Raw genomic sequence first — 57195 nt, 5'->3', positions numbered from 1 at the left:
CAGGGCGTAGGTTTTCGCCCTTTCATCTGGCAACTTGCCCAACGTTTACAGATCAAAGGGGAAGTCCATAACGACAGTCAGGGCGTAGAAATACGCCTGTTGCAACCGGTGAATATCGAAGAATTTTTACGCGAAATGTATCAGCACTGCCCGCCGCTGGCGCACATCGACAGTATCAGTCTGCGCAGTTTCTCCTGGCTCAGCCCTGTACAACAGTTTCACATTCTGGAAAGCCAGACAGGACAGATGGACACACAGGTGGTGCCCGATGCCACGACCTGCCCGGCTTGCCTGCATGAAATGAATGACCCGCACGACCGTCGCTACCGTTATCCTTTTCTCAACTGTACCCACTGCGGTCCGCGCTTCACGATCATCCATCGGATACCTTACGATCGCGCCGCCACCTCGATGGCTAATTTTCCGCTGTGCGACGCGTGTGCAAAAGAGTATAGCGATCCCGCGAATCGGCGTTTTCACGCCCAGCCCGTCGCCTGTCCGGACTGCGGGCCACAACTATTTGCGAGCCATGCTGACGGCGTGCCGTTGGCAAAAGGCGATGACGCCATCACGCGTGCCATCGAAACGCTGCGCGAAGGAGGCATCGTCGCGATAAAAGGTCTGGGCGGTTTTCATCTGGCCTGCGATGCCACCTCACTCCGGGCGGTAGCCCGCTTACGTGAGCGAAAAATACGCCCTGCTAAACCTCTGGCCGTCATGTTACCGGACGCCCGCTGGCTGGCCGAATGTACGGACGCAGCACCGCTGTTTAATGTTCAGGCATTGTTACAATCTGCGGCCGCGCCGATCGTTTTGGTTTCTTCTGCCATTGCGTCACCGCTTTGTGAAGAGATTGCGCCGGGGTTGAATGAGGTCGGGCTGATGCTGCCCTCCTCTCCGCTCCAGCATATAATCATGCAGCAGATGAATTCCCCGCTGGTGATGACTTCCGGCAATGTAGCGGGCTGCGCGCCTGCGTTAGGCAATCAGCAGGCGCTGACACAACTGTCAGCTATCGCCGATTTATGGCTGTTGCATGACCGGGATATTGTGCAGCGCGCCGATGATTCCGTGTTGCGCTATACCACCGGCAAGCCTGAGATGTTGCGCCGGGCACGGGGTTTTGTGCCGGATACCATTGACCTGCCGCCGGGATTTACCGAACAACCTCCCTTACTGGCTCTCGGGGGCGATCTCAAGAATACCTTTTGCCTCGTCCATGGAAAACACGCGGTGCTGAGTGCGCACATCGGGTCGCTTGAGCAACGTGATATTTTTGCGCAGTGGCAGCAGGCAACCCACCATTTATCCCTTCTGTTCGGCTGCCAGCCACAGCAACTGGCCTGCGATGCCCATCCGGGATATGTCAGCCATCAATGGGCGCAACAGCAGGCATTGCCGCGAACCGAAGTGCTGCATCATCATGCGCACATTGCCGCCTGCCTGGCCGAACACCGCTGGCCGCTGCATGGCGGGCCGGTGATAGGGCTGGCACTCGATGGCCTCGGCTACGGTGAAAAGGGAGAACTTTGGGGCGGGGAATGTTTACGGGTGGACTATCTCCATTGTGAACATCTTGGCGGACTGCCTGCTGCGGCCCTACCCGGTGGCGAGCGCGCATCACAACAACCGTGGCGTAACCAGCTGGCACAGTGGCTGCGCTTTGTGCCTGACTGGCAGCAGTACCCCGAGGCCGCCGGGCTGTTAACCCAGCCGTGGCAACCGCTGGAAAAAGCCATCGACGCTGGCGTGAATGCGCCGCTGGCCTCCTCCTGCGGACGGTTGTTTGACGCGGTCGCGGCAGCCCTTGGCTGCGCACCACAAACGCTCAGTTGGGAGGGCGAAGCAGCTTGCCATCTGCAGGCACTGGCCCAGCAGGCACAGGGACAGCCTCATCCCATCACCCTGCGTCTGTTATCAACAGGAAAGAGACTCACACTGGATCTGGCCGGTTTCTGGCAACAGTGGCTTCAGTGGCAAGCTCCGCGCCCTGCCCGCGCATGGGCCTTTCATGACGCGCTGGCTCAGGGTTTTGCCAATATGGCCCACCATGCCGCACGTCAGCACGGCCTGCAAACCGTGGCACTGGGGGGTGGCGTGATTCACAACGCACTGCTGCGTCAGTGCCTTCTCAAACATTTAGCCCCGCTCCACGTTCTTACCCCTCAGGCCATTCCTGCCGGTGACGGCGGGCTGGCGTTAGGCCAGGCAATGGTGGCCTGTGCCCGAATTCAGTCTTCAATCAGATCAGATTCACATAAGGACTCTCATGATTAACCGCGCATTTTTTCACACGCACCGCCGTGCTTTCTGGCTGCTGCTTGGGCTGGTTTTGCTCAACGTCGTAGCCTGGGTCTGGGCATTCGCCCTTTTCAGCCAGCACGCGGGGCTTATTGCCGCCGCCCTGCTGGCCTACGGTTACGGGCTGCGCCACGCGGTCGATGCCGACCATATTGCCGCCATCGATAATGTCACCCGCAAGCTCATGCAACAGGGCCAGCGCCCGGTGGCGGTCGGGGCCTACTTTTCCCTTGGTCACTCAAGCATTGTGGTGATTGCCTGCGCGGCGATTGCGGCAACTTCGTTATTGTTTGGTGACAAGATAGGCTGGCTGCACGACTACGGCAGCACGGTTGGCACACTGGTTTCGGCCCTGTTTTTACTACTGATGGCTGGCGTCAATGCCGCCATCCTGCGCGACGTCTGGCGCCGTTTCGGGCAGGTAAAACGCAGAATGTCATTTAGTCAGACGGAACATGGCGAGGCGGTGGCGGGCGGCGTGATGACCAAAGTTTTCCGCTTTGCTTTCAGGCTGGTCAACCGTAGCTGGCAGATGTATCTGGTCGGCTTTCTGTTCGGTTTGGGTTTTGATACCGCCACCGAGATCGGCCTGCTGGGCATCTCGGCGGCAGGCGCATCGTCAGGGATGTCGGTATGGAACATCATGGTGTTTCCCGCCCTGTTCGCCAGCGGCATGGCGCTTATCGACTCACTGGACAATTTTGTCATGGTGGGGGCTTACGGGTGGGCTTTCGATAAACCGGTGCGCAAGCTCTACTACAATATGACGATCACGGCCACCAGCGTAGTCATTGCCCTGTTTATCGGCGGGCTGGAAGCCCTTGGCCTGCTGGCCGATAAATTCAACTGGCATCAGGGTGGCTGGCAGGCCATTGACCGCCTGAATGAAAATATGGGAAGCGTGGGATACGCCGCCGTGGCGTTGTTTATTCTTTTCTGGGGGATCTCGGCGGTAAACTACCGCCGGAAGGGTTATGACAAACTGGGCATCTGACAGAAACGATTAAATAAGGTACTGCCGGGGGTGCCATTTCTGCATAATATTTATCAGATACGCCATCCCCGGTTATTTGCAAGGTTCATAAAACCATTTTAAAATTTCTATATAACTTCCAAAAATACTATTCCGCTTTCTTATACCAGGCTTTAAAATATTTCATGAAGCTATAAAGTGTCGCATAAAGCCCGGTCACCACGCCGACTTTCCCCTCACGCCATGCGCCGCTGAAAACATACCATTTCCAGAAAGCGCCGAAGGCACTGAGAAAACCACGGGAAATAGAGGGGCGGATATCCTTATGATTCACTACGCGGGTGGTATATCCGTTGAGTTTAGTAAACACTTCATGCAGCGAGTAAAACGTATCATGGCGTACCTCACCAGGCAGAATATGCGTGATCGAATAGCCCTCTGCTGAGTCATCTACCGGCACATCGTTGAAACGCACGACGTTTTTGTTAAATAATCTAACCGGAAAATCAGGAGATGAAACAGGATAAATCACCCTAACAGGTTGATTTAAAACAAACCAATAGCGTGAAAGACAGAATGCCGCACTCTCTGCCGGCTCGGTATTCTGCTTGAGCTTCAAAATAGCCTCGACCATTTCGTGGTTCATGATCTCATCGCTATCCATACACAGTACCCACTCATGCGTTGCGCGTACTACGGCATCATTCATCTGCTGACTGTGCGTAACAAATTTTTGATACACCGGTATCACGCCAAATTCCCGGCAAATATCCAGCGTACTGTCTGTGCTGCCTGAATCAACAATAATCATTTCATCAGCCAAGCGTAATAAGGGGGGAAGTACCTCACGTAATAATCGTGATGAATTAAATGTCAGAATACAAACGGAAAGTTTAAACATAGCGAATACCATTAATGTCCTTTTTATGGGTTAAAAATCAGCAAACTCATTTTGCCGTACATCTGGCGCTTTATATTATTCGAAAACACCCGCCAGAAGAATTAATTTCAAATATAATTACCTATTATAAAAAATAGTAATACTTCAATATCAAATGATACTCTTTAGTTTATTATCAGCATTTCACACGTGTAAAAGATCCACCCTGTTCTGTAACAATTGTCTCAACGTGGTTTTGGTCACAGACATTTGTTGCGGTAAGTGCTTGAATAGCCACGAAGAAAAAACCGTTTGAACGTAGAAAAATCTCTAAAGAGTTCAACCAGTTACGCGATAAAAAGGTTCCGCAATTTTGTCATCTCTGGTAATGAGGGTTGTAAAGTGACCCCCTTTTGCGGCAAGTTTACCGTTCACCCCAGCGAGCAGTTCAAATGATCTCTGTGCGAGCAATCCGATGATTAAGTGGCCGTGGAAAACAAATGACCTCCAGACAGACAAGTGGGAAGCGTGGCAAGTCGCGCTGAATATCCCGCTTTTTGCGTCATTGAATGATCAGGAGCAAAAGCGTCTGGTGCACATAGCCAGCCAGCTTTTACATCAAAAGCGGTTAGTTCCGCTGCAAGGGATTGTTCTCAATGAGCAGATGCAGGCACGGATTGCCCTGCTGTTTGCACTACCGGTGCTGGAACTTGGGGCTGAATGGCTCGACGGCTTCCATGAAATTCTTCTCTATCCGACACCCTTCGTTGTCGATTCTCCCTGGCAGGATCAGAACGGGCTGGTTCACGCCGGTTCGCAAATCCACGCCGGGCAGAGCTGGGATCAGGGACCTATCGTACTTAACTGGCAAGATATTGAAGACTCCTTTGATACTTCCGGCTTTAACCTGATTATTCACGAAGCGGCCCATAAGCTGGATCTCCGCAACGGGGGGGAAGTGAGTGGAATTCCGCCTATCGCGCTGCGAGATGTGGTGGCATGGGAGCATGATCTGCACGCCGCGATGGAAAACTTGCAGGATGAAATCGATATGGTGGGCGAAGAGGCAGCCAGTATGGACGCCTATGCCGCCAGCGATGCCGCAGAGTGTTTCGCCGTGCTGTCCGAATACTTTTTCAGTGCGCCGGAACTGCTTTCTAACCGTTTTCCGCTGGTTTATGGTCATTTTACTCGTTTTTATAAACAAGACCCTTTGGCAAGGCTGCTCCGTAACCATCCCTGCGACTGTTAATTCATCGTCATCAGGGTTTTTAGGCCAGACTGAAGAAGTATTCCTGCTCTTTTCGCTCAGTTGGTGAGCAGTCAGCCAGATAGTGCGATTTTAGCGTTGACACCCTGCGGGGCTCTGGATATCATGCGCCCCGTTCAGACAATTCCTCTGTAGTTCAGTCGGTAGAACGGCGGACTGTTAATCCGTATGTCACTGGTTCGAGTCCAGTCAGAGGAGCCATATTAGAAAAGCCCGCTTAAGGAAACTTAAGCGGGCTTTTTGCTTTTGCATTGTCGCGTTGCCCTCTCCTGCATCCCCGGCGCAGTATTTAGCGTGTCTTCCCTTTCTGGCAGCCGCCATACTCCTGTGTGCGTATTTATGGTACAAAGTATCAGCTATTCACTTACCCATTCAGAGACGCGCAATGGCCTTCTCCATCGACATTATTTCCTGCATCACCGACCGCTTTGTGGAGCTTACCGCGACGGAAAAGCGTATCGCGCAATTTATTCTGGATGACGTGCAGTTCGCCTCCACGCTGCCGATTGCAGAAATGGCAAATCTTACCGGGACAAGTCAGGCGTCGATCACCCGCTTTGCCCGCGCTATCGGCTGCAAAGACGTGCGTGAACTGAAAGTAAAACTCGCGCAGTCACTGGCGGTAGGTCAGCGCTTTATTCTGGACGTGCCGGATCTGGACGGCGTTCAGGGGATCTACGAAACAATCATTAACGTACTGGACATCAACCGGCGCGCGCTTAACCCGGATTCACTTAAAAAAGTGGTCGGATGGCTCAGTAATGCCCGACAAATTCTGGCGATTGGGATGGGCGGTGGCTCAACGATTTGCGCTCAGGAAGTCCAGTACCGCCTGTTCCGCCTTGGCCTGCCGGTGGTGAGCCAGAGCGATGGCCTGTTGGTGCGCATGATGTGCTCAGCCGTTGCGCCAAACGACGTGGTACTTGCGCTCTCGCTGGGGGGTTACACGCCGGAAATCATTGAGAGTGTGGCGATAGCCAGGCAGTACGGGGCCAAAGTCATCGCCATTACCACGCAGGATTCACCCTTAGCCGCCAATGCCGACATCGTGCTGCCGCTGATCGTGCGGGAAAATGACTACATCTTTAAGCCAAGTACCTCACGCTACGCCATGCTGGCGATGATTGATGTGCTGGCCACCGAACTGGCGATGGCCAACAAAACACAGGCAAAAGACCGGCTGAGACGCATCAAGCTGGCGCTTGACGGCCACCGGGGCGGCGTGGACCGCCAACCGTTGGGGGATTAGGAAGAGGTGACGTGCGCTTCGCGGGGTGTTAACTCCGCCATGCTGCCATAAACCGCCGCGCCTGAAGGCGGGTGGTTTCGACATCCTGACCGGCACGATACAGATCGCCGCCGAGCCCTGCCCCGGCACAACCGGCACGTAAATATTCCGCCAGGTTATCCGGCGTGATGCCCCCTACCGCCAGCACCGGGACTTCCAGCGGTAACACCGCCTTCAGGGCGGAAATGTACGCCGGACCAAATACCGCCGAGGGGAAAATCTTCAGCCATTGCGCCCCGGCTTCCAGCGCGGTAAACGCTTCGGTAGCGGTGGCGCAACCGGCACAAACCCACATTCCGGCATCGACAGCCCGACGGATCACCGCGGGCTGCGTATTTGGCGTCACCACCAGCTTTGCCCCAATCTTCGCCAGAAAATCGACCTGTTCAACCTTCAGCACCGTTCCCGCTCCGATGCACGCCGAGTCGCCGTAACGCGTGACCATTTCAGCGATACTTTTCTGCCAGTCCGGCGAGTTCAGCGGGATCTCAATGTAGCGGATGCCCTCTTCAATCAGCGCGCCGACATGATCACTGGCCTCGTGAGGATAAATGCCGCGCAAAATCGCGACCAAAAGTTTAGCGTCTTGCATCAATAATGCTCCTTATTCCCTGCTGGAAAGCGGTGTCACCCGCAATTTCATTCACCGTTATGCCCGCCTGTTCACAGGCCAGCCAGTAACGACGGCACAGCGATTCACTACCGACCAGAGTGACCTGACTGACGGATAATTCACTGCGCATTGCCACCACTTCCGCACCAATCAACAGCCCGGACAACCAGTCGCCGACGGATCCCGGAGCCAGTTCCCCCAGCACTCGCCGCGCACGCGCTTCAAACAGCCGGTTCACGAATGCAGGCGATTCCCGCCCGCGTTGCAGGCCAGCCTGAAACGCCCGGTTATCGTCTTGCTGTGCCGGTAAGCCTCTGCCAATCAGGGAATGCTGCATCAGCAAATGATGCAGCTCGCCCGTCATCGCCGTGGTGAACCCGCTGACTGCCCCCTCTGCCACCTGCACCCATTTGCTGTGCGTACCGGGCAGTACGTAACAGGTGTCAGGGCCCAACTGCATCGCGCCGAGTAACTGCGTTTCTTCACCGCGCATGACGTTGTGCGGCGTATTCAGGCCCGGCACAATCCAGACCTGCGGGGCGACCTCAAAAAGCTGCGCGCTCAGTGTCTGTAACGATACCGGGCAAGCCAGATAAGGCACCGTTTGCCAGCCTGCATCGCTGCCGACCATGCCGGCCATTACCACGGGAAGAACCTCCTTACCGCGCCACGGCTGGATATATTGCGTGAACACGTCACGGGCGGTTTGATCCACCAGCCGGCTGATGCCATAAGGCAGTTGCAGGCTATCCGCGCACTGCCCGTCCTGGTATAACCAGGCACGCAGATGCGATGATCCCCAGTCAACGGCAATATAATCCCCGCTCATCGTGCGCTCCCGGTCGCGCGTTTGCCCAACGGCACCGGTATCGGCTCAGGCTGGCTTTCGCGTTCACGGGTGATCATCTCCAGTGCCTCTTCGCGGCTCATTTTGCTGGCCGGTGTTACCAGCGTCACGACCAGCGCGCAGCCAAGACTCATCAGCACAGACGGCACCACCGGGTTACCCCAGAAACTCATCCAGCTGTCGTTTGCCAGCATCGCCATTGAAGTCCCGGCGCCGCCAATCAGCGCAGCCATCGCGCCCTGCCAGTTAAAACGTATCCAGAATCGCCCCAGTATTGAGCAGATGAACAGGCCGGACATGATCATCGAAATCATTTTGGTGATGTAGCTGATGATGTCGTTGGAGGTCAGCGCGAAGATCAGCGCCAGCCCGATCACCAGCACGAGGGAAATACGCGACATGCGGATCGCCTTTTCTGGTGCAGGCATATGACCGGTGATCAAAGTGTAAAGGTCGCGCAGCATGATAGAGACGGCTGCAATCGCGTCAGAACTGCCTGAAGACATGTTGGCTGACATTCCCGCAATCAGCACCGCCATTCCCAGCACCGGTGGCAAAACTTGGGTGGCGAACAGGAAGGCAAAGCCGCTGTTTGCCAGTGCCGGATTCATCGTGTAAGCGGCCATACCAATGATTGCGGGTAGGAAGGAGAAGCCCAAATAGAGCAAACCGGTGATCACAAAGGATTTACGCACCGTGCCCACGTTTTTGGCGGAATAGATACGCTGACGGTAGGAAGGCGTGGCCAGTACCCCGACGCCAATGACCATTGCCAGAGAAAAAGCAGGCAGGATGCCGAGCTTATCCACTCCAAACAGGCTTTGTTTTGCCGGATCGACGGCCTGCTGGATATGGCTCCAACCGCCAACGTGATGTACCGCAAGCGCTGCCATCAGGATAAAACCGATAAACAGAATTAACGACTGCACGGTATCAATCCATACCACCGCGGAATATCCACCAATACCGACGTAAACCACAAAGGCTGCTGCAATAATAATTTTCGCCGTATTAATATCAATTCCACTTGCCCATGACAGATATAATCCGCCGCCAAGAATATGCGCCCCCAGCCAGCCAATAGATGCAATAAAAATTAATATCGCCACGACATTCTTAATGATTTTATTGCCGCCAGTGTAATAAGAGATCTCTTCGCTCATGGTCATAAAACGCATTTTACGCACCGGCGCAAACAACCAGGCCAGCAGCAGAATACCTACCGCACCGCCCAGACCGTACAGCATACCCGCCCAGCCGTTGGTGTAACCGAAGCCCACCGCGCCCACGCTCGACCCCGTGCCGACCATCGTGCCTACGGTGGACCCCAGCGTTAAAATTAAGGGTAATGAACGCCCGCCTAATAAAAAGTCATCGCCATTTTTCTGATTACGTGACACATACCAGCCCAGTGTGATCATGGCGCATGCATATATTGCAAACCAAATAAGAAAAGAATAATTATTCATGGCTCACTTCCAGATTAATTAAGTTGCAATGGCTCCCTGAAAAAAGACAAAGAAAGCCCGTTGGCACGTTCGTAGCGCACCTGAATTATTTATAAAACTCTTTTAATAAGCCGGATGCACGCAGAAGGCATCCGGCCTGATCACGGAATAATTACTTCACGCGTTCAGCGTTATAACAGGTCAGGTCCACTTCCACTTTGCAATCCACCACCAGATCCGCAACACAGCAGACGCGGGCCGGAGGATGAGCGGAAAAGAACTCGCTGAACACTTTGTTAAAGGACTGGAAATAACGCGCGTCGGTCAGGAACACCTTCACATGCACCACATCCGCCAGGGTGTAGCCTGCGCTGTCCATGATGTCCACGCAGTTTTGGATAGCCAGGCGCGACTGCTCGATAATGCCCCCTTCCACCACTTCGCCATCTTTCATCGGTGTTTGCCCGGAAACATAAAGCCAGCCGCCCGCCTCTACGGCTTTGGCAAACGGTAATGGCTGCCCGCCCGTTCCCGTACTCCCGCCCACTCCGTAACGTTTAATGCTCATCATTGCTCCTTATGCATACTGTATAAATGCGTGCTCAGAGGACAGCGCCTGGCTCTCCCCGCAAAATTCTACCGGCGTAAAAAACGCCCGGCGCGACCGATAACCTGTTTATCCCGGCCATAACTCATTACGCCGTTGACCAGCACCGCTTCGATACCCGCCGCAGGCTGCTGGGGATCGCTAAAACTGGCCACATCGCGCACGGTTTGCGGGTCGAACATCACCAGATCGGCGAAATAGCCCTGTCTGATCAGCCCGCGTTCGGCAAGCTGAAAACGCGCCGCGGACATGCCCGTCATCTTGTGAACCGCCACCGTCAGCGGGAAAAGTTTCTCGTCGCGGCTGTAATGGCCGAGCACCCGGGGAAATGCGCCCCACAGACGCGGATGCGGCATCGGGTCGTTTGGCAGTCCGTCGGAACCCACCATCGTGACCGGATAACTCAGCACGCGCCGGACATCGCCCTCGTCCATGTTGTAGTAAATGGCTCCGGCGGGCATCAGTAATTTGCCAGCTTCGTGAAGTGACATCGACCAGCTTTGCGCAATCTGCTTTAACGACTGCCCGGCCACTTCCGGATGCGGCTCGGACCAGGTGATGACTATTTCAAACTCGTCGGTGATTTGTTTGAGATCCAACGTAGAAGAGCTGGCCGAATACGGGTAGCAATCGCAAGAGACATCCTGCGTTTCGCGCACTTTATCGAACAGCTTCAGTGTTTCCACCGTGCGGCCCCAGTTCTTCGCTCCGGCACATTTGTGGTGGGACACCACCACCGGCACGTTGCCGTGACGACCAATGCGAAACGCCTCGTCGAGTGCCTCCAAAATCGGCTCAAACTCGGAACGCAAATGGGTGGTATAGATGCCCTTCTGTGCCGCGAGTTCCTCTGCCAGCGCCATCACTTCTTCCGTCGAAGAGTGAAATGCCGAAGCATAAGCCAGGCCGGTGCTCAGCCCCAAAGCGCCCTGCTGCAACGCCAGTCTAAGCTCTGCGCGCATCCCGCTGATTTCTTCTGCCGTCGCGGTGCGTAACAGGTCATCCATATGGTTATTACGCAGCGCCGTGTGGCCGATAAGCGTACCGACGTTAATCGCCGGTCTCGCCTGCTCAACGGCCAGAGCGTATGCGCTCACCGTCGGGTAGATAAAATGCTCCGCCTCACCGAGTAAATTCATCGGGTCTGGCACGCGGCCTTTGATGGTCGCCGTGGCTGCACTGATACCGCAATTGCCAACAATCACCGTAGTAATGCCCTGACTGATCTTGGGCAGATACTCCGGCAGCCGGATCACATTGATGTCGTCGTGGGTATGCACATCAATAAATCCCGGCGCCAGCACGCGGTCGGTACCGTCGATTTCATGCACAGCCTGACCACGGATTGCCGGTGCTATTTCAGCGATACGGTCGCCCTGCACCGCAACATCGGCACGGTATTGTTCCCCTCCGCTGCCATCAATGACCGTAACGTTTCTGAACAGATAATCAAACTTCATACGTTCCTGCCCTCCATAGTGTTCTGGATTAAATTTAACCATTTACAAGGATGAAAAACAGTGGAAGACTACACAAAATGCACACACTTATCTGATACTTTTATTCATAAACTTGATTAATTAAAATAAAAATACTTATTTTTCATTTGATTAAAATTGATATTTACACTGAAAGATTGAAAAACTGAAAGGAATTATGTTATGAAATACCAAGAAAGTAACCTCGTTCCGCACAAGTCAGCACTCCTATTTTCCCCAGCCAACATGCTGAATGAAGATGTCTGCCTGCCCGCCGCTGTGATCAAAAAATCCGCTCTGGAAAATAACATTGAGTGGATGCAACGCTATGCCGATACCCGTGGCGTATCGCTGGCACCTCATGGCAAAACCACCATGACGCCGTGGATTTTTCAGCAACAGCAGCGTGCTGGCGCGTGGGCCGTTGGCGTGGGCAGCGCCTGGCAGGCCAGTATCGCGATGGTAAGCGGCATGAAGCGGGTTTTGATGGTTAACCAGCTGGTGGGCAAAGCGAATATGCAGCTGGTTTCAGCGCTCAAAAATGAATATCAGGACGTCGATTACCTCTGCTGCGTTGACAGCCTTGCCAATGCCAAAATCCTTTCTGCATTTTTCAGCGCGCAGAACCAGCAGCTGGATATTTTGATCGAGCTGGGCGTACCCGGCGGGCGCTGCGGCTGCCGTACCACCGCGCAGGCCCTGCTGCTGGCAGAAGAGATTTCAGGCTTGCCGGGCTTACATTTACGCGGCCTCGAACTCTACGAAGGGGTGCTGCACGGTGAAAATCCGCAGCCCAAAGTGGAAGCGTTGTTACGCGATGCCGCAGCCCTTGCCTGCCAGCTTGAGCGCTATGTCGAAGGGGAATTTATCCTCACGGGCGCAGGATCAGTCTGGTATGACGTAGTGTGTAACGTCTGGCTGGAAGCACAAAAACCGGCAAACTGCCGCGTGGTGATTCGCCCCGGCTGCTACATCACCCACGACGCAGGCATTTATCAGCAGGCACAAGACGACCTGATGGCCCGCGACCGTGTGGCCTGTGATTTGGGTGGTGATTTGGTTTCAGCGCTGGAACTGGTTGCAATGGTGCAATCGGTGCCGGAAAGTGGCCGTGCAATTGTGAACTTCGGCAAGCGCGACAGCGCCTTCGACGCTGGTCTGCCGCAGCCGGTGGCGCATTACCGTCAGGGTAAAGCACTTCCGTTGACGGCAGAAAGCATCAAAACCACGGGTATTATGGACCAGCACGCGATGCTGGAACTGCCTCCTGAGGCCGACGTGCAGGTGGGGGATATTCTGGTGTTCAGCACATCTCACCCCTGTCTGACCTTCGACAAATGGAAAGCGCTGCTGCTGGTCGATGAGAATTACAACGTGCTGGAGACCCTGGAGACCGCATTCTGACGGGAGCCCATGTTGCCTTTGCATGATCAAAAAAGCCCGCCTGAGAAAAACGCCGGCGGGCTTTTTGGCGTTATGCGCTTAGCGGTATTTCCACAGCCACTTGCCGCTGGCCAGACGCCAGTAGAAGAAGGCACCGCGGATGATCCAGTCAAGACACATGCCGAGCCAGATCCCCACCACGCCAAAGCCCAGCACAACGCCCAGAAGATACCCGGCGACGATTCGTCCGCCCCACATACTCAGCAGTGACACCCACATGGTGAATTTGGCATCGCGCGCGCCTTTCAGCCCGGCGGGCAGCACCCATGACGCCGCCCAGAAAGGCATAAATGCTGCGTTGAGCCACACCAGCACTTTCACCACGTGAATAACGTCATCCTCCTGGGTGTAAAACGACGCCAGAACCCCGGCCAGCGGCACCGACAGCAGCGACAGCGCACACAGGCCAATCGTCGACAACCAGAAGATATGCTTAAGCTGATGCTCAGCCTGCGTCATCTGCCCTTTGCCCAGCCGCGTGCCGACGATAATGGTTGAAGTCGAGCCCAGGGCGTTTCCCGGCAGGTTAATCAGGGACGCAATGGACGCGGCGATGAAGTTACCGGCAATAACGTCGGTGCCCATGCCTGCCACGAAAACCTGCGTCAGCAACTTCCCGCTGTTAAACAGCACCGACTCAATACTGGCGGGCACGCCAATGCTCAGCACTTCCATCAGGATGCCGGTATTGAGCGGTTTGAAATAACTCTTCAGGGGAATACGTAACGCGGGGTTAAAGCCAATCATCAGCACATAAATCACCACCGCCGCACCGATATAGCGGGCGATGGTCAGCCCCAATCCGGCACCGGTGAAACCCAGACCGCCCCAGCCAAAACAGCCATAAATCAGCACACTGCTGATCATAATATTGAGAATGTTCATGCCGCCGTTGATCAGCATCGGGATTTTGGTGTTGCCCGCTCCACGCAACGCACCACAGCCGATAAGCGCAATGGCGGCAGCCGGATAGCTCCAGGCGGTGATGGTGAGATAGTTGAGGGCTAAGGCTTTGACCCGCGGCTCGGCGCTGCCGGCAATCAAATCGATAATGTGCGTCCCGGCGAACTCAATACCGAGCGCCAGCAGAAACGCAAAGCCGGTCATCAGCACCAGCGACTGTCTGGCCGCGGCGCGCGCCCGTTTGCGGTTGAGTTTGCCGAGGCTAAAGGCCACCACCACGGTGGTGCCGAGATCAATCGCCGCGAAGAATGCGATGATCACCATGTTAAAGCTGTCGGCCAACCCGACTCCCGCCATCGCCTCCTTGCCCAGCCAGCTGACCAGAAACGTACTGAGGACGCCCATCAGCAATACGCACATATTCTCGAAAAATATCGGTATCGCCAGAGGGGTAATTTCACGCCAGAACAGCACACGGTTAGAACGTCGTTTGTGATACCACTTAGTGCGATCCAACGCCTGCTGCACGGTGACTCTGATGTTTTGCAAGATAGTTCCAGCTATGAGGAGAGGACGGGACCTGAACTAAGAATGGTAAAAACATCCCTGTTTTGCAAAGTCTTTTCTCGCAAAGAAGCGGAAAATTCAGCGCAAAAAACGGGGCAGCCCGACCTCAGGCCACTCCCGCCCTGAGATCACGGCTGCGCAGCCTGCACATTCTGATACAAATCCCAGCGGTTACCGTAGAGGTCTTCGAACACCACCACGGTGCCATACTCTTCTTCGCGCGGCTCTTCGCAGAAATGTACGCCCTTGTCTGTCATCGCATGATAATCCCGCCAGAAATCATCGGTGTGCAAAAACAGGAACACCCGTCCGCCGCACTGATCACCAATAAACGTTTCCTGAGCGGCGGTCGATGCCCGCGCCAGCAACAAATGACACTCGCTTTCAGGCGTAGGTGCCACCACCACCCAGCGTTTGCCCTCCTGCGGCGTATCTTCTATCAGCGTGAAACCAAGCTGTTCGGTGTAATAGCTGATGGCCCGGTCATAATCATCGACAACAATGGCGATATACCCCATCCCTCGCTTCTGAATTCTCACTTTTATCTCCCTGAATAATCCTGTGTTTGGCACCCGCATTCTACAATGCTTTAGCCACTTTTCCCTTCATCCATTTCCCGGCGATCCCCGCCAGCGTAGCGCACAGCAGGTAGTAGATGAGACCGATAAACAGGAAAATCTCCGCCGGATAGATCTGCACGCGGTTGTTAACCTGCCCGGCCACGGTGGTCAGCTCAGGTACATTAACGATAAACGCCAGCGAGGTGTCTTTAAGCAGTGAAATCAGCAATCCCAAATAAGAGGGCAGCAGGTTCGGCCACGCCTGAGGCAGCAGCAACAGGCGCAGCACCTGCCACTGGCTGAAGCCCGAGGCTAGCCCTGCCTCGCTCTGCCCGGTGGGTAACGACTCCAGCCCGGCCAGCGTTGAATGCATGACCGCCGCCGACGTAAACCACGCCAGCGCGAGGATCACCGTCAGCGCGCCCGGCATCGAACTGCCAAAGATGACCGGCAGCAGGAAGTAGAGCCAGAAGATCACAAAAATCAGCGGAATGCCGCGGATAAAGTCGGCCCAGAGGAACAGCAAGCGGCGCGTCCAGCCACCAAAGCGCCACGCCAGCGCCGCCATCAGCACACCAAGCACCAGCGCAATGGCCCCGGCAGACAGCGCCATGATCAGCGTCAGCAGCACGCCGCCCGGCTCGCCGTCCGCGACTCTTCCCCACAGCAGATAGGTGAAATTATCGTGCAATACCGAGTAATCAAACTCCATGACCGTCTCCTTGCACTTTCACCGTGGTCAGCAGTAATGGCTGACGCTGACCCGGACGCTTCGGCCCCAGAGCAATCAATACCCAGCCCATCACCAGACCAAGCAGCAGATACAACACCGTGCCGACGGCAAACCCCTCCAGCGCATGAGCGTTGTAGCTCTCAATCTGGCTTATCTGATAGGTGAGTTCGGAGAAACCAATCCCGGTCGCCAGTGAGGAGAGCTTCATCAGGTTGAGATACTGGCCGGTGATCGGCTGCCAGGCGTTAATCAGCCCTTGTGGTAGTAAAACGTGGCGCAGCATCGCCCAGCGGCTAAAGCCCTGTGACACCGCCGCTTCGGTCTGACCGTGAGGCACCGAATTCAGCCCGGCCTGCACCTCTTCGAGCAGAAATGCCGTGCTGAACAGCGCCAGCCCCCAGGCAGCGCAGAGAAACTCGGGCGTCAGCCACGAGACGTTGACCGGTAAAACCGCCCACGGATGCACATCGCCGATGTATAACCGCAACCCCTGCGGCAGTGCGCCGTAAGCCGCGAAGTACCAGAACAGCAGCTGTACCAGCAATGGCGTATTGCGAAATATTGATACATACGCCGCCACAATGCAGCGCCCCACCCGCCCCGGCGCTAAACGCAGTGCCAGCAACAGCAGCGTCAGTAAGGTCGCGAGCAGGCTTGCGGCGATCGTTACGTAGAGCGTGGTGAGGAAACCGGAGATGATCCACTGCAACGGCTGGCCGGTTAAAACCCCTGCCCAGTCAAGATGCCACGCCATCAGCTCTCCCTCCCGGCGGCCGCCTGCAACGGAAACAACACTTTTTGCAGGAAACGCTGTGCACGCGGATGCGCCGGACGGGTGAAGAAGCTTTCGGGGTCGGCCTGTTCCAGAATTTCGCCGCCGTCCATAAACACTACGCGGTCAGCAATTTCGCGGGCAAAACTCATCTCATGAGTGACCACAATCATGGTGATACCGCTGTGAGCCAGCGCCTGCATCACCAGCAGCACTTCACCAATCATTTCAGGGTCCAGCGCCGAGGTCGGCTCATCGAACAGGATAATTTTCGGGTCGGTCACCAGCGCGCGGGCGATGGCCACCCGTTGCTGCTGGCCGCCGGAAAGCTGCGAGGGAAAGTGGTGCGCGCGGTCCGCCAGCCCTACGCGTTCCAGCAGTTCGCGGGCCTTTTCCCGTGCCTGCGCCTGCTTCCAGCCGTGCACCTTTACCAGCGCGAGGCTGACGTTATCCAGCGCGTCCAGATGAGCGTAAAGATTGAACTGCTGAAACACGAAGCCGATGTGGGTGCGCAATTCGCGCAACGCCCTGCCGCTCAGCCCGGCCGTTGGCTGGTTGTGGAGTAAAATCTCACCGGCGCTGAGCGTTTCGAGATGATTGATCAGCCGGATCAGCGTCGATTTCCCCGAGCCTGACGGCCCGCAAATCGCCACCACTTCACCGGCGGCGACACGCAGATCGACATGACGGATCACCTGATGCGGGCCAAAAGATTTACTGACCTGACGAAACTCCACGGCGACCGGTTTGCCGTGAGACTCTGGATGTGAAAAAACCGCAGACGAGTCTGCGGTTGTTGAAGAGGGTTGCTGCATAAGGGCCTGCCTGATTATTTTGCTTCGATCTTAAACAAACGCGGTTGCGGTGATTTGGTCTGTGGTCCGAACCAGACGTTATAAATCTTGGTTGCGTCGCCGGTTTTTTCCAGATTCAGCAACTCGTCGTTCACCGCTTTCAGCAGGCTGGATTCGCCTTTTTTCACCCCGACGCCGATCTCTTCTTTGCTCAGCAATTCAGGTAAGACTTTGTACTTGGCTTTGTCCGGCGCACCATCGAGCAAACCGGCCAGAATGGTGCTGTCCTGAGTGATGGCCTGCACGTTACCGTTACGCAAGGCGGAAAGCGCCAGCGGAATATCGTCATACGCCAGCACACGGGACTGCGGAAAACGGCTGTGTAGCTCCTGCTCGCCGGTAGTGCCTTTGACTGCGCCGATGCGCGCCGTGGCGTAGGCGTCCAGTTTGTCAGGCGAACCGGCCGGTACCAGGAACTGCTGGCCGGTCACGAAATAAGGTACGGAGAAATCCACCACTTTGGCGCGTTCCGGCGTGATAGTGATATCCGCAACGATGATGTCGGCTTTGCCGGACTGCAACAGCGGGATGCGGTTCGCAGGGTTAGTTGGCACCAGTTTGAGCTTCACGCCCAGGGATTTTGCCAGCGCTTTAGCGAAATCAACGTCGTAGCCCACGATGTCATGGGTTTTGGCATCGACGGAACCGAACGGCGGATTGGAGTCAAACGTCGCGACGTTAATCACACCGGCTTTTTTGATGTCCGACAGTTGGTCAGCGTGGGCGGCAAAGGTGGTGACGCTGCTAAGTACCAGCAGGGTCAGCGCGGAAAGTGAAGACAAAGAACGTGCGTTACGGGCCATGTGTTTTCCTTATCAGGAACCGCCAAATTGGCAGAAAGGGGGACCCGCAGGCCAGCGACCTGCGGACTTTTTTATCTTGTAAAGCAGAGAATTACACAGGCCAGAAAACGGCACTACGAACAAAAACTCATATCAATAGCATCGGAAAATATAAGAAAAACTTATTAACATAGAATTAACCGACTGCCACCTTTTGGCGTATTTCATTCTTGTGAGAATAGCGGTTATGTTTATAAGGGATGTCTAAGCGCTCACGCAGGGTTTGACTCTCCGTCGCCGGATGCCAGTATCCGCGTTCAGCCAGTACCGGCAGCACTAAACGCGTGATGTCCTCCAGCGCTTCAGGCAGCACAGGGCCGCTAATGATAAAACCGCTGGCACCGCCCTCTTCGACCCAACGGATAAAGGTGTCGGCCACCTGCTCCGGCGTGCCGAAAAATTCGCCTTTTGGCAGCGTAGTCTGAAAGGCCACGTCGCGCAGCGTCAGGTTATGCTCTTTCGCCAGTCGCTTGATCTGATCGGTGGTCGAGCGGAAGGTGTTCTGGCCGAGATCGCCGACGTCTGGGAACGGCGCATCCAGCGGATACTGCGAGAAGTCGTGATGGTCGAAGAAACGCCCGAGATACGCCAGCGCATCGTCAACGGAAATCAGCGACAGCAGTGTCTGATATTTGGCTTCGGCCTCGGCTTCGGTCGCACCGACAATCGGGCTGATACCGGGGAAAATCCCCACCGGTTGACGGCCATTTTTCGCCACCTGCGTCTGGAGTTTGGACGAATACTCTTTGGCTTCTTCCAGCGTGCGGGCGTTGGTAAAAACCGCGTCGGCAGATTTCCCCGCCAGCGCGATGCCAGCCTCAGAAGCACCAGCCTGGAAAATCACCGGCTGGCCTTGTTGCGAACGCTTGATATTCAGCGGCCCCTCCACCGAGAAAAACTGCCCCTGATGGTTCAGCTTGTGCAGCTTGGCGGCATCGAAAAATACTCCGCTTTCACGGTCACGGATAAAGGCATCGTCTTCCCATGAGTCCCACAACCCCTGCACCACGCTGATGTACTCTTCAGCAATCTGATAGCGCAGCGCGTGCTCCGGGTGGTCTTTACCGAAGTTCTTCGCCGACCCCGCCAGCGGCGAGGTCACTACGTTCCAGCCTGCACGCCCATTACTGATATTGTCGATACTCGCCAGCTGGCGCGCCACGGTGAACGGGTCGCTGTAGGAGGTGGAAATCGTCCCCGCGAGGCCGATACGGTGCGTCACCGAGGCCAGCGCCGACAGCAGCGCCACCGGTTCAAACCGGTTAAGGAAATGCGGCAGGGATTTTTCGTTGATGTGCAGCCCGTCTGCCACAAACAGAAAGTCGAAATTAGCGGCTTCGGCCTTCAGCGCCAGTTCGCGGAAATAAGGGAAATTCACGCTGGCATCCGCCGGCGCTTTTTCATGTCGCCATGAATTCATATGACCACCGGCGCCATGCAGCATCAGGCCCAGTTTTATACTTTTTTTATTTGTCGCTTTCGGGACAGACAGATTTGATTGGCTCATGATCGGGCTTCCTATATTCAGTTCAGTGATTCACTGTGAAAAGAATGCGATAGTTTTCACCCGCACCTAAATATAAAAACCGTCATTCTAATGTCATTAATTCGCTAATGAAGATCAGGACAATAAACTCAAAAAGATATAATTGATAACCAGAGGATATTTAGTAAAGCGGGGAAAAACGTTCAGGATTACACCGAGCATTCGATCTCCTGCTAATTAATAAAATAGGACGTAAACACTATGAGCCTTCACTCTGCTGATGAAACACGCGAATCCGCGTCCAACACGCCCGCCTCCCTTGAGGCGCAGTTGATCGCCCATCGCCGTGAACTGCATCAAAACCCGGAGCTCTCCAACCACGAGTTCGCGACCACTCAGCGCATCACCGGCTGGCTGAATGACGCCGGGATCCGCATTTTGGATCTCGGTCTGAAGACCGGCGTGGTGGCTGAAATTGGCCCGCAGGAAGGCCCGATGGTGGCGCTGCGCGGGGATATTGACGCCCTGCCGATTAACGAAATTTCCGGTGTGCCGTTCAGTTCGCAACAGCCGGGCGTGATGCACGCCTGCGGCCATGATTTTCACACCTCGGTGGTTCTCGGCGCGGCTTACCTGCTAAAAGCGCGGGAGGCGGAGCTTAAGGGCCGCGTGCGGTTGTTCTTCCAGCCCGCCGAAGAGCGCTTTAACGGTGCATTACAACTGATTGAAGCCGGTGCGCTCAGCAACGTCGATGCGATTTTTGGTCTGCACAATGCGCCGCAACTGCCGGTCGGCACCTTCTCGACCAAGGGTGGCGCATTCTACGCTAACGTTGACCGCTTCCAGATAACCATAACCGGCAAAGGCGCGCACGCCGCGCACCCGGAAGATGGCGTGGACAGCATTGTCACCGCCAGCCACATTGTCACCGCCCTGCAAACGCTGGTCAGCCGCCACTTCAGCACCAAAGAGTCGGTGGTGGTCAGTGTGACCCGTATTGAGGGCGGCAATACCTGGAACGTGCTGCCGCAGGAGGTGTTCCTCGAAGGCACGGTGCGCACCCACAATGCAGAAATCCGCGAACAGGTGCCGGAAAAAATTCGTCAAGTCATCGGCGGCGTCGCCCAGGCACTGGGGGCCGAAGCCGAACTGTTCTGGTTCCCCGGCCCGCCAGCAGTCGTCAACACGCCGCGCTGGGCCGAATTTGCCAGCGAAGCTGCCCGTGAGGCGGGTTACAACGTGGAACTTTCTGAGCCACAAATGGGCGGCGAAGACTTCGCACATTATCTGCATCATGTGCCCGGCGCGTTTGTCAGCATCGGTTCGGCCAGCGAATTCGGCTTACATCACCCTAAATTTAATCCGAATGAAAAAGCCATATACCCGGCGGCCGTCTATTTCCAGCAATTAGCGGAAAAAGCGCTGAATGAACTGACCTCGAAGTAATCTATTCTCCATCAAATCAATGCCTGTCCGTCCGGTTACTTCCCGCGTCGGACGGGCATTTTTTGCTATTTTAAAATCCGGCGTTTTATTTCTATTTTATCAGTTTAGTTATTTAATTTTGTTGTTTTACATCCCGGCAGCGCTCGGGAATAGTGAATTCAACACCGGCATAAACCTATACAAATAGAATATAAGGGATAATAACAAAAATGATGCATAGCGCTAAATTAGCTAAATTAACCGCCGTGGCCGCCGTGGTCCTTTTCTCCGGGTTGGCGAATGCCGCACCGGGCATTGACCTGATCGCCAATGAAACGCCGATTAACACACCAAAGAGTGCAGAAGCGGCGGCAAAGATTCCGGCCAATTTTAAGTTTGTGGAACCCGGTACACTGACCGTGGCGCTGGCCGTTTTAGGCAGCGCACCGCCTTTCGGGCTGTTTGCCCGTGACAATAAAACGGTGATCGGCAGTGAGGCGGACATCGCCCGTCTGGTGGCTGACGGCCTGGGGCTTAAACTTAAAGTGGTTCCCGCCTCGTGGGAAGACTGGCCGCTTGGGGTGACGTCCGGCAAATATGACGCCGCCATCTACAACATTACCGTCACCAAAGAGCGCAAAACCAAATTCGATTTCGCCACCTACCGTCAGGATACGCTGGGTTTTTATGTGAAAACCGGCAGCAAAATTAAATCCATCACCTCCGCGCCGGATATCGCCGGTAAGAAGATCATCGTCGGTTCAGGCACCAATCAGGAAGCCATTCTGCTGGCCTGGGATAAAGAGAATCAGGCCAAAGGTCTGGCCCCCTTCCAGCCGCAATATGTGACCGATGACGCTGCCGCCACGCTGGCTATCCAGTCAGGACGCGCGGACGCCACCTTCGGGCCGAACGTCACGGGCGCTTATAAAGCGCTGCTGACCGGAAAAACCGTGCTGGTCGGTACTGTCGCCGGTGGCTGGCCGAAAACCGCCAACATCGCCGTGACGCTCAAGAAAGGCAACGGACTGGTGGACGCCGTACAGGCATCGCTTAACAGCGCCATCGCCAGCGGCAGCTATCTGAAAGTGCTGAACCGCTGGGGCGAGAGCGTCGAGAAGATCGACCACTCTGAAATCAACCCGCCGGGTCTCGGCGACTAACATCACGCTCAGCAGGAGCCGACCATGAGCCAGGATATTTTTATTCAAACCCTGCCGGATGACCCGCTGATCGCACCGGTGATCGACGGACTGTTCGGCGAATACCGCGCCCGTTACGGTGACTATTTTGGCGAACAGGAAGTGGAGCCGCTGAGCTATTACGCGCCGCCGGACGGCGTGTTTGTGGTGTTGCTGCGTGAGGGGGTGCCCATTGCAATGGGCGCATTCAAACGCTACGACGCCGAGACTGCCGAGCTGAAACGCATCTGGACCGACCGCACGTTACGCCGTCAGGGGCTGGCACAAAAAATCCTGCTTGAGCTGGAGCAACGGGCGCAAACATTAGGTTACCGCCAGCTGTTTCTAACCACCGGTTTCCGCCAGCCCGAAGCCGTCGGGTTGTATCTCTCCAACGGTTATCAGCCACAGTTCGATACCCGTGTGGATCCGGTTGTCTACTCTCTACCGCCGTATGACGGCAGATTGCCGTTTACCAAAACACTGCCGGTGACACAGGCAGCGGCGCTGAACGTGGCGGAGAACGTGTATGACTGAAATCCCGCTTCGCCAAAACGATGAGCCACCGTTGAAAGTTGTGCCCGCCCGCTACCCGCTGCGGCTGGTCGGGGCGGTCTTTTCACTGTTTATTCTGCTGGTGATCGTCCAGTCGATTGCCACTAATCCGCGCTGGGAGTGGTCAGTGTTCCGCCAGTGGTTTTTCGAACCGGTCATCCTTGAAGGTCTGGCGAAAACGCTGTTGCTGACCCTGCTCGGTACGCTGTTTGGTATTATCTTCGGCACCGCGCTGGCGCTGGCCCGCCTGTCGAAATCTTACCTGCTGAACGCGCTGGCCTGGGGCTATATCTGGCTGTTCCGTTCACTGCCGCTGCTACTGGTGTTGATCATTCTGTACAACTTTTCCTATCTGTACGACAGCCTGTCGTTCGGTATTCCTTTTACCTCGATTGAGTTTTTCAGCCACCCGACTGTCGATCTGCTTGATCAGTTCTCCGTCGCGGTACTCGGTCTGTCGCTGGTGCAGTCGGCCTACACCGCCGAGATCATCCGTGGCGGCATTTTAGGGGTGGAACACGGCCAGCACGAAGCCGCGGCGGCTCTCGGCCTGCCTGGTTACCGCCGCACGTTTCGCATTATTCTGCCGCAGGCGTTGCGGGCGATTATCCCGACCGGTTTTAACGAAGTGATCAGCCTCGCAAAAGGCACATCGATTGTTTATGTGCTGTCGATGCCGGAACTGTTTTACACCGTGCAGGTGATTTACAACCGTACACAGCAGGTGATCCCGCTGCTGATGGTGGCGGCGGTGTGGTATCTGGTCATCACCACCGTGCTGTCGGTGTTGCAGTATTACGTCGAACGTTATTTCTCACGCGGTGCGGTGCGCGAACTTCGCCCGACGCCTGTCCAACGATTCCGCCTGTGGGCGCGCGGCTAAGCCGTGAAGGAGCAACCCGATGTCTGAAGCTTTTGATTTGTACGTCCCCCGCCCGCCAGCGAAAACAGCTGATACCGTTTTTTTGCGCCGCCCGCAGGCCAGCAGCACCGCGCCGGGGCGCATTGAAATCCGTCATCTGAGTAAGCATTTCGGCCAGCACAAGGCGCTGAATGACGTCAGTCTGACGATTGAACCCGGCACGGTGACGGTGATCCTCGGCCCGTCGGGCTCAGGGAAATCCACCCTGCTGCGCACCATTAATCATCTGGAGCGCGTCAACGAAGGGACGATTCAGATCGACGGCGATTACGTCGGTTACCGGCGCAAAGGCGATAAGTTGTATGAGCTGAAAGAGAGCGCGATTCTCAAACAGCGCACTCACGTCGGTTATGTGTTTCAGAATTTCAATCTGTTCCCGCACATGTCGGTGCTCGATAACATCATTGAAGCGCCCATCGTTCACCGCCTGCTGAACCGCAAACAGGCCATTGCCCGCGCCTATGAGCTGCTCGACACCGTGGGGCTGCGCGAAAAAGCCCATGCCTACCCGCGTCATCTTTCCGGAGGTCAGCAGCAACGCATCGCCATCGCCCGTGCGCTGGCACTCAACCCGAAAGTGATGTTATTCGACGAACCTACCTCGGCCCTCGACCCCGAACTGGTCGGCGAAGTGCTCGACGTCATCAAAAAACTGGCCCAGTCCGGCGTCACGATGGTGGTCGTCACCCACGAAATCGGCTTCGCCCGACAGGTCGCCGATCAGGTGGTGTTTATGGTGGATGGTGCCGTTGTGGAGACGGGGAGTGCAGAGCAAGTATTGGAGAGGCCTCTTCATAAGAGGACCAGAAGCTTTTTAGAAAAAGTGTTATGAAAAATTGGGCTGCCGCCCGAACTGGCTTGAAGGTCAAAGTCGTGGGCTCACCGCCCACACCGGTGAACCTTGGGCTGCCGCCCTAACTGGCTTGAAGGTCAAAGTCGTGGGCTCGCCGCCCACACCGGTGAACCTTGGGCTGCCGCCCGAACTGGCTTGAAGGTCAAAGTCGTGGGCTCGCCGCCCACACCGGTGAACCTTGGGCTGCCGCCCTAACTGGCTTGAAGGTCAAAGTCGTGGGCTCGCCGCCCACGCTGGCCCAAAGGAGGTTTAAACGAACCTCCTTTGGAATCCTGCGTTTTTTAACTACGCGCTGTCGCTGGGACGATGGTCATATTTCGCAACTTCCGAGTGAGGCGCAAAATGTCACGGCTTCGCCGTCCCCGTATTTCGGGTTCGAGCCATAGGTCTCGAACCTCTCATCCGGTGCCATTTTTGACTGCGCCCTAGTGGCTATGTAAATCAAAAGAAGAAAGAAGAAAGAAGAAAGAAGCACGGTCTGATTTTGACTTTAAAAAAGCCAAGGCCGCGTTCAAAACGACGTCGACGGAGAGGTGGAAAACCGCGCGGGTGTATGCGCGGGTTGTAACCCGAACGGAGAGTACCGCGCAGCGGCGGAGTTTGCGGCTATAACAACGGTAACTGGAACGCGGCCATTGTGACCTGCGTAGCTGCTGTTTTTAAAAAGCTCGGATTCCAAAGGCCCGAGCAACTGCGGGCCTTTGGTCGGTGTGGGCCGACGCCCACGACCTTGACCTTGACCTTGACCTTGAGCTTGAGCTTGAGCTTGAGCTTGAGCTTAAGGCCAGTTTGGGTGGCAACCCACGGTTTTGAAGTTGAATTTAGAAACCGCTTACTCAATAAACACCGGTCTTTTCTCCCGTAAGGATTTCAGTCCCTCCCTCACCAGCACCAGCGCCATTTTCCCGTCATGCCCTGTGACTTGTGTTTCGGTGTCATGACGAATCGCATCGATGAAGGCTTCAGCCTCACGCACATAGGCTTCCTGATATAATTTCGTCCAGGAAGGCATGGATTGCGCCTGAATGGTTTTGTCCCGCGTGACCACTTCAACATTATTGCTGTTCTGTCGGCCCACTTTCACAATGCCGTGGGTGCCGAGAATTTCGGCGCGGGCATCGTAGCCGTACTGAACGTACTGAGCGCCATCGATCATGCCAATAATACCGTTGGTAAATTGCATCATGACCGCACAGGTATCGTAATAATCAGGGTATTGCGCCGCCTTTTCCGGGGAGCGGAAATTATGACCGATAACGTGGATCATACTGACCTCGGCGTTGGCGTACCATCTCAGCGTATCGAGGTCGTGGCTGTTTACTTCCGCCACTGGCCCCCCGCTTTTTGAGATATCAAACATCCACTCTTTTGGCTCGCTGGGACCGTGGGTTAATGATTTCAGTAAAGTGACTTCGCCGACGGTTTTATTTTCAATCACCTCTTTGCCAAGTTTGAAATTTTCATCAAAACGGCGCATGAAACCGAGCTGTAATTTGACGTTATGTTTCCGACAGGCCTCTATCATGTCGTTACACTCTTCTTCCGTACCTGCCATCGGTTTTTCACAGAATACGTGCTTTCCGGCTTTCGCGGCAGCAACCACAATATCCCGGTGTAAATGTGTCGGCGTAACCACCACGATGGCGTCAATATTGTCGTTCTTTAACGCTTCGCGGTAATCCGTATATTGATATTCAACCTGAAGTTCTTTTTGTGCTTCAGCCAGGCTTTCAGCAAAAGGATCGCATATTGCAATTAATTTTGCGTGATGGACATTGCCGTTATAATTTCTGGCGTGGATCATCCCTGCGCGACCACATCCAATAAGACAAACGTTAATTGTTTTTTTCATTTCCAGCCTCAGCCACAAAATTGAATAGGTAACTTAATTGATATTATTAACGGGCCTGCCCGCTGGCAGGCCCGTTACATTCTATTTTGACGAACGAAGTTCATTAATGATTTTTATTCCGGCTGAACTGCCCAAACGTGTCGCACCGGCTTCAATCATCGCCAGGGCATCTTCCAGCGTGCGAATACCGCCTGACGCCTTAACTTGCACGTGTTCTCCCGCATGTTCTTTCATTAATTTGACATGTTCGACAGTGGCGCCGCCGGTACCAAAACCTGTTGAGGTTTTCACAAAGCCCGGTTTCACTTCAGAGGCAATTTTCGCGACGTGAATAATTTCATCGTTGGTTAAATAGCAGGTTTCGAAAATAACTTTCGACACAATCCCGGCTTTGTTGGCAACCGCGACCAGCGCGGTCATTTCGTCTTTGATATACGCGTAATCATGCTCTTTCACTTTCCCGACATTGAGTAAATAGTCGAACTCCTGAGCACCATTGTTGACAGCATCCTGTGCTTCAAACACTTTGGCCGCGATGGTCATTTGCCCCAAAGGAAAACCAATCGCCGCGCCCGTCAGCACTGATGAGCCTTTCAGCATCCCGTAGCAGGTCGCCACCGGCCAGGAATTGATGGCGACAGAAGCAAAACCGTATTCTCTCGCCTCGTCACACAACTTTTGAAAATCGTCTTTTGTGGCATACGCATGAAGATTGGTGTGGTCAAAAAATGAGGCCAGTTTTTCAGCAGAGAATTTCATTTTATATTCCTTATTTAAGTCAGATATTTGGCTATTGCCTTCTTGGCAATGGATATAATCAATGCATTTACATTACTAAATTATTAAATCAGCCAGCCTCCTCCACTAACGTGGACAAATACTGGCCCAGCTCCTCGCTGGCTTCTTTTTCCTGTTCGCCATCACACAGCAACGTAATTTTTGAATCACATACAATGCCGAGCTTCATTAATGCCAGCATACTTCTGCCATCGGCCTCTTTTTCATCGTTAACCAGCCTGACGACACAGTGATATTTCTTCGCCATTTTTGAAAACATGGCGCAGGGACGGCTGTGAAATCCCATCGGGTTAATAAAAGTAATGTCTGTAGCAATCATAAAAAGTGATCCCTGAAGTTTTAAATTAAACCGCCAGTGCGGATTTATTAAATTTAGCCCGGCGGTATAAGCCGTAGATAATACCGCCGGTCAACCCTCCGCTGAGAATTGAAACCACCCACAGAACGCCGTGTGTGACTAAGGGTAAAATAATCAATCCGCCGTGCGGCGCAGGAACGGCAACCTGGAAGACAAAGGTGAGCGTTGCACCAATTGAAGCACTCAACATTAATATAGGAATAACCCGTAGCGGGTCTTTCGCCGCAAAGGGGATCGCCCCTTCGGCGATAAACGTCGCACTGAGAATAAAGTTAACCAGCCCGGCCGCCTGTTCTTCTTTTTCGAAATACTTTCTAAACAGGACAGTCGCAATGGCAATCACCAGCGGAGGAACCATACTTGCCGTCATCACACCGGCCATAAATAAGGCATTCCCCTGTTCAGCCAGCAGCATGGTGCCGGTGACATACGCGGCTTTATTGACCGGCCCGCCGAGGTCAAACGCACTCATGCAACCTATCACCACGCCCAGAATTAAAGGATTCGCATGTTCCAGCCCGGCCAGCCAAACCATCATGCCTTTATTTAAGGCGGCAATCGTGGAACCGGCTGAAAGCATGAAGACGCCGACTACCAGCACCCCGATTAACGGCATCAGGAATATCGATTTAAAGCCTTCCAGAGAACGCGGGAATGAGCGAGTCAGGTGCAACATCCACTTCATGAAATAACCGGCGAAGAACCCTGCGATGATCCCCCCAAGGAAACCGGCACCGATATCGGTGGCAAGCAACCCGCCGACAAATCCGGCGACGAAGCCCGGCCGGTTCGAAATGGAGTAAGCAATAAAAGCGGTAAAAACCGGCACCATTAATGAAAATGACAACTTGCCGAGTTTAAACAGACTGGCAGCAATCGGGTTATATTGCGCATTGGTCGGGTCGAACGAATAAATGCCCCAGAAAAATGAAACCGCAATTAACACGCCGCCTGCGACCACGAACGGCAGCATGTTCGACACGCCGTTCATCAGGGAGATATACAGTGACCGCCCAAAACTTTCGCGTTCTGCTTTTTCAGCTCCGGTTTTTTGCGCCTCCGGCGTTTCACTTTGTGCGTGAGTGTAGATTTCTTCGTTGCCCGCCATCGCTCTGGCCACCAGCTCATTAGCCTTTTTGACACCATGTCCGACCGATGCGCGAATCAGCGGTTTACCATGGAATCGCGCCATTTCTACCGCTTTGTCGGAGGCCAGGATCACCATATCGGCCTGAGCAATCTCTTCTTCTGTCAACGCGTTCTCGATGCCTACCGCGCCATTCGTTTCAACCCGAATTCTGGCACCCGCTTTTTCAGCGGCCTTTTTTAATGCAGCTTCCGCCATAAATGTATGGGCAATACCCGTTGGACACCCGGTTACTGCGACAAAAAACTTTTCTTTGGTCGACATGACTCTGGCTCCTTGAATGGTTACTTCACCGGTCTGGCATTGATGGCTGACACATCATGTGTCGCGTCAATTTTGTCGTTGCTCAGCCAGCACTTGCTGCCACTTTGCTACATTTACTATCGTTTGTTATCGATATTGATTGAGTGTTCTGTTTTATCAAACGACCCGCGACCTCATAAATTCGCGCCAAAACGGGATGCAATGGTCGTCAATCAACATAACTTGCAATAATATCAATCACCTGAAGTTCATTTTTCGCCACCGCAATACGGTCTCTAAAGTCATCCTCCATGATGGCGCTCGCGAGTTTCATCAGTATTCTGATGTGCTCATCGCCCGCGCTTTCTTCCGGTACAGCAATCATGAAAATGTTCTGAGCCCAATCGTCTTCATCTGCATCCCATAAAACCGGTTTTGCCAGCCGCGCAAAGGCGACGACAGGCACGGCAACCGCCTCGCTCTTGCCGTGAGGGATGGCATAGTCGTACCCCACCGCCGTTGAGAACTCTGCTTCTCTTTTGTTAATTGAATACATGAAGTTATCAAAACCACCGGGTTTCAGGCTGCCGGTGGCCTCTATCTTTCTCCCCATCAGCTGTAAAGCCTGCTCTTTATCCTCAACGTCCAGATGTAACATCACGGTCTCTGTAGAAAAAATTCGCATAATCCCTCCTTTGCTTTATTGAAGATTATCATTTGCTATCGATTTAACGTCAAACAACACCAAAACGATAGTAAACAATTGACATCGGTAATTTCATGACTAAACTCACAAGAATTCACATTGAGCCGACGAATTATTCAAATTGAGTTGACCAATGACCACGTTCCGCCATGAAACCAATGAGAGGGTGTTATGAAAGCAATTCAGTTATTTGCCAAAGGTGAACTGCGTTTAACAGAGCTGCCTAAACCAGAAATCGCGCCAGATGAAGTGCTGCTGGCCTGTAAAGTCGGGGCAATTTGCGGTACCGATTTGCGGATGTTCGCTAACGGTCATCGCCAGTCACCACAGGCGTTAACGCTGGGACATGAATTATCAGGGGTTATCGAAGCCGTCGGGGCGAATGTCAGCCATGAGTGGCGGGTCGGTATGCGCGTGGCCGTTGCGCCTAACTACGGGTGCGGAATCTGTGACAGTTGCATCAGCGGCAATACACAAACCTGTAAAGACTTTCAGGCGTTGGGTATTCAGAAAAATGGGGCATTTGCCAGCTATGTGGTGATTCCTGCCCGCGCCGTGCAGCAGGGAAATATCGTTGTGCTTCCTGACCATGTTTCTTTCGAAGAAGGCGCACTTATCGAGCCCTTCTCCTGCGTCTATAATGCCTTCGAGCGTTGTCATACCCGCGTAGGCGATACGGTGCTGGTGATCGGCGCAGGGCCCATTGGTCTGATGCACGCCCTGTTGCACAAAGCTGCCGGTGCCGGAAAAGTGCTGATAAGCGACATCAACCCGGAACGACTGGCGCTGGCCTGTAATTTCGATCCTGATTTTGTGCCGGTAAGCGGGACAGATACCCTGACGGACGTCATGCGTATCACCCATAATCGGGGGTGTGATGTGGTGATCACTGCGGCCTCCATTGCAGAGATCCAGTCGCTGGCGTTTGAACTGACGGCGCTCAATGGCCGCGTGTTGTTCTTCGGCGGTTTACCGCATGGGAAAGAGATGGTCAGCCTGAACACCAACATTATCCATTACCGCCAGATTACGGTGACGGGAATGAGCGGGCAGAATTTACGTCAGTATCGTGAAAGCCTGAGAATGATTTCCAATGGACTGATTAATCTGAAAGAAATCTTGACTCATAAGTACTCTCTTGAACAATATGACGAGGCTTTTAGCGCTGCCCGTTCAGGGCAGGCGTTGAAAGTGGCCTTCGTTTTATAACAAGCCCAACACTGAGACAAATAATGAACGATCATTCGGAAGATAAAGTTTTTTCGCTGGAACGTCAGCAGGCGATTCTGGCTATTGTTGAGGAGAATAAAAAAGCGACTGTCGCGGAGTTATGTCAGTTGTTTAAGGTTTCTACCTCAACGATCCGCAATGATCTTCGTGAAATGGAAAAGCAGATGCTGGTGACGCGAACGCACGGCGGCGTGCTGATTCGCAGTAAAACCGGTCTGGAAATGATGTCTACTGAGAAAGAAGTCTGCAACCATGATGCGAAAGTCAGGGTTGCAGAGCTTGCTCTTGAACAAATTGAAGACGGCGATACGCTGTTACTCGATACCGGCACCACCACGCTTGAGCTGGCTAAAATGCTGGGCGAGCGCCAGCAACTGACGGTGATCACCAATGATTTGAAGATTGCCCTGACGCTGGAAGATTCACCGGGCGTGGTCAATTTGTTCTTTATCGGCGGCGCGGTGCGTAAACAGCTACACTGCGTTATTCCGTTCAGCAACGACAACAGTTTGTCCGATTTGATCATCGATAAAGCCATTATGGGCACCAACGGTTTTACGTTGAAAAACGGCGCAACCACGCCGGACGTGCGCCAGGCAGCGTTTAAAAAGAAGATGATTGCCTGCTCCACCAGCGTCATTTTGCTGGCGGATTCAACGAAAATTGGCCGGGATGCCTTCGCTAAGTTCGCCGATATTGCCGATATTCATATTTTTATCACCGACAGCATCAAAGAAGACGTCCGCACAGGGCTGGAAGCACAGGGAATGTTGGTCCGCGATGGCTTGGCCTCGAATAAAATCCGCAGGTAAAACAGCGCGGCCTCCCCTTTATAGAGGAGGCCGGAGGGTTAAAAAGCCGTATCCTTAAGGATAAATCCCGTTAAAGCTGGTCTTTTTCCTCGGCCCCGACATGATCCCCTCCAGCGCTTCAACGCATTTAAGATAGTGCGGGGTTTTCTTATGGGCTGCGACGGCGGCGTCATCGACATAGGCTTCATAGATATAGAATCGGGTCGGCTCCTGCTGGTCCTGTAAGACGTCAAAACGCAAGTTCCCCGGCTCTTTGATTGCCCCCAAATGATTATCGCGAAACACCGTCAGGAACGCGTCCACCTTGTCGGCTTTGACATTAATCTCTACCAGTGTCACTTCCATGATTCACCCCTTTTCGTTAAGAAACAGTTCATATGCATGCGCCACGCTGGCATTGTCGTGCACCACGGCGTGTACCGCTTTGAGCATGGCAACCGGAGATTCCGACTGGAAGATGTTACGCCCCATATCCACCCCGGAAGCCCCCTGATCGATGGCCTGGAAGCACATGTCCAGCGCGTCGCGCTCTGGCAATTTCTTGCCCCCGGCGATAACAATGGGTACCGGACACCCGGCTGCCACACGCTCAAAGCCGCTATCGACATAATAGGTTTTGATGATTTGCGCGCCCATTTCGGCGGCAATGCGCGTCGCGAGCGAGAAATAGCGCTGGTCACGCACCATGTCTTTACCGACGCCGGTCACCGCCATGGTCGGCATACCGTAACGTGTCCCCTGATCGACCAGCTGAATGATGTTTTTGATCGACTGATGCTCGTGTTCACTGCCGATATAAACCTGCGCGGCCATCGCACACACATTCAGGCGCAGCGCATCTTCGATGGCGACGGCCACCGTTTCATTCGACAGTTCAGCCAGAATAGAATTCCCGCCGGAGGCGCGCAGCACCACCGGTTTATTCACCGCCGGTGGCACAACGCTGCGCAAAATACCGCGCGTACACATCAGCACATCGGTATGGGCAAACAACGGCGCGATATTGATGTCGATGCGCTCAAGGCCGGTGGTGGGCCCCTGAAAATAGCCGTGGTCAAAAGCCAGCATCACCGTGCGACCGGAGGCCGGGTTAAAAATCCGCGCCAGCCGCGACTGCATCCCCCAGTCCAGCGCCCCGCTGCCTTTGAGGAAAAACGCGCTGTTAGTCTGCGGCGTGCCGATACCGAAATTCTTGCCGTCTTTGATGTCATCTAAATCAGCCATCTCATCTCTCCTTGCGTAGACATTGAGGTTAAAAGTCGTATTTGCCGATGTTATCTTTGGTGAACACCACGCGTTCAGGCAGCAGCACGATGCCGTTACCTTTGGCCTCATACTGGTAGCCCTGCACGCTGTTAGGTACCACTTCGACCTGTCCGATTTTCGGTATGTCGAGTTTATCGCCGACGTTCATTTCGCCTTTTTTCAGCAACTGATTCGCGACATACACTGAAATTTTGCCCTGCGCTACCACGTCCCACAGCCCGAACTGTTTCACCGTGCCGCGTTCAACATACGGGCGCATCACGTTTGGCGTGCTGAACCCGACAATGGCGACATTTTTGCGCCCGAGATTTTCTGCCGCCTGCGCCGCCGCCGGTAAGGCGTTAGCGTCCGGCGCAATAATGGCATCGAGATCGCCCCAGGATTTCATGATCCCTTCGGCGGTTTGCAGCGATTTGGTAGCGTCGTTATAGCCATATTGCGTGGTGACGATCTCCCAGCCCGGATGCTCTTTGGCAATCTTGGCTTTGGCCTCTTTCACCCACTGGTTCTGGTCAGTCACCGTCGGGCTGGAGTAGAAAAACGCCACTTTGGCTTTCTCTTTGGTCACCTGACTGGCGGCCATGTCGACCAGCATCGAACCGAGCTGTTGCGGCGTGCCCTGATTGATATAAATCGAGCGGCATTCCGGCTTGGTGTCAGAGTCCCAGGTCAGCACTTTTACGCCGCGCTGCATTGCGCGTTTCAGCGCCGGGCAGAGTCCGTCCGGTGAAACAGCGGCGACGACAATCGCGCCATAGCCCTGGTTGACGAAGTTGTTAATCATCTGCACCTGACCCGAGACACTCGGTTCAGTCGGGCCGTCGTAAGTCACTTCCACGCCCAGCTCTTTCCCTGCCGCCGTCGCGCCGTTACCGCCGCTGGTGAAGTACCCAACGCCGACCAGTTTCGGAATAAAAGCAATACGATCAGCCGCCTGTGCCCCCGCACAAACCAGAGCCAGCGCGCTGACGGCGACAAGTTTTTTCCACGGTGTTGTTTTCATCTATTCACTCCAGTTCATTTTGACGACAGAGAAGGAGAAGACGCAGACCAGCGCGCACGGTAGCGCTGGAAAACACTGCGGATAAGGCCCCGGTTCAGGCTGGCAGAACGGCCAATCACCACCAGAATCAACAACGCCCCGGAGAGCGCGTTCGATACCTGGCTGGAAATTCCGACCATCTGCAACCCTTGTTGTAAGTATCCAATCAGTAACGTTGCCAGCGCCGTGCCCAGTACCGAGCCCGCACCGCCGTAGATATTCGCGCCGCCCAGCACCACAGCGGTGATCGCAGGCATCAGCAGGGATGCACCGAGGTCTGAGCGCGCCGAGCCAAAATAGGAGGTCATCAGAATCGCGGCGACGGCTGACGCCAGCCCGACCATGCCGTAAAGCGCCAACAGCGTACGGCTGACCGGCAGTGCGCCATAGCGCGCCACACGGGCATTCTGCCCAATAAGAAACACGTTGCGACCGGTGCGGGTGCGGTGCATCAGCAGCCAGAAAAACAGGACAGCGCAGAGGAAAATCAGCAGCGGCATCGGCAGGCCAAATACCACCTGATTGGAAAAATCAGTAAAGGCCGTCGGGAAGTCGCCGATGCCTTCAAAACCGGTGGCCCCCGCCAGCCCGGAGAGCAACAAGGCGCTGCCGCCAAACAGATAGAGCGTACCGAGGGTGATCACCAGCGGGTTGACGCCGGTATAAAGAATAAGTGCCGCATTGAGCAGACCGCAGCCTGCGCCGAGCGCCAGCGTCAAGCCTATCGCCAGGGGTAACGGCACGCCCGCGTGGAACAATACGCCGAGCGCGATGGCGCACAGGCCGATGGTCGAGCCAAAGGAGATATCAATGCCGCCACTGACAATCACCATCGTCAGAGGCAGGGCCACAATACCGATGGTGATGAAGTCACTGGTGCTGAACAGCAACGTGTTGGCGTCCAGCATTCGTGGGTTGGCGACGCCAAACAGCAGAATCTCCACCACCAGCAGCCCAAACAGTGCCAGCTCCCAGCCATAGCGTTTTAGCCCGTTCATCCGGTCTGCGTTCATTACAGCACCCCACTTTTATTGGCATTCATGCGCCGCCCCGGGCGCGCTTCAGAGGATTTCAGCCTGGCCTTTACTGGCGCATTTCTTGGCTGAAAACGCGCATATTTTTGGCGGCGTAAATTGCGGTCGAGCGCCTGACGCAGACGGCCGTCAAACACCAGTACCGCCAGCAAGACCAGTCCGGCGATAAAGTCATTCCACCAGGCGGGCAGGCGCAGCAGCACCAGCACGCTGTCGATTTGGGTCAGGAAATAAGCCCCCAACACCGCGCCGATAATCGACCCCGTGCCACCCAGTAAGCTGATCCCGCCCAGCACGCAGGCGGCAATGGCTTTCATCTCCAGACCGCTGCCGGTCTGGTTGGGCACAAAACCAATTTGCGAGGCAAACACAATGCCGGCCAGCGCCGCCATCGCGCCGTTGATGCCAAACGCCAGAATGCGGATGCGGTTCACCGGGACACCCAGCTGACGCGCCCCCTGTAAGTTGTCGCCCACGGCGTAGAAACTGCGGCCAAAGGCGGTGTGCGACAGCAGCCAGAACATCGCCAGCAGTAGCACAATCACCACGCCGCCGAGGGGAGAAATGCCCAGCGCGACAGAAGATGAGAGCGATTTTAATCCGGCAGGCAGGCCTTCAATCCACTTACCGCCAGTCAGCAGCAGCATCAGCCCGCGGTATAACCCCAGCGTACCGAGCGTGGCGACAATCGCCGGAATACGCAGCCAGGCCACCAGCACACCGTTAAATAAGCCCGCCAGAATGCCGACACCAAGCGTCACCAGACAGGCCAGCGCCAAACCCACGCCGCCGTTGAGCAGCACGCCGAGCGAGACGGCGCACAGGCCGGTGATGGAACCGACCGACACGTCGATATTGCGGGTCAGCATGACGACGGTTGCGCCCATCGCCAGCAGCATCAGGATCTGCGCGCTGCCGAAGATCATCCCCAGCGTCTGGAAGCTGAATGACTGGCTGTCCATCGCGCCGAGCAGGCCAAACAGCGCCACAATCGCCAGCAGTGCGGTCAGTTCACGGTTGTTCTGCATCAGTTTCAGCATGAAGGTTCTCCGGCGGACATGGGTTCATGGGCATTGCCGAAGGCGATATGCATGATGCCGTTGACGTTGATTTCATCACCGCGCAGTTCGCCACTCATTTCCCCCTGATGCATAACGAATACGCGGTCGGCCAGCCCTTCGATCTCATCCAGATCGGACGAAATCAGCAGCACCGCCACGTTCTGTTTCACCACGCTTTGCAGCAGTTGATAGATATCAGCGCGGGCCGATACATCCACGCCGCGCGTCGGTTCATCAACAATCAGCAGCGCCGGTGCGGCCTCCAGACATTTGGCAATCAGCAGCTTTTGCTGGTTACCCCCGGAGAGCGTGCGGGCGTGCTGTTCGCCGTGAGAATATTTGATGCCGAGCGCCCGGTGATAACGCTCGAGAATGGCCGCTTCGCGTTTCGGGTTTAGCCACCAGCCGCTGCGGTTAAAGGTCAGCGAAGTGGAATTCCACGACAGAGGCGCATCGAGATACAAACCCGACGCCTGACGATCCTCCGGCAGATAAACCAGCCCGCGCGCCAAACGCACCAGCGTGCTCAGCCCGGTAATGTTTTTCCCCGCCAGCCAGACATTGCCGTCACGGGCAGCACGCAGGCCATAAAGGGTTTCGGCCAATTCAGTACGCCCGGCCCCGACCACACCCGCCAGCCCTACAATTTCCCCGGAATTGACGCTAATTGAAATATTGATAAAACCTTCGCCGGTCAGGTTTTCCACCTTTAATACCGGTTCTGACGATGTGTTATTACGCCGCGTGCCGGATAAATCCAGCCACAGTTTTTGCTCCGCAGGCAGTGCCGTTTCAGCCGCCTGCGGCGTGATGGCGCGGATCAGCTGGTTGTTATCCAGTTCGCTGAGTTCACCGTTGAGCGCAATTTTTCCGTCACGCATGACGCTGACGCGACCGGCTATCTGGCGGATTTCAGGCAATTTGTGCGAGATAAATACCACGCCTACGCCCTGCCCGGCCAACTGCCTGATTTGAGTAAACAGGCGGGCAGATTCCGCCGGGGTCAGCGAGGCGGTGGGTTCATCGAGGATCAGCAGGCGGGCATCGCGCATCAGGCCGCGCAGGATCTCCACCAGTTGCTGATCCGCCACTTCCAGCGTGCCCGCCAGCGCATTCAGCGGCAACGTGCCACCCAGTTGCGCCAGCCGCTGTTGCAGTTTTTCGCCGCTGGCCTGATGGGCTGGCAGGCGAAACAGGATGTTCTCTTTTACGGTCAGGCTCGGAAACAGCATCGGCTCCTGCGGCACGAGATAAATGCCCGCCTGATGCGCTTTGGCAGGCGTCATACCCATTTGCAACTCACCGTTCAACATTACCGTTCCGCAGTCCGCCGTTTCGACACCGGCGATGATTTTCATCAGCGTCGATTTACCGGCCCCGTTCCCGCCCAGCAGCGCGTGTATCTCACCGGCCTCTAAGGTGAAATCGATATTTTTCAGCACGGCCACGCCGGAAAAAGCTTTACTGACACCGGTGACCTGCAACAACGCTGCGTCGGGAGATGGCTGCATAAACGGGCCTCTGAGTAAAAACACATCAAGTGAACAAATGTATTTACTTTTTAATATTGTTCAAAAGCCTAGTCTGCGAAAACGGATAAAACTTGAGCGCCGATCACAGTTTGTTCAATCCATATACTCTGCGATATGATTCAGGCAGCAATCATTCAGGATTTGCCATACACATCACAGTTAACAACATTTCGTTAACGAACAATTGATCTACATTTTGATAAGTGTTCACTATGAATGACAAAACAACGCTGTCCGACCTGACGACTTCACTGGAATACGGCATGGGCGAAGAAGAGCTGCTGGCACGCACCGCGTGGTTCTATTACCACGACGGTCTGACCCAAAATGAAATTGGTGACCGGCTGGGCCTGACACGGCTCAAAGTCTCGCGGCTGCTGGAAAAAGGCCGTCAGTCCGGGGTTATCCGCGTGCAGATCAATTCGCGTTTCGAGGGCTGTCTGGCGCTGGAAAACACCCTGCTTAAGCGCTTTGATTTACAGCACATCCGCGTGTTGCCACGCCTGTCCGAAGGGGTGCTCAGCGCCCGGCTGGGTGTCGGGGCAGCGCATATGCTGATGACACTGCTCAAACCTGACCAACTGCTGGCCGTCGGGTTTGGCGAAACGGCGATGAGCACCCTGCAACATCTGAGCGGGTTTATCAGCTCGCAGCAGATCCGCATGGTGACGCTCTCCGGCGGGGTCGGCCCTTATATGACCGGCATCGGCCAGCTCGACGCGGCCTGCGGCGTCAGCATTATTCCCGCACCGCTGCGGGCGTCATCGGCCAGCGTCGCGGCAATTTTTCGCCAGGAGCGCAATGTGCATGACGTCATGCTGGCGGCCTGTGCGGCGGATATCGCCATTGTCGGCATCGGTTCATTGAATCAAAAACACGACGCGACGATTTTGCGCTCGGGTTACATCAGCGAAGGCGAACAGTTGATTTTCGGCCGCAAGGGCGCGGTCGGTGACATCCTCGGCTACTTCATGCAGCGCAACGGTGAGCTGGCGGAAAATATGGCGATCCACGACGAGCTGATTGCCGTCTCGCCGGATGATCTGGCGAGTATCCCGACGGTGCTGGGTGTGGCGGGTGGCATCGAAAAAGCCGAGGCGATTGTCGCGGCGCTGAAGGGCAAAAGAATTAACGCACTGGTTACTGAAGAGAGCACTGCGCAGGCCATGCTGGCGCTGCTCGACTGACGCGCAGGGAGTGTGTGGCGCGTGTCCTGACAACGGCCTGAAAGAGAGATTGCTATGACTGTTTCGCACACGTCCCAACAGAGTTACCTGATGGCGCTCGACGCCGGTACCGGCAGTATTCGTGCCGTGATTTTCAATCTGGAAGGCGAACAGATTGCCGCCGGTCAGGCGGAATGGCTGCACCTCGCCGTGCCGGACGTGCCCAGCTCGATGGAATTTGATCTGGCAAAAAACTGGCCGCTGGCCTGTCAGTGCATCCGTCAGGCGCTGGCGGAGGCCAAACTCCCCGCCTCGGCGATTCGCGCCGTGGCCGCCTGCTCAATGCGCGAAGGTATCGTGATCTATAACAAAGCCGGAGAGCCGATATGGGCCTGCGCCAACGTTGATGCCCGCGCCAGCCGTGAAGTCTCCGAGCTGAAAGAGATCCATGATTTTGAATTCGAACGCGAAGTCTACGAGTGTTCCGGCCAGACGCTGGCGCTGAGCGCCATGCCGCGCCTGCTGTGGCTGGCACATCACCGCCCAGATATTTACCGCGACGCCGCGACCGTCACCATGATCAGCGACTGGTTGGCCTATATGTTGAGCGGGGAACTGGCGGTAGATCCGTCCAATGCGGGCACCACCGGCATGTTAGATCTCGCCACCCGCAACTGGCGGCCTGAACTGCTCGACATGGCCGGGCTGCGCGCCGATATGCTCTCGCCGGTGGTCGAAACCGGCACCCGTCTGGGGTACGTCACGGCCGCTGCCGCACAAGCCAGTGGTCTGCAACAAGGCACGGTTGTCGGCATGGGTGGCGGCGACGTCCAGCTCGGTTCACTCGGTCTTGGCGTGGTGCGCGCCGGGCAGACGGCAGTGCTTGGCGGCACTTTCTGGCAGCAGGTGGTGAACCTGCCCAAACCGGTCACCGATCCGGAAATGAATATCCGCATCAATCCGCACGTCATTGCAGGAATGGCACAAGCGGAATCCATCAGTTTTTTCACCGGCCTGACCATGCGCTGGTTCCGCGACGCATTTTGCTCGGAAGAGAAACTGCTCTCCCAGCGCCTCGGCGTCGACACTTATTCCCTGCTCGAAGACATGGCCGCCCGCGTCCCGGTCGGTTCCTGGGGCGTAACGCCAATTTTCTCCGACGCGATGCATTTTAAAACCTGGTATCACGCCGCACCGTCGTTTATCAATTTGTCGATAGACCCCGAGCGCTGCAATAAGCAGACCCTGTTTCGCGCACTGGAAGAGAATGCGGCGATAGTCTCGGCCTGCAATCTGGATTTGATCGCCGGGTTCTCCGGCGTACGCGCGAAATCGCTGGTATTCGCCGGTGGTGGTTCGAAGGGAAAGTTGTGGTGTCAGATTCTCAGTGACGTGACCGGTGTTCCAGTAAAAGTGCCGGTCGTCAAAGAAGCCACCGCGCTGGGCTGCGCCATCGCCGCCGGTGTCGCCGCAGGCTTATATTCCAGCCTCGCCGAAACCGGCGAAGCGCTGGTGCGCTGGGAACGGGAATACCAGCCCCATGCGGTTAATCATGAAATTTATCTTTTGCAGAAGAGTAACTGGCAGGCGGTTTACGCAGACCAACTGGGGTTAGTAGACAGGCAGTTGACGACGTCGATGTGGAAAGCACCAGGGCTGTGAGGGAGGCGACCCTCAAAGCCGCTTTTAAATTCCAAGTCAACACCGTGGGCCTGCTGCCCACACCCGCCCAAAAGGAGGCGTAAACGCGCCTCCTCTTGGAACTCCTGCGTTTTTCTCTGAAGCACCGACAGCTTCGCCGCTGGCAGGGCACGTGTTTCAGCGACTTCCGTTCACGGCGCAAAATGTCACGGCTCCGCCGTCCCCGTCTTTCGGGTTCGAGACTTGAGGCTCGAAACCCGCAGCGAAGGTACCGCTTAAGCGGCGGCATTTTGCGGCGATAACAGCGGCACCTGAAACACGGCCATTGTGACCTGCGTAGCTGCCGAAGCTTCATGAAAAAGCCCGTGGGTCGAGGGGGCGGCGGCGACTGGCCGCCCCCTCGTCGGTGTGGGCCGACGCCCACGGTTTTGAATTTGAATTTGAATTTAAAAGTTTACCTCAGCTTTCCAAAGCTGAACTCACCCGACCGCCAGCAGAGGCTCTTCAACCCGGTTGCTCTCCTCCTCCAGTAATCCCTGTAAGATCTTATAAACGGCCTGCGCCGTCACCGACAGCGGCTGCGTCGTAGAGACCTTCAGGGACAGCGGATGGCGCGCTGATGCGCCATTAATCACCGCCATGTCCATGCGGCCTGCGGTGACCAGTTCGTTCAGCGTGGAGGAGAAGTTTTCATTCAGATAGAGCAAAATCCCGGGGTACTGCTCGCGGACGGCCTGTAATAACGGCATCGCCAGAGCGGATGACACACTGCCAAGCGCCAGACCGACGGATACCTGCCCGGTCAGGGACTGTCCAGCGCAGTTGACGGCGCTGTGGGCTTGCTCGCACTGACGTAAAATCGTGGTGGCGTGCATATAGAGAATGTTACCCGCTTCGGTTGGCGTGACGCCGCGCTTGGTGCGGATCAATAGCTGCTGTTTCAGCTCCCCTTCCAGCGTCGCCAGCTGCTGACTCAACGCCGGCTGCGCGATGTGCAATACCTCTGCCGCCTGCGTCAGGCTGCCGATATCCACGATTTTCACGAAGTATTTCAAGCGTCTGAGATTCATCACTGTCTCCATCATGTCCTGAAAAGGGTTGCCCTGAGTAGGGTGCCAGACGTACTGGCTACAGGGAGAGAGCAAGAAGCGGGCCAACCGGAGAAAATCAACACATCTGCGGATTTTATAAAGCGTTACTGAATGATAATAAAAGAGAAAATAGACGGAGCGGGAAAACAGAGATTTACCGAAGCCGCGGCCATGCCCCGGCCCGGTGCACCATCATAATGCAATCTTATGGCTGGTTAGCGCAGTTGCCCCTTGGGTAACGCAGCAAAAAAGTCGGCATGGGGCCCCGCACGGGTCTGTTGCAGGATCTCCGCTAACGCCGCCAGCGGGGCATCAGACCAGTCGGCCCGCAGGTCAGTGCTCGCATACTGGCGGTCGCACCAAATTTTCAGCGCTGCAGATTTCAGCCCGCGCCGGTCACCTCCGGCCTCGGCCCCGGCGTTCATGGCCGCCAGCAGACGGTCAGCCAGCGGCAATTCATGCTGCTGGCGATAACTTTCCAGCATGGCATACAGCGTTTGCGCGCCGGTCAGTAAATTCCCGCCCACCACGCACTGCTGCCCGGCGATGCTGCCCGCCCAGACGCCGCAGGCCACGCCGCTCCACTGCGCGGTATTGCCTTGATTATCAACAATCATCACCTGCCGGCTGGCCGCGCCGGCATCTTTCGCCAGCAGTCTTTTCAGCGTCGTGCTGGCATCCAGCCCTTCATGCAACAGGGCTAAACCCTGTTCGCCATACAGCGGATTGGTCATCGCCTGTGTGGCAATCGCGCCGGTTTGCGCACGCCCGTGTACCACCAGCGCGCCCACGGCAGGGCCGGCGGTGGCAGTGGCGACGCCCAGCGCCCCGGAACAGGGATCACGGGCCACAATGGAAAAAGTCATAAGCACTCCATGACAGCGCAGTTAAATTTATACGCATAAATTATTGCAATTATGTTTATTTATACGCATAAATAATAAACAGGACAACGCCTGATTTTCACACTGAGGTTTTCACCATAGCGTTTTACTAAGCAATGAGGTCGATATGCTGCCAGCTTTGCGAAAGACATTTATCCCGCTCTGCCTTTGTCTCGGCGCACTGTCGTGGCATGTTCCGGCACAGGCCAAAACCCCGGCGGATGCGCTGCTGATTGGTCAGGTGGCTGAGCCGCAGTCGCTGGATCCGCAGGTCGCTACTGCGGCCAACGACTCACGTATTCTGGTCAATGTGTACGACGGGCTGGTACGTAATGGCGAAGGCAAACTGGATATCGAACCGGCGCTTGCCACAAGCTGGGAGATAAGTCCCGACGGCCTCACTTACCGCTTTCATCTGCGCGAAGGGGTTAAGTTTCAGGACGGTACGCCGTTTAACGCAGAGGCGGTGAAATTCACCTTCAACCGTATGCTCGACGATAAAAACCCGTGGCATAACACCGGTCCGTTCCCGCTGTCGTTCTTCTTCTCATCGATAAAAACCATTGAAACGCCGGATGAAAACACGCTGGTCTTCACCCTGAAAGAGCCTTTCTCGCCGTTCCTCTCCAACCTCGCCACGCCGACCGGACTTATCGTGTCGCCTGCGGCGGTGAAAAAATATGGCAAAGAGTTTGGCCGTCACCCTGTCGGTACCGGTGCATTTAAATTTGCCGAGTGGAAAGCCAATCAGCGCGTGGTGGTGACCGCCAATGACAATTACTGGGACGGCAAACCGGCGGTGAAAAATGTGGTGTTCCGGCCAATCACCGACGGCAATACGCGGGTGGCCGAAATGCTCTCTGGCGGGATCGACGCCATGGTGGAAGTGCCGCCGGATACGGTCAAATTGTTCGCGCAGAAAAGCAACCGCTTTCGTCTTTACCAGACCACCGGCCCGCACGTCTGGTATGTGATGCTCAATACACAGGTGCCGCCATTCAACGATGTGCGCGTGCGGCAGGCAGTGAACTACGCGGTGAACAAACAGTCGCTGGCCGACAATATTTTGCAGGGTTCTGCCGACGTCGCCGACGGACCCATTCCCCGCGCCTTTCGCTGGGCGGTGAACAAAGACGTATCGCCTTACCCGTACGATCCGGCCAAAGCCCGCGCGCTGCTGAAAGCCGCCGGTGCCGAAGGGGCGACGCTGACGTTTTATGTTACCGAGGGCGGTTCCGGAATGCTGGACCCGATCCCGATGGCAACCGCCATTCAGGCAGATCTCAAAGCCGTCGGGCTGAACGTCTCAATTCAAACCTACGAGTGGAATACCTATCTGTCGAAGGTGAATGCCGGTCTGGATAACCAGACCCATATGGCGGAAATGGCGTGGATGACCAACGACCCGGACACCCTGCCGTTTCTGACGCTGCGCACCGACGCCTGGCCGAAAAAAGGCGGCTTCAACTCTGGCTATTACAGCAATCCGCAGGTCGATACCCTGCTGCAAAAGGCGCGTATGACTACCGATACCGCCGCCCGCGCCGCGCTTTACCGCGAGGTACAGCAGCGGGTGCATGACGACGCACCGTGGATTTTTGTCGCTAACTGGAAGCAGAACGCCGTGACCTCCACGCGCATTCAGCACTTCGCGCTGCAACCGAATTTCAACCTGTTGCTCAACCGGGTAACCAAACAGTAATCGGAGAGTGTTATGGGGAGTTACGTGCTTAAAAGGCTGTTCTCGACCATTCCGGTGTTTATCGGGTTGTCGCTGATTGTCTTTCTGATTATGGCGATGATTCCGGGGAACCCGGCGCAGGCGCTGCTCGGTGCCTGGGCGACGCCGGAAAACGTCGCACGTATCAATCAGGAGCTGGGGCTGAATAAGCCGTTGTACCAGCAATATCTGATCTGGGCGGGCAATATTCTGCACGGCGATTTTGGCCGCTCGTATGTGCTGAACCGGCCGGTGATTGATGAAGTGCTGGAGCGCTTTGGTGCCACGCTGCTGCTCGGCGGTTGCGCGCTGTTGCTCAGTACCGTGCTGGGGCTGCTGGCGGGGATTTTCTCGGCAGTGCGTCAGTTCGGCTGGGGAGATCGGATTATCACACTGCTGGTGCTGCTGGGGATCTCCATGCCCTCATTCTGGATTGGTCTGCTGATGATCATGCTGTTTGCGGTTCAGTTGCAATGGTTCCCGGCGTCAGGGATGTACGCGGTGTGGGGCGGCGGCGACTGGCTGGATCTGCTGCACCATCTCACCCTGCCCGCCATCACGCTGGCGATTGTCGCCACCGGCGTGATCGCCCGCCTGACACGCACCGCGATGCTTGAAGTGCTGCGTCAGGACTTTATCCGCACCGCCCGTGCCGAGGGCCTTTCCGAGCGCAAAGTCATTTATAAGCACGCCTTTCGCATGGCGCTGGTGTCCGTTATTCCGGTGATCGGCATTCAGGCCGGTTTTGTGCTCGGCGGCGCGGTGTACATCGAGACGGTTTTCCAGTGGCCGGGCCTCGGCGCGATGATGGTGAAAGCCGTCGCCACCCGTGACCTGCTGTTGGTTCAGGGCGGCGTGCTGGTGGCTGCGGCGGCCTATGTGCTGATCAACCTGTGCGCGGACATTCTTCAGGCGCTTCTCGATCCGAGGTTAAAATCATGAGCCAGATTATTGCTTCCCCGACGCCGCGCCACCGCGAATCATTATGGGCGCTGCTGTTGGCCAACCGGCTGGCAACGCTCGGCCTGACACTGCTGGTGCTGACGGTCGGTGCTGCGCTCTCTGCCCCGCTGCTACCGATACCCGATCCCGACGCCACCGATCTGCTCAACCGTCTGCTGCCGCCGTTTTCCCCCGGCCACTGGCTAGGTACCGATCCGCTGGGCCGCGATATGCTCGCCCGTCTTCTCTGGGGCACCCGTGTCTCGCTGGCGGTGGGAATTTGCGCCACGCTGCTGGCAGCGTTTTTCGGCACGCTGATTGGTCTTGTCGCCGGTTATGCCGGTGGCAAAACCGACAGCCTGCTGATGCGGCTGATCGATATGCTGATGGCCTTTCCCTATATTCTGCTGGCGCTGGTGATCGTCGCGGTGCTCGGCCCCGGTCTGCTGAATGCGCTGTACGCCATCGCGGTAGTCAATATCCCGTTCTTCGCCCGTAATATCCGTGGCCTCACCGTCGGGTTACGCCAGCGCGATTTTATTCAGGCGGCGCGGCTCTCCGGTAAAAATCATCTGCAAATCCTGCTGACCGAAGTGCTGCCCAATGTGATGCCGGTCGTCGTCGTCACCATGTCGACCACCGTCGGCTGGATGATTTTAGAGACCGCCGGGCTGTCGTTCCTCGGTCTGGGCACACAGCCACCGAATGCCGATCTCGGTTCGATGCTCGGTCAGGGGCGCGCGCAGATGTTCAGTGCGCCGCACGTTTCCGTGGTGCCGGGGCTGATGATTTTCCTGCTGGTAATGAGCTTTAACCTGCTCGGCGACGGGATCCGCGACCTGCTGGACCCGCGCCTTAAATCCGGCATTCTGCTGCGCGCCCGTGCAGTGACGGCGGTGAACCGCGCCAGCATTCCGCCTGCGGCGAAGGGCAACAATGCCCTGCTGGAAGTGGTCGGTTTGCAGGTGAATTTTCGCTCGGGTAATCAGTCAGTCGCCGCCGTCAAAGGCGTTAGTTTTCACGTCGCCAAAGGTGAATGTCTGGGGCTGATTGGTGAGAGCGGCTCAGGGAAAAGCGTTACGGCGCTGTCGGTGATGGGGTTGGTGTCGTCACCGCCGGGAGAGATCACCGCAGGCGCGATTTACGTCGGCGGCGAAGAGATGCTGTCACTTTCGCAAACCCAATTGCAACAGCGTCGCGGCGCGCGCGTGGCCTATATTTTCCAGGATCCGCTGACCACCCTGCACCCGCAGTTCAGCATCGGTGCACAGGTTATCGAGGCCATTCAGGCACACCAAACGCTCTGCGGCCACGCGGCAAAAGAGAAGGCGTTGGCGCTGCTGGCGAGCGTGGGGATAGAAGATGCTGCCTCGCGTTTCAATGCGTTTGCGCATCAGCTTTCCGGCGGGCAGCGGCAGCGCGTCGGCATTGCGATGGCGCTGGCCAATGACCCGGAAATCATTATTGCCGATGAGCCCACCACCGCGCTGGACGTTACCGTGCAGGCGCGCATTCTCGAATTGCTGCAACAGTTGCGCCGCGAGCGCGGCCTGACGCTGCTGTTCATCACCCATGATTTTGGTGTGATCGCCCGGATTTGTGACCGCGTGGCGGTGATGCGCCACGGTGAGATCGTGGAGACCGGCGAAACGCAGTCAGTGCTGCGTCATCCTCAGCACGATTACACCCGCAGGCTGATCGCCAGCGTGCCGAAACTGGGTCAGGGACGCGGTTTCCTCAAACAAGTCGGCGAACTGTATGCCACGCAAAACACGCAGCCGGAGGCACGATGAGCAATGTGATTGAAGTCAGCGGGCTGGTGAAAACCTTCCGCAGTACGTCAGGCTGGTTCTCCGGTAAGCAACAGCAGGTAGAAGCGGTGAAAGGCGTGTCGTTCGCACTCGCAGAAGGCGAGACGCTGGCAGTGGTCGGCGAAAGTGGCTCGGGGAAAAGTACGCTGGCACGGATGTTAGTCGGACTCGAGCGCCCGACTTCCGGTACGGTAAAACTGATGGGCGAAACGATGTCGGCCCACAGTAAGCGCGGCGATAAAGCCTTCGGCCAGATGATCCAGTACGTGTTTCAGGACCCCGTTGCGTCGCTCAATCCACGCAAAACCATCGCCGATACGCTGGAGGTTCCGCTGCGTTATCTGCGTGGCTACCCTGCGGCGCGGCGTAAAGCGCGGATGCTGGAATTAATGGAAGCAGTACAGATGCCTGCCGACGCGCTCAGCGGTTATCCGCATGAATTTTCCGGCGGACAAGCGCAGCGGCTGGCAATTGCCCGCGCATTGGCGGCCGAAGCACGCATTCTGGTGCTCGACGAACCGGTCAGCGCGCTGGACGTTTCGGTGCAGGCACAGGTTCTGCTGCTGCTTGATCAACTCAAACGTGATTTCGGCCTCTCTTATCTGTTTATCAGCCATGATTTAGCGGTGGTGGAGTCGATCGCCGATCGCGTGGCGGTGATGTATCACGGAGACTTGGTAGAATGCGCGGATAATGACATGCTGTTCAACGCGCCGCAGCACGAGTACACGCAACGTCTGCTGGCCAGCGCGCCACGGGTTTGAGCCAATGAAGGGAATTATGAGCACTGAAACGTCACACCAGCCTGAACCAGTACGCCGTAAACGTACCGACGAAATTGTCGATGCCATCAAAGAGAGCATCATCAGTGAGAATCTGCTGCCAGGTGACCGCCTTCCGCAGGAAAAAGAGCTGACTACCCGCTACGCCGCAGGTAAAGGCACGGTGCGCGAAGCGCTGAAATCGCTGGAGGTTCAGGGATTGATCCGTACTAAAACCGGCCCCGGCGGCGGTGCGTTTATTGAATCGATGACCGAAACACGCGCCATGAGTTTGCTCTCCAATTACCTGTTCACCCGCCAGCTTTCCATCAGCAATATCTATGCCCTGCGCAAAGCACTGGAGCCACTGGTGGCGGTGAGTGCCATCGGCAATATTGACGCCAAAGGCTTCGAGCAGTTGCATCAGCTGATTGCTGTCTACGACCACGAACCCGCCGACGAGACCGAACGCTGGGAACAGCGCATGGCCGAACTCGATTTCCACGGCGTAGTCGCCAGCTATTCAGACAACGTCCTGCTGGCGTTTATCTGCCACTTCCTGCAACGCCTGCTCAAAGATCTGGCGGTCTGCAAAGACATCTACCAGCGCCCCGAACCGGTGGCTCGCCGCGTAGGGATTGATTATCAATATAAACTCATTGACGCCATGCGCCGTCAGGACGCCGCCGCCGTCCAGCAGATCATGACTGATCATATGCAACACGCCGAAGACGCTATGCTGGGTCTGGAAGCCACGCTGGAGGAGCGGTTTTTGAGTGACAGGCAGTAAGGTTGTGAGTTTTTTCCCCCCGTTTCGTCTCAATTCTCAACAACTTGGCTAAACTGCGAGCAAACGATCGTAAATATTCAGATGCCCCTTTGACATGCCTGCGGGCAGTCGCTATTATTCGCCCCGTTCGAACGATTCCTCTGTAGTTCAGTCGGTAGAACGGCGGACTGTTAATCCGTATGTCACTGGTTCGAGTCCAGTCAGAGGAGCCAAATTAGAAAAGCCCGCTTAAGGAAACTTAAGCGGGCTTTTTGCTTTTGTGGTTTTGTAGTTTTGTAGTTTTGTAGTTTTGTAGTTTTGTAGTTTTGGAAGGTCTGTTATGAGCGAGGAGCAGACGTTGCGGCATCAAAAATAGTAAGGCTATAGAATTAAATAAACAGATAAGTGGTGGATATATATATTTAATATGTAGGATATCAATTTAATATCACTCTTGAATCCCAACATAAAACATAGGCATACGTGACTATTTACCCACTCCGATTTTGCCCATTTCAAAAAATTAATTTTTCACTTCGCATAAATAACTCAATATCATTATACGATGAACTTGGTACTGTTGACAGACCTAGTTTTTTTAAACTTTTCACCAATTGCTGATTTCTCTTTTTTTCTGTTATCGATAGAGTCAATGGTTTATCGCCGTAAAATTTCTTCCACTCTTCCGCTAAATATTTTTCCGCCATGGTTGTCTTAACCAATTCCGCATCAATTGTTGATATCATCCTTAATACGATCTCGCCAAAACCTATTACACCCCGCAATGATAAATTTATTCTATCTTCATCTGAGTTTTGTTTATACTCCGGTAATTCTTGAACCCCAAGGCTTGTAGCAGTGAGTGAAGAATAGTTAGCCTCAGCGTCTTTAAAGGATTTTTTTGATATATTTCCTGAGTGAACCAATGAATTTCTAAGCTCTTTGAAATATCTATAACATTTCATTAGATTGTTTATGTGATTTTTTGAGTTTTTCTTGTTGGTCAAATAAAAAGAGTAGAAAGCTTTTTCCATCATAATGGAATGATGTTGGGTCATGCTTGACAATACAGACATTATCCCTTGAGTGCTTATTTGCAGCGTGGGGAATTGCAATGATTTTGAATCAATAGATGCTTTTAGTTCTGTTATTATTCCTTCACACCAAATTTCATATAAGGAGCAAAATTCTATTAGTAATATCTTTGAAAATTCATTTTGTTGTTTCTCCCAAGATGTTTCAATACATGCTTTTTTCAAGTCGGCCCTAACTGTACTTCCGGTAATTGAACTACCAGAAATAAATCGTGAGGTTAACTCTGATTGATTTACATCAGGCTTAACTTTAACATAACCTTCGACTTGCCATCTAAGATTCCACAAAGCTATGGTAGTTGGCCATGCAAAATCAAAAATTTCTGTTAATCTATTTGCGGCTTTTCTGGACGTGTTAAAAAAAAGCTTTTCTTTCATAAAATATCCTTATATTTAATACCATAATAAATTGGGTGATTAAGTTTCACAGGAACTATTTAATTAGTCTACATTTAATGGATACAACCTAAATATACTTCACCAAAGGTTTTCATGGCCAATTGACTAAATTCAGTTGATAGATTTTTCGACAAAATCAACCCTTTGTTAATAGTTTTAAATGTAGCAAATTCAGGCATTTCATCCCCAAGAGGTTCATTTTCCCTAAGCATAGAATGTCGTAGCGTTGCAAAAAATTCAAACCCAAGAGGGGCTTCTATTGGGGGTTCATAGCCGTAATCGTAACCGTAAGTTAAGATTTTTGCATTTCCAGTTATTGTTTCTCTAAACCTAACACCACTAAAAGATGCTACCAGATCAGCAAGTTGTATCCCACAAACTTCATGAGATGAGCATGTTATGACGTTTACTTCATCAGAACAAAGGCTGAGAGCTTCTGTAGAATTTATGATACCTTCATCGAGAAAAATATTACCTTTTTCCTCTGGAAAGTTCTTAATCAATAAGCTTAATAAAAAAGATACGTCTTCATAAGAACGATGCCGGTACTCACTTGGCATAATAAATGCTCCCCATTGACAACTTGAGTTCAAGTAAGAAACAAGTTCACCCCTCAAATTTCTTAAATGTTCAGATCTATCCATTCTCGCGCATGAATGATGTTCACCAACAGAGTACTTTGAAAGAATGCTGTATATATTAGACTGAGGATCATGATTACAAAATACATAAGCCAAGATCATAAACCCAGCCGCCTCGTGCACCGACTCATCAATGTAAATATTCAAAGCCTTTTCCTTTCAACAAAATATTGTTTCTTACGTTATATTATAAGTATACTTCATTGAATTACAAACACCATTTTGAGTTGAAAAACATCCTAATATTAATTTGTCATTTTGTCTGTGACATAATTCTAAATATGCTAAATCTTAAATCATTGAAATGTCCGTTTCTAGTACGAAGCAGACAAGCTAGTTGGACTGAATCTCCGCTATGAGCGAGGAGCGGACATTTTCCTGCTGACGGAGGCTGATAAATGAATGGTATTTTCATTCATTTCATAGTTTTTTATAATGTTTTGTTATAATTAAAACCTGCCATAAACGTTCTCTTTCCGCTAGTATCAAAGGACAGCATTGCTACTAGGATAACGAGAATGTTTAATTTAACCATCGATGAATCAGCGTCGCCAGTTTCCCGCGAAACCGTTGAGCGGACAGCCTATTCTTTGGGAGTTAGTAGTTTTACGTTCACTCCATTACCTTATAATGAGCTATCAAAAAAACTAGGATATGAAGCAAGTTTGCTAATGCTATGCCTTTCAAAAAACCCTAATGTCAGCCTTCCTGCATTAAAAGGGACTGTAGAATTAATTTCTACACTAACTGAATATCCAGCGTTCAAAGTTAACTCGTTAACAATATCTAATAATGCCTATCCAGTTTTCACATTGGAGACATTGGCTGCTAACGGTATATTTTCAAACGATTTGGAATTTTCTACAAATATCTCTCATTGCTTTCGAATTAGTCCAGAATTAAAAGTACCAAAGATATCTCTAGGTTTGAATGCAAGAGGATCGTATGAATTAGACTTATCCTTGGAATTGGTGATTATTAAAGAATTGATTGAATACTCTGTAGCAAAAGTGATCGTTGAATTTGATGGCCCGATGCATCTTAATTCAGATAATGTTCGTAATGATAAACTAAGAGATTCTTATGTCCAAAGTCAAGGGGCTACGGTTTTTCGTATTCAGAGCGTGAACACACATGATCTGACCAAAATCCAGCAAACCGAGAAATCACATGAACAATTGATGGCACACATTGGAAATATTAAAGAACACTTCCGCACGAGACTATTCGAATTTTTAAAAACGTTTCATAATAGTTGATTAGCGACTATAAGTGAGTACCCCTCAATCAGAAATTATCACTTATAGCAATTCAGCATCAATCCAAATTAATGGCAATACCCCAGAGATTAGCTAATACACTAGCAACGTCCGCTACTGGCACGTAGAGGAAGTAAATACCAGTACTAAAACCTAACTTTGAGACGGGCTAGTTCGAAGTATCTGCAAAACAAGACACAGGACTTTCGGGCCGAAAGCGGCGCTCCCCGGCATGCGAAGATGTTTGAAAGATACCAAGTCTGGGAGACTTCTAAAACAGGAGACAGCTCCTTCAAAACCTCCCCCACCTCTACTTCTCGGATCGCCCATCTCCACAACCAACGTTTCTCCATCTGCATGGAAAATGGACTGGTGACCTGCCAATGCCCAGTCTCAGACAGGGGATACAATTCACATTGTTCGAGGAATTTGTTAACGCAACCAGTGATATCCGCTGATTTATCCGGAAAACCAAAATGTGTTTATTTTTCTAAGTCATATCTTTTTCTAAAACAAATTTTCTTTTATTTTATAAAAATCGGATATTTTCTCAAGCACTGATGTAGGAATGGTTTTTTTGTTTATATTCAAACCTGCTTCAGTTTTTTTTAGTTTTGCGATGATGTATTCATCATCAATGTAATCTTCTCTCTCTCCAATGAAGTTTATTATGTACTCCTTTGCTTTTAAAGTTTTTGCCATGTGATTTTTTTCATTGAATAAAATATACACTTTGAAAATAGAATTGATGTGCTCATTAAAAATCGGCATTATTGGGAAAGATTCATCCATCTGTGTCAGGTCTGCCTTTACCTGAGTCCCCCACTTAGAAAACCCCCGAATTAACTCATCCCTCATAAAATATACGATTAACTCTGTACTTATAGTACTACTGGTTTCATCAAGTGATTTTGATATCGTGTACGAAAGTGGTGGCATTCCACAATGCTGAACAAAATTTCTGAGTTTATACATAAATCTATATGAAAATTTGCTGTCAAACTCTTTTGCCGTCAGCGCTTTAAATTCAGCTAATTCCGTTGAAGCCCCCCCATACCGCCTGTTAATACTGGTTTCCATATGGTCAAGTAAAGTTTTCACTGACATCATGTAGTTCAGTATTCGTGTATTCAAGATGAATGGAAAGGTTTTGAATGGATATGACCCCATAAAAGAAGGTTCTTTGGCTACTTTCATAACCGTTTCATTCAGAAGTTCCATAAATGACTCATAGTTCAATCTTACATATTCTACTAAAGCAAAGTCATTCACAAACTCCATAAATATATTTTTTTGTGTTTCATACCCTTCAACATCCTCATTGGTGAGTGGTCTTATTTCATTTATTGTGTTTACTTTACTTCCATCTGAAATTGATTCTTTAGCAAGAATTATAGTGGATTCGCTCAAGCTTACCTCCCTTATTAACTTTCTGTTAATCGATATGAAACCCTAAAATGGCACATTTCATCTGTATCAGATCGGCTTAAGTTGCCAAGAATAGCACCACCTTGATCAATACTTTAAGTTTTTTATTCCCCTCTCCACCAATGTCAGCTCATGGCACGAAGCAGACATTGATGGCATTAGAAGTATGAGAGTGCCAATGTCATACTGGACACACCCGTAATTCTGTCAAGTCTATGCAGATTGAAATCAGTGGGAGAATCATGGATATCCAACTCACAAACGTCACCCCGGACAGCCCAGGATTTGCTGAGTTAAAATCGCAGAGCATGGCTGAAGGATTTAACATGTTACGCCGACTGGAAGATAACTGGCTTAGCGGACTGAACCGCTTTGACAGACCCGGAGAAAAACTAATTGGAGCTTCTGTAGATGGATTAATCGTTGGCGTTTGCGGACTCAACGTTGATCCATTTACGCTAAAAACTGGCATCGGACGTCTGCGACATCTCTATGTAGACTCAGGATGGAGAAAAAGGCAGGTTGGCAGCGCCCTGCTCAGTGAAATACTTAAGGATTCTGGCCACTGGTTTGATTTTATCAACACAAACGCTCCTCCATCGGCATTCACCTTCTATGAACGAGCTGGCTTTATTGCTTTAACTGGCATAGAAAAAGTCACGCACCATCTATGCCTCAGAGACCCAGCGCGTTAATACAGTCACGTGCTAGACAGACCGCATATTCTGTCCAGTGAACCAATTTTCAGGAGCGCCTGCCCAGATACAGCCCTGACGCAACCAAACCGTACCACTTTCAGGCAAATCAGAGCCATTACAGTTAAATCCGCTCCGCCTTGGACACACTGGGTTTTCTAACCAAGCATGCAGAACGGCGACTGAAACATCTTCAGGAAATCAAAGGAACTGACAGACAGCTTTGAACGAACAGCGGACTAAGATAGTAATATGAGAGCATCAATGTAAATTTTCGGGCAATTCATGCTCAAAACATGTATGAAATTTCTTTTTATATGTGATTAAGAGGGCTTTAAATGTGTGCGGTTGGTGAATTAAAGATGAAGTATCCAAGCGCGAATGCTTGGCAATTTGGTGATAGCCCAGAACTGGCCAACGAACTTGCAGACCTTATTATAAAAGGGATTAAAACGGCCTCATGCGGTTCTTTTGCAACTTACCAGCAAGAAGAATATGCACCGAGGATTGGGAGTTATAACATCATCCTTGATAGCCAGGATGTACCCGTGTGCGTTATCAGATTGGTTTCGATGCGACTCGTGCGTTTTTGTGATGTTACCGCCGACTTTGCCCGAAAGGAAGGTGAAGGTGATTTGAGCCTTGAGTATTGGCAGAACGAACATCAGAAGTTTTTTACTCGTGAAGGTTATTTCTCTGATGAAATGGAGCTGATCGCAGAAGAATTTGAGGTTGTTGAGGTTTTGTGAACCGAACAAAGTATCTGCATCTCAGATGAGAAAAATATCGTAGCGTTTTACCCACTGCAACTTATATCAACGTCCGCTTCTGGCACAGGGCTGCTGTTGCAGCCCTGACAACCTTAGACTTCAATTGATTCAGAGATCTCTAACGCATCATCGACTTCAATGCCCAGATAACGCACTGTGCTTTCTAGTTTCTTATGACCCAACAGAAGTTGGATCACCCGGAGATTCTTGGTCTTCTTGTATATCAGGTAAGGTTTTGTTCTTCTCATGGAATGTGTGCTGTACAGCGAATCTTCGAGACCAAGCTTTTCTACCCATCCATGAAAAATACGGTTGTATTGCCGGGTTGAAATGTGTTGGCAGGAACCGACCCGAGATTGGAACAAGTAGTCTTTACTGTGCAGATTGCCCCGCTTTATTAGCGCTGCAACTGCTTCTCTTGTCCCTTTGGTTATCTCAAATTGGACGGGGCTACCGGTTTTCTGTTGTAACACCGTTGCTCTGCTCGAAACAGAACTGCCATATGCAACATCTGATACTTTGAGTTTTACCAAATCACAGCCCCGAAGTTTACTGTCTAAAGCCATATTGAACAGGGCTAGATCGCGTGTTTTTCCTTCCAGTTCAAGTCTGATTCGAATCCCCCAGATATGAGATATCTGAAGCGGTCTTTTTTGTCCGATGATACGATTTTTGTTCCACGGTGACGTGTTCATGCCCAAACCTCCTGCAATGTAGGAGATTTAAGTATGATTGTCCCTCATGAGCGACAAGCGGATGTTATGCCTGAAATAATGTCCCTTTAGTTTGAAGAGGACTTAAAGGAATAAGATAAAATTTACATGGCCGTAACCCAGTTAATCCCGAAATCCGGCCATGTAAGAACTTTCCAGGTTCTGAAATGAAATCAATGGCAAGTTGATTCTGATTGTCATATTACGGTTAGGCCGTATTTAACGGATGTTAAACCAGCCAGTCGTTTCCTCAATTACACGCCACAGTTTCTGGGGTATAGCAAGTTGCTCTACGTCTGATGCAGCAATATTGAGAGCAATTTTTCCTTCAGCTTTGCCATCTGCAAACTTAACCCAGTCTGGGTTCATAACCATACCCTGACCTACGGCCGTCAAAGATACCCCTGTTTTAACAGCATCCTCGGCTTGCTCTGGTGTTCGCAAATGCCCGGCAACAATCAGAGGTATACGTCCAGCAAGGTGATCGCGCACGATTTCGATGACTTTGGGGCCATTCGGTGCATCAACGGGTCTGGCTTCAAGTGCATTACCGAGTGATACATGAAGATAATCAATACCCTCATCGACCAGGCGGTCAACCAGCTGAAGCGACTCATCAATGCGCAACCCATCTTCGTAATGCTCATCCAGTGAAATGCGGTATCCCATCAGGAAGGGATTGGTTGCATGCTCAGCAATCGTTTTACGCACACTCTTAATGACGCTGAGTGGGAAACGCATACGGTTTTTAAGAGAGCCGCCCCATTGATCCTCTCTACGGTTGGAATGAGGTGAGAAAAAATTCTGAAGTAAAAAGCCATGAGCACCATGTAACTCAACACCATCAAATCCTGCTTCTATTGCACGGCGAGTTGCTTCCCCGAAATCCTGAATAACAGTTTCGACTTCAGTGCATGTCAGTTCACGAGGGGTAACGGACGGTGCGAAAGGACCGGCGTCACCGGGAATAGCGCTTGCAGCTACAATATCCGAAACCAGTTCAGGGCTGGTTTTCACACCTGCATGGAATATTTGTAAGATTGCCGGTGCTCCACCGCTTTTTGCAGCAATAGCAAGGCGCTTTAAACCGGGAATAAATTTGTCGTCATACGCAGCAAACTCTCCCGTAAACCCAATGCCGTTTTCCTGAACATGTGTACAGCCAGTAATGACCAGCCCGATGTCCTGAACGCGTCGACGATAATATGCTTCTTCCTCATGAGATACCGTGCCGTCATCATTACCCGCCCAGGTCGTCATCGGGGCCATCACAATACGGTTGCGCAGCGTCACACCTTTACCGAGGGAAAAGCTTTCAAGTAGTGGAGTTTGTTTCATGGATAGTCATACCTATGCGAGATTTTTCTTGAAGAAAGGAGCCAGCTTACTCGCTGCAACCGTTGCACCCTGACCATTATAGAGGTCCATATGCGTGGCACCCGGAATGATATGCAGCGTTTTTTGAACAGAGGCCGCAGTGTTGTGTAATTCCTGGCTGTGCCAGAGCGATCCTGCTTTACTACCGGCAA

Annotated in this window: 53 protein-coding genes, 2 tRNA genes and 1 pseudogene (2 of these 56 cut by a window edge); 24 read left to right on the top strand and 32 right to left on the bottom strand. The window is 53.4% G+C overall.

Features of this window, described 5'->3' with window-relative positions:
• Positions 1-2277, top strand: the 3' portion of a protein-coding gene (gene hypF / locus ACZRKO_RS04240; protein ID WP_463735995.1) for a carbamoyltransferase HypF. The gene continues 42 nt to the left of window position 1, outside the view; only the last 2277 of its 2319 coding nucleotides appear in the window; its start codon lies beyond the left edge, outside the window; the stop codon is at positions 2275-2277.
• A complete protein-coding gene (locus ACZRKO_RS04235; RefSeq protein WP_463735994.1) occupies positions 2270-3295 on the top strand; it encodes a HoxN/HupN/NixA family nickel/cobalt transporter in 1026 nt (341 codons plus the stop codon). Before hypF ends, ACZRKO_RS04235 begins: the two co-directional genes overlap by 8 nt.
• Positions 3296-3422: 127 nt before the next feature.
• Here the strand turns inward: ACZRKO_RS04235 and ACZRKO_RS04230 are convergent, their stop codons facing one another.
• Positions 3423-4175, bottom strand: a complete 753-nt coding sequence (locus ACZRKO_RS04230) for a glycosyltransferase family 2 protein (RefSeq protein WP_463735993.1) — start codon at positions 4173-4175, stop codon at positions 3423-3425.
• A gap of 454 nt (positions 4176-4629) precedes the next feature.
• On the opposite strand from ACZRKO_RS04230, the gene mtfA reads away from it, so the two are divergent.
• From mtfA to ACZRKO_RS04215, 3 genes are all read left to right on the top strand, one after another.
• The gene (gene mtfA, locus ACZRKO_RS04225; RefSeq protein WP_463735992.1) at positions 4630-5406 is read left to right on the top strand and encodes a DgsA anti-repressor MtfA; all 777 of its coding nucleotides are present in this window, start codon (positions 4630-4632) and stop codon (positions 5404-5406) included.
• 143 nt (positions 5407-5549) lie between these two features.
• A tRNA-Asn gene (locus ACZRKO_RS04220) sits at positions 5550-5625 on the top strand.
• A gap of 184 nt (positions 5626-5809) precedes the next feature.
• Positions 5810-6673: a MurR/RpiR family transcriptional regulator gene (locus ACZRKO_RS04215; RefSeq protein ID WP_463735991.1), complete on the top strand. Its 864-nt coding sequence runs from the start codon at positions 5810-5812 to the stop codon at positions 6671-6673.
• A 28-nt stretch (positions 6674-6701) separates the two neighbouring features.
• Here the strand turns inward: ACZRKO_RS04215 and ACZRKO_RS04210 are convergent, their stop codons facing one another.
• The 5 genes from ACZRKO_RS04210 to ACZRKO_RS04190 all read right to left on the bottom strand — a co-directional run bounded on the left by ACZRKO_RS04210 (position 6702) and on the right by ACZRKO_RS04190 (position 11687).
• Complete coding sequence (locus tag ACZRKO_RS04210) at positions 6702-7304, bottom strand: 2-dehydro-3-deoxy-6-phosphogalactonate aldolase (RefSeq protein ID WP_463735990.1); 603 nt, start codon at positions 7302-7304, stop codon at positions 6702-6704.
• On the bottom strand, positions 7291-8154 hold the full coding sequence (locus ACZRKO_RS04205; protein ID WP_463735989.1) for a 2-dehydro-3-deoxygalactonokinase: 864 nt from the start codon (positions 8152-8154) through the stop codon (positions 7291-7293). Before ACZRKO_RS04205 ends, ACZRKO_RS04210 begins: the two co-directional genes overlap by 14 nt.
• Positions 8151-9641, bottom strand: coding sequence for a sodium:solute symporter family protein (locus ACZRKO_RS04200; protein WP_463735988.1), 1491 nt, complete (start codon positions 9639-9641; stop codon positions 8151-8153). Before ACZRKO_RS04200 ends, ACZRKO_RS04205 begins: the two co-directional genes overlap by 4 nt.
• A gap of 151 nt (positions 9642-9792) precedes the next feature.
• Positions 9793-10188, bottom strand: a complete 396-nt coding sequence (locus ACZRKO_RS04195; protein ID WP_463735987.1) for a RidA family protein — start codon at positions 10186-10188, stop codon at positions 9793-9795.
• 68 nt (positions 10189-10256) lie between these two features.
• Positions 10257-11687 carry an N-acyl-D-amino-acid deacylase family protein gene (locus ACZRKO_RS04190; protein WP_463735986.1) on the bottom strand — a complete coding sequence of 477 codons (1431 nt, stop codon included), beginning with the start codon at positions 11685-11687 and terminating at the stop codon, positions 10257-10259.
• Positions 11688-11888: 201 nt separating this feature from the next.
• Here ACZRKO_RS04190 and ACZRKO_RS04185 point away from each other — a divergent pair, with 201 nt between their 5' ends.
• The gene (locus ACZRKO_RS04185; RefSeq protein WP_463735985.1) at positions 11889-13109 is read left to right on the top strand and encodes an amino acid deaminase; all 1221 of its coding nucleotides are present in this window, start codon (positions 11889-11891) and stop codon (positions 13107-13109) included.
• Positions 13110-13187: 78 nt separating this feature from the next.
• Here the strand turns inward: ACZRKO_RS04185 and ACZRKO_RS04180 are convergent, their stop codons facing one another.
• The 7 genes from ACZRKO_RS04180 to ACZRKO_RS04150 all read right to left on the bottom strand — a co-directional run bounded on the left by ACZRKO_RS04180 (position 13188) and on the right by ACZRKO_RS04150 (position 19886).
• Positions 13188-14600 (bottom strand): EmmdR/YeeO family multidrug/toxin efflux MATE transporter, encoded by a 1413-nt coding sequence (locus tag ACZRKO_RS04180; protein WP_463735984.1) that lies wholly within the window; start codon positions 14598-14600, stop codon positions 13188-13190.
• Between the two features lie 146 nt (positions 14601-14746).
• Complete coding sequence (locus ACZRKO_RS04175; protein ID WP_463735983.1) at positions 14747-15157, bottom strand: VOC family protein; 411 nt, start codon at positions 15155-15157, stop codon at positions 14747-14749.
• A gap of 40 nt (positions 15158-15197) precedes the next feature.
• Positions 15198-15890, bottom strand: a complete 693-nt coding sequence (locus tag ACZRKO_RS04170; RefSeq protein ID WP_463735982.1) for an amino acid ABC transporter permease — start codon at positions 15888-15890, stop codon at positions 15198-15200.
• On the bottom strand, positions 15880-16665 hold the full coding sequence (locus tag ACZRKO_RS04165; protein ID WP_463735981.1) for an amino acid ABC transporter permease: 786 nt from the start codon (positions 16663-16665) through the stop codon (positions 15880-15882). Before ACZRKO_RS04165 ends, ACZRKO_RS04170 begins: the two co-directional genes overlap by 11 nt.
• Positions 16665-17498: an amino acid ABC transporter ATP-binding protein gene (locus ACZRKO_RS04160; protein ID WP_463735980.1), complete on the bottom strand. Its 834-nt coding sequence runs from the start codon at positions 17496-17498 to the stop codon at positions 16665-16667. Before ACZRKO_RS04160 ends, ACZRKO_RS04165 begins: the two co-directional genes overlap by 1 nt.
• A 14-nt stretch (positions 17499-17512) precedes the next feature.
• Complete coding sequence (locus ACZRKO_RS04155; RefSeq protein WP_463735979.1) at positions 17513-18340, bottom strand: ABC transporter substrate-binding protein; 828 nt, start codon at positions 18338-18340, stop codon at positions 17513-17515.
• Positions 18341-18515: 175 nt separating this feature from the next.
• Entirely contained in the window at positions 18516-19886 is a 1371-nt protein-coding gene (locus ACZRKO_RS04150; protein WP_463735978.1) for an LLM class flavin-dependent oxidoreductase, read from the bottom strand.
• Between the two features lie 240 nt (positions 19887-20126).
• Here ACZRKO_RS04150 and ACZRKO_RS04145 point away from each other — a divergent pair, with 240 nt between their 5' ends.
• The 5 genes from ACZRKO_RS04145 (at position 20127) to ACZRKO_RS04125 (ending at position 24780) form a co-directional block, all read left to right on the top strand.
• Positions 20127-21311 (top strand): M20 peptidase aminoacylase family protein, encoded by a 1185-nt coding sequence (locus ACZRKO_RS04145; RefSeq protein ID WP_463735977.1) that lies wholly within the window; start codon positions 20127-20129, stop codon positions 21309-21311.
• A 209-nt stretch (positions 21312-21520) separates the two neighbouring features.
• Positions 21521-22453, top strand: a complete 933-nt coding sequence (locus ACZRKO_RS04140; protein ID WP_463735976.1) for an ABC transporter substrate-binding protein — start codon at positions 21521-21523, stop codon at positions 22451-22453.
• Positions 22454-22477: 24 nt separating this feature from the next.
• On the top strand, positions 22478-23008 hold the full coding sequence (locus ACZRKO_RS04135) for a GNAT family N-acetyltransferase (protein ID WP_463735975.1): 531 nt from the start codon (positions 22478-22480) through the stop codon (positions 23006-23008).
• Positions 23001-23909 carry an amino acid ABC transporter permease gene (locus ACZRKO_RS04130; protein ID WP_463735974.1) on the top strand — a complete coding sequence of 303 codons (909 nt, stop codon included), beginning with the start codon at positions 23001-23003 and terminating at the stop codon, positions 23907-23909. Before ACZRKO_RS04135 ends, ACZRKO_RS04130 begins: the two co-directional genes overlap by 8 nt.
• Positions 23910-23928: 19 nt before the next feature.
• Positions 23929-24780, top strand: a complete 852-nt coding sequence (locus tag ACZRKO_RS04125) for an amino acid ABC transporter ATP-binding protein (RefSeq protein ID WP_463735973.1) — start codon at positions 23929-23931, stop codon at positions 24778-24780.
• Between the two features lie 853 nt (positions 24781-25633).
• Here the strand turns inward: ACZRKO_RS04125 and ACZRKO_RS04120 are convergent.
• The 5 genes from ACZRKO_RS04120 to ACZRKO_RS04100 all read right to left on the bottom strand — a co-directional run bounded on the left by ACZRKO_RS04120 (position 25634) and on the right by ACZRKO_RS04100 (position 29884).
• The gene (locus ACZRKO_RS04120) at positions 25634-26653 is read right to left on the bottom strand and encodes a Gfo/Idh/MocA family oxidoreductase (RefSeq protein WP_463735972.1); all 1020 of its coding nucleotides are present in this window, start codon (positions 26651-26653) and stop codon (positions 25634-25636) included.
• Positions 26654-26734: 81 nt separating this feature from the next.
• Entirely contained in the window at positions 26735-27412 is a 678-nt protein-coding gene (gene deoC, locus ACZRKO_RS04115; protein WP_463735971.1) for a deoxyribose-phosphate aldolase, read from the bottom strand.
• 88 nt (positions 27413-27500) lie between these two features.
• Complete coding sequence (locus ACZRKO_RS04110; protein WP_463735970.1) at positions 27501-27770, bottom strand: HPr family phosphocarrier protein; 270 nt, start codon at positions 27768-27770, stop codon at positions 27501-27503.
• A gap of 25 nt (positions 27771-27795) precedes the next feature.
• Positions 27796-29220, bottom strand: coding sequence for a PTS fructose transporter subunit IIC (locus ACZRKO_RS04105; protein WP_463735969.1), 1425 nt, complete (start codon positions 29218-29220; stop codon positions 27796-27798).
• A gap of 208 nt (positions 29221-29428) precedes the next feature.
• Positions 29429-29884 (bottom strand): PTS sugar transporter subunit IIA, encoded by a 456-nt coding sequence (locus tag ACZRKO_RS04100; protein ID WP_463735968.1) that lies wholly within the window; start codon positions 29882-29884, stop codon positions 29429-29431.
• A 192-nt stretch (positions 29885-30076) separates the two neighbouring features.
• Between ACZRKO_RS04100 and ACZRKO_RS04095 the strand changes: the two genes are divergently transcribed.
• Both ACZRKO_RS04095 and ACZRKO_RS04090 read left to right on the top strand, forming a co-directional pair.
• On the top strand, positions 30077-31114 hold the full coding sequence (locus ACZRKO_RS04095; RefSeq protein WP_463735967.1) for an alcohol dehydrogenase catalytic domain-containing protein: 1038 nt from the start codon (positions 30077-30079) through the stop codon (positions 31112-31114).
• Positions 31115-31137: 23 nt separating this feature from the next.
• Complete coding sequence (locus ACZRKO_RS04090; protein WP_463735966.1) at positions 31138-31947, top strand: DeoR/GlpR family DNA-binding transcription regulator; 810 nt, start codon at positions 31138-31140, stop codon at positions 31945-31947.
• 54 nt (positions 31948-32001) lie between these two features.
• Here the strand turns inward: ACZRKO_RS04090 and lsrG are convergent, their stop codons facing one another.
• The 6 genes from lsrG to lsrA are packed head-to-tail and all read right to left on the bottom strand — an operon-like array spanning position 32002 to position 37861.
• On the bottom strand, positions 32002-32292 hold the full coding sequence (lsrG, locus tag ACZRKO_RS04085; RefSeq protein WP_463735965.1) for a (4S)-4-hydroxy-5-phosphonooxypentane-2,3-dione isomerase: 291 nt from the start codon (positions 32290-32292) through the stop codon (positions 32002-32004).
• A 3-nt stretch (positions 32293-32295) separates the two neighbouring features.
• Positions 32296-33171 (bottom strand): 3-hydroxy-5-phosphonooxypentane-2,4-dione thiolase, encoded by an 876-nt coding sequence (gene lsrF, locus ACZRKO_RS04080; RefSeq protein ID WP_463735964.1) that lies wholly within the window; start codon positions 33169-33171, stop codon positions 32296-32298.
• A gap of 28 nt (positions 33172-33199) precedes the next feature.
• Positions 33200-34216 carry an autoinducer 2 ABC transporter substrate-binding protein LsrB gene (lsrB, locus tag ACZRKO_RS04075; RefSeq protein ID WP_463735963.1) on the bottom strand — a complete coding sequence of 339 codons (1017 nt, stop codon included), beginning with the start codon at positions 34214-34216 and terminating at the stop codon, positions 33200-33202.
• Positions 34217-34230: 14 nt separating this feature from the next.
• Positions 34231-35253, bottom strand: a complete 1023-nt coding sequence (gene lsrD / locus ACZRKO_RS04070) for an autoinducer 2 ABC transporter permease LsrD (protein WP_463737460.1) — start codon at positions 35251-35253, stop codon at positions 34231-34233.
• Between the two features lie 14 nt (positions 35254-35267).
• On the bottom strand, positions 35268-36329 hold the full coding sequence (gene lsrC, locus ACZRKO_RS04065) for an autoinducer 2 ABC transporter permease LsrC (protein WP_463735962.1): 1062 nt from the start codon (positions 36327-36329) through the stop codon (positions 35268-35270).
• Entirely contained in the window at positions 36323-37861 is a 1539-nt protein-coding gene (gene lsrA, locus ACZRKO_RS04060) for an autoinducer 2 ABC transporter ATP-binding protein LsrA (protein ID WP_463735961.1), read from the bottom strand. Before lsrA ends, lsrC begins: the two co-directional genes overlap by 7 nt.
• Positions 37862-38094: 233 nt before the next feature.
• On the opposite strand from lsrA, the gene lsrR reads away from it, so the two are divergent.
• Together lsrR and lsrK are read left to right on the top strand one after the other, a co-directional pair.
• Positions 38095-39069 carry a transcriptional regulator LsrR gene (lsrR, locus tag ACZRKO_RS04055; RefSeq protein WP_463735960.1) on the top strand — a complete coding sequence of 325 codons (975 nt, stop codon included), beginning with the start codon at positions 38095-38097 and terminating at the stop codon, positions 39067-39069.
• Positions 39070-39123: 54 nt separating this feature from the next.
• Positions 39124-40710 carry an autoinducer-2 kinase gene (lsrK, locus tag ACZRKO_RS04050; RefSeq protein WP_463735959.1) on the top strand — a complete coding sequence of 529 codons (1587 nt, stop codon included), beginning with the start codon at positions 39124-39126 and terminating at the stop codon, positions 40708-40710.
• 539 nt (positions 40711-41249) lie between these two features.
• On the opposite strand, the pseudogene ACZRKO_RS04045 reads toward lsrK, so the two are convergent.
• Both ACZRKO_RS04045 and ACZRKO_RS04040 read right to left on the bottom strand, forming a co-directional pair.
• Positions 41250-41759, bottom strand: a pseudogene (locus tag ACZRKO_RS04045) (LysR family transcriptional regulator); the annotation flags it as partial.
• 236 nt (positions 41760-41995) lie between these two features.
• A complete protein-coding gene (locus ACZRKO_RS04040) occupies positions 41996-42646 on the bottom strand; it encodes a DUF1028 domain-containing protein (RefSeq protein WP_463735958.1) in 651 nt (216 codons plus the stop codon).
• Positions 42647-42791: 145 nt separating this feature from the next.
• Between ACZRKO_RS04040 and ACZRKO_RS04035 the strand changes: the two genes are divergently transcribed.
• From ACZRKO_RS04035 to ACZRKO_RS04010, 6 genes are all read left to right on the top strand, one after another.
• A complete protein-coding gene (locus ACZRKO_RS04035; RefSeq protein WP_463735957.1) occupies positions 42792-44366 on the top strand; it encodes an ABC transporter substrate-binding protein in 1575 nt (524 codons plus the stop codon).
• Between the two features lie 12 nt (positions 44367-44378).
• On the top strand, positions 44379-45326 hold the full coding sequence (locus ACZRKO_RS04030) for an ABC transporter permease (protein ID WP_463735956.1): 948 nt from the start codon (positions 44379-44381) through the stop codon (positions 45324-45326).
• Positions 45323-47119 carry a dipeptide/oligopeptide/nickel ABC transporter permease/ATP-binding protein gene (locus ACZRKO_RS04025; RefSeq protein WP_463735955.1) on the top strand — a complete coding sequence of 599 codons (1797 nt, stop codon included), beginning with the start codon at positions 45323-45325 and terminating at the stop codon, positions 47117-47119. Before ACZRKO_RS04030 ends, ACZRKO_RS04025 begins: the two co-directional genes overlap by 4 nt.
• Positions 47116-47901, top strand: a complete 786-nt coding sequence (locus ACZRKO_RS04020; protein ID WP_463735954.1) for an ATP-binding cassette domain-containing protein — start codon at positions 47116-47118, stop codon at positions 47899-47901. Before ACZRKO_RS04025 ends, ACZRKO_RS04020 begins: the two co-directional genes overlap by 4 nt.
• 16 nt (positions 47902-47917) lie before the next feature.
• The gene (locus ACZRKO_RS04015) at positions 47918-48688 is read left to right on the top strand and encodes a FadR/GntR family transcriptional regulator (RefSeq protein WP_463735953.1); all 771 of its coding nucleotides are present in this window, start codon (positions 47918-47920) and stop codon (positions 48686-48688) included.
• A gap of 136 nt (positions 48689-48824) precedes the next feature.
• Positions 48825-48900: transfer RNA gene (locus tag ACZRKO_RS04010), tRNA-Asn, on the top strand.
• A gap of 282 nt (positions 48901-49182) precedes the next feature.
• Here the strand turns inward: ACZRKO_RS04010 and ACZRKO_RS04005 are convergent.
• Positions 49183-50139, bottom strand: coding sequence for a hypothetical protein (locus ACZRKO_RS04005; RefSeq protein WP_057625859.1), 957 nt, complete (start codon positions 50137-50139; stop codon positions 49183-49185).
• A gap of 74 nt (positions 50140-50213) precedes the next feature.
• Entirely contained in the window at positions 50214-50948 is a 735-nt protein-coding gene (locus ACZRKO_RS04000) for a DUF3800 domain-containing protein (protein ID WP_057625860.1), read from the bottom strand.
• 371 nt (positions 50949-51319) lie between these two features.
• Between ACZRKO_RS04000 and ACZRKO_RS03995 the strand changes: the two genes are divergently transcribed.
• A complete protein-coding gene (locus tag ACZRKO_RS03995; protein ID WP_463735952.1) occupies positions 51320-52060 on the top strand; it encodes a DUF559 domain-containing protein in 741 nt (246 codons plus the stop codon).
• Between the two features lie 507 nt (positions 52061-52567).
• Here ACZRKO_RS03995 and ACZRKO_RS03990 read toward each other — a convergent pair.
• A complete protein-coding gene (locus ACZRKO_RS03990; RefSeq protein WP_057625862.1) occupies positions 52568-53470 on the bottom strand; it encodes a hypothetical protein in 903 nt (300 codons plus the stop codon).
• Positions 53471-53730: 260 nt separating this feature from the next.
• Between ACZRKO_RS03990 and ACZRKO_RS03985 the strand changes: the two genes are divergently transcribed.
• A complete protein-coding gene (locus ACZRKO_RS03985; protein WP_463735951.1) occupies positions 53731-54183 on the top strand; it encodes a GNAT family N-acetyltransferase in 453 nt (150 codons plus the stop codon).
• A 338-nt stretch (positions 54184-54521) separates the two neighbouring features.
• Complete coding sequence (locus ACZRKO_RS03980) at positions 54522-54932, top strand: ASCH domain-containing protein (RefSeq protein WP_410151252.1); 411 nt, start codon at positions 54522-54524, stop codon at positions 54930-54932.
• Positions 54933-55045: 113 nt separating this feature from the next.
• Here the strand turns inward: ACZRKO_RS03980 and ACZRKO_RS03975 are convergent, their stop codons facing one another.
• The 3 genes from ACZRKO_RS03975 to ACZRKO_RS03965 all read right to left on the bottom strand — a co-directional run.
• Positions 55046-55648 carry a site-specific integrase gene (locus ACZRKO_RS03975; RefSeq protein ID WP_259190811.1) on the bottom strand — a complete coding sequence of 201 codons (603 nt, stop codon included), beginning with the start codon at positions 55646-55648 and terminating at the stop codon, positions 55046-55048.
• Between the two features lie 237 nt (positions 55649-55885).
• On the bottom strand, positions 55886-57004 hold the full coding sequence (locus ACZRKO_RS03970) for an NADH-dependent flavin oxidoreductase (protein WP_463735950.1): 1119 nt from the start codon (positions 57002-57004) through the stop codon (positions 55886-55888).
• Positions 57005-57016: 12 nt separating this feature from the next.
• On the bottom strand, positions 57017-57195 hold the 3' end of the coding sequence (locus ACZRKO_RS03965; RefSeq protein ID WP_463735949.1) for an alpha/beta hydrolase. 880 nt of this gene lie beyond the right edge of the window; 179 of the gene's 1059 nt are visible here — the last part of the coding sequence; its start codon lies beyond the right edge, outside the window — the gene reads right to left on this strand; its stop codon occupies positions 57017-57019.

This window comes from Ewingella sp. C233 (genome assembly GCF_055407225.1).
This window is presented reverse-complemented; position numbering and strand designations above follow the sequence as displayed.

Bases quoted from the DNA above. Each gene is read 5' to 3' on its own strand.
- ACZRKO_RS04110 (WP_463735970.1), bottom strand. From the start codon at position 27,770: ATGATTGCTACAGACATTACTTTTATTAACCCGATGGGATTTCACAGC.
- ACZRKO_RS04170 (WP_463735982.1), bottom strand. From the start codon at position 15,890: ATGGAGTTTGATTACTCGGTATTGCACGATAATTTCACCTATCTGCTG.
- ACZRKO_RS04195 (WP_463735987.1), bottom strand. From the start codon at position 10,188: ATGAGCATTAAACGTTACGGAGTGGGCGGGAGTACGGGAACGGGCGGG.
- ACZRKO_RS04160 (WP_463735980.1), bottom strand. From the start codon at position 17,498: ATGCAGCAACCCTCTTCAACAACCGCAGACTCGTCTGCGGTTTTTTCA.
- ACZRKO_RS04230 (WP_463735993.1), bottom strand. From the start codon at position 4,175: ATGTTTAAACTTTCCGTTTGTATTCTGACATTTAATTCATCACGATTA.
- ACZRKO_RS04190 (WP_463735986.1), bottom strand. From the start codon at position 11,687: ATGAAGTTTGATTATCTGTTCAGAAACGTTACGGTCATTGATGGCAGC.
- ACZRKO_RS04125 (WP_463735973.1), top strand. From the start codon at position 23,929: ATGTCTGAAGCTTTTGATTTGTACGTCCCCCGCCCGCCAGCGAAAACA.
- ACZRKO_RS04215 (WP_463735991.1), top strand. From the start codon at position 5,810: ATGGCCTTCTCCATCGACATTATTTCCTGCATCACCGACCGCTTTGTG.
- lsrR (WP_463735960.1), top strand. From the start codon at position 38,095: ATGAATGACAAAACAACGCTGTCCGACCTGACGACTTCACTGGAATAC.
- ACZRKO_RS04150 (WP_463735978.1), bottom strand. From the start codon at position 19,886: ATGAGCCAATCAAATCTGTCTGTCCCGAAAGCGACAAATAAAAAAAGT.
- ACZRKO_RS03995 (WP_463735952.1), top strand. From the start codon at position 51,320: ATGTTTAATTTAACCATCGATGAATCAGCGTCGCCAGTTTCCCGCGAA.
- ACZRKO_RS04105 (WP_463735969.1), bottom strand. From the start codon at position 29,220: ATGTCGACCAAAGAAAAGTTTTTTGTCGCAGTAACCGGGTGTCCAACG.
- lsrF (WP_463735964.1), bottom strand. From the start codon at position 33,171: ATGGCTGATTTAGATGACATCAAAGACGGCAAGAATTTCGGTATCGGC.
- lsrB (WP_463735963.1), bottom strand. From the start codon at position 34,216: ATGAAAACAACACCGTGGAAAAAACTTGTCGCCGTCAGCGCGCTGGCT.
- ACZRKO_RS04015 (WP_463735953.1), top strand. From the start codon at position 47,918: ATGAGCACTGAAACGTCACACCAGCCTGAACCAGTACGCCGTAAACGT.
- ACZRKO_RS04120 (WP_463735972.1), bottom strand. From the start codon at position 26,653: ATGAAAAAAACAATTAACGTTTGTCTTATTGGATGTGGTCGCGCAGGG.
- ACZRKO_RS04030 (WP_463735956.1), top strand. From the start codon at position 44,379: ATGGGGAGTTACGTGCTTAAAAGGCTGTTCTCGACCATTCCGGTGTTT.
- ACZRKO_RS04235 (WP_463735994.1), top strand. From the start codon at position 2,270: ATGATTAACCGCGCATTTTTTCACACGCACCGCCGTGCTTTCTGGCTG.
- ACZRKO_RS04095 (WP_463735967.1), top strand. From the start codon at position 30,077: ATGAAAGCAATTCAGTTATTTGCCAAAGGTGAACTGCGTTTAACAGAG.
- deoC (WP_463735971.1), bottom strand. From the start codon at position 27,412: ATGAAATTCTCTGCTGAAAAACTGGCCTCATTTTTTGACCACACCAAT.
- lsrG (WP_463735965.1), bottom strand. From the start codon at position 32,292: ATGGAAGTGACACTGGTAGAGATTAATGTCAAAGCCGACAAGGTGGAC.
- ACZRKO_RS03985 (WP_463735951.1), top strand. From the start codon at position 53,731: ATGGATATCCAACTCACAAACGTCACCCCGGACAGCCCAGGATTTGCT.
- mtfA (WP_463735992.1), top strand. From the start codon at position 4,630: ATGATTAAGTGGCCGTGGAAAACAAATGACCTCCAGACAGACAAGTGG.
- ACZRKO_RS04155 (WP_463735979.1), bottom strand. From the start codon at position 18,340: ATGGCCCGTAACGCACGTTCTTTGTCTTCACTTTCCGCGCTGACCCTG.
- ACZRKO_RS04020 (WP_463735954.1), top strand. From the start codon at position 47,116: ATGAGCAATGTGATTGAAGTCAGCGGGCTGGTGAAAACCTTCCGCAGT.
- lsrA (WP_463735961.1), bottom strand. From the start codon at position 37,861: ATGCAGCCATCTCCCGACGCAGCGTTGTTGCAGGTCACCGGTGTCAGT.
- ACZRKO_RS04130 (WP_463735974.1), top strand. From the start codon at position 23,001: ATGACTGAAATCCCGCTTCGCCAAAACGATGAGCCACCGTTGAAAGTT.
- lsrC (WP_463735962.1), bottom strand. From the start codon at position 36,329: ATGCTGAAACTGATGCAGAACAACCGTGAACTGACCGCACTGCTGGCG.
- ACZRKO_RS04185 (WP_463735985.1), top strand. From the start codon at position 11,889: ATGAAATACCAAGAAAGTAACCTCGTTCCGCACAAGTCAGCACTCCTA.
- ACZRKO_RS04025 (WP_463735955.1), top strand. From the start codon at position 45,323: ATGAGCCAGATTATTGCTTCCCCGACGCCGCGCCACCGCGAATCATTA.
- lsrD (WP_463737460.1), bottom strand. From the start codon at position 35,253: ATGAACGGGCTAAAACGCTATGGCTGGGAGCTGGCACTGTTTGGGCTG.
- ACZRKO_RS04200 (WP_463735988.1), bottom strand. From the start codon at position 9,641: ATGAATAATTATTCTTTTCTTATTTGGTTTGCAATATATGCATGCGCC.
- ACZRKO_RS04040 (WP_463735958.1), bottom strand. From the start codon at position 42,646: ATGACTTTTTCCATTGTGGCCCGTGATCCCTGTTCCGGGGCGCTGGGC.
- ACZRKO_RS04090 (WP_463735966.1), top strand. From the start codon at position 31,138: ATGAACGATCATTCGGAAGATAAAGTTTTTTCGCTGGAACGTCAGCAG.
- ACZRKO_RS03980 (WP_410151252.1), top strand. From the start codon at position 54,522: ATGTGTGCGGTTGGTGAATTAAAGATGAAGTATCCAAGCGCGAATGCT.
- ACZRKO_RS04135 (WP_463735975.1), top strand. From the start codon at position 22,478: ATGAGCCAGGATATTTTTATTCAAACCCTGCCGGATGACCCGCTGATC.
- ACZRKO_RS04005 (WP_057625859.1), bottom strand. From the start codon at position 50,139: ATGAAAGAAAAGCTTTTTTTTAACACGTCCAGAAAAGCCGCAAATAGA.
- ACZRKO_RS04035 (WP_463735957.1), top strand. From the start codon at position 42,792: ATGCTGCCAGCTTTGCGAAAGACATTTATCCCGCTCTGCCTTTGTCTC.
- ACZRKO_RS04205 (WP_463735989.1), bottom strand. From the start codon at position 8,154: ATGAGCGGGGATTATATTGCCGTTGACTGGGGATCATCGCATCTGCGT.
- ACZRKO_RS04145 (WP_463735977.1), top strand. From the start codon at position 20,127: ATGAGCCTTCACTCTGCTGATGAAACACGCGAATCCGCGTCCAACACG.
- ACZRKO_RS03975 (WP_259190811.1), bottom strand. From the start codon at position 55,648: ATGAACACGTCACCGTGGAACAAAAATCGTATCATCGGACAAAAAAGA.
- ACZRKO_RS04100 (WP_463735968.1), bottom strand. From the start codon at position 29,884: ATGCGAATTTTTTCTACAGAGACCGTGATGTTACATCTGGACGTTGAG.
- ACZRKO_RS04165 (WP_463735981.1), bottom strand. From the start codon at position 16,665: ATGGCGTGGCATCTTGACTGGGCAGGGGTTTTAACCGGCCAGCCGTTG.
- ACZRKO_RS04140 (WP_463735976.1), top strand. From the start codon at position 21,521: ATGATGCATAGCGCTAAATTAGCTAAATTAACCGCCGTGGCCGCCGTG.
- lsrK (WP_463735959.1), top strand. From the start codon at position 39,124: ATGACTGTTTCGCACACGTCCCAACAGAGTTACCTGATGGCGCTCGAC.
- ACZRKO_RS03970 (WP_463735950.1), bottom strand. From the start codon at position 57,004: ATGAAACAAACTCCACTACTTGAAAGCTTTTCCCTCGGTAAAGGTGTG.
- ACZRKO_RS04210 (WP_463735990.1), bottom strand. From the start codon at position 7,304: ATGCAAGACGCTAAACTTTTGGTCGCGATTTTGCGCGGCATTTATCCT.